This window comes from Embleya hyalina (assembly GCF_003967355.1).
Taxonomy (GTDB): Bacteria; Actinomycetota; Actinomycetes; order Streptomycetales; family Streptomycetaceae; genus Embleya; species Embleya hyalina.
Genome location: NZ_BIFH01000037.1, coordinates 26,277 through 83,084, shown reverse-complemented (window position 1 = coordinate 83,084; position 56,808 = coordinate 26,277). Strand labels below are relative to the sequence as shown.

Genomic DNA, 56,808 nt, shown 5'->3' with positions numbered 1-56,808 from the left:
ACTCGCATCCCGGCAGCATCCCAGCCGACACATATGGATCGTGTATGGCCGAGAATTCGCTCGGACACCGCGGAGCGTGCGACGCCGACCGGGCCCGGGTCACGCGTCCCCGCGTCGCATACGGATCGCGGCCCCGTCCCCTCGGGGCGGCCCCGTCCGAGCCCCGGAGCGCCGCGCGGGCGTCGACGCCGCCGTCACGGCCCGACTCCCGCTCCCGACCGTGCCATAGGGCAGCAGGGCGTACACCATCCACCCGCCGTCCGGATCCGGGCCGATGTCCAGCCGCCCGTCGAGCATCGCGACCCGTTCGCGCATGCCGATCAGCCCGTGGCCCATCCCGTCGCCCGGTGCCTGCGCACCGCGCCCGTCGTCGCCGATGCGCAACTCCAGGGCCTGCTCCAGGTATCTGACCAGCACCTTCGCGGTGGCCTGCGGACCGGCGTGTTTGCGGGTGTTGGTCAGCGCCTCCTGGATGATGCGGTAGGCGGTCAGGGCGACGGTCCGGGAGGGGTCGATCGGTACCCCCTCGACGGTCAGGCCCACCGACATCCCCGCGCGGCCGACCTGGGCCACGAGGTCGTCCAGGTGGCCGAGGCTCGGTTGCGGGGTCATGCCCTCGGTCTCGTTCTCCGCGCGCAGTACGCCGAGCAGTCGGCGCATCTCCACCAGTGCCTCGCGGCCGGTCTTGGCGATGGTGTCCAGTGCCTCGCGGGCCTTGTCCGGGGCGGTGCCGATGGCCCGTCCGGCGCCGTCGGCCTGGACCACGATCACCGACACGTTGTGTGCCACCACGTCGTGCAACTCTCGGGCGATCCGCGAACGTTCGGCCGCCGCCGCGATCTGTGCCTGCTGGTCGCGCTCGAACTCCAGGCGCGCCGCGCGTTCCTCGAGTTCGGCGTAGTAGGCCCGCCGGGTGCGCATCGAGTCGCCCAGGACCCAGGCGATACCGAGGCTGATCACCAGGAAGCAGTAGCCGAACAGTCCGTCGCGCAGGTTGAGTTCGAGGTTGGTGCCCCATCGCGCGAAGTAGAGTCCCGGTCCGACGAACACGGCGACGAGCGCGATCCGCGCGCGCCGCCGACTGCCCCACTTCGCCGTCGTGTACAAAACCATCGGGACCGCGAAGCTCGCCGCGGAGATCGCCTCGGTGAAGAACAGCTGCCCCACGCCGCCCAGCGCGACCACCAGGAAGGCGGCCCGAGGGTAAACCCGGCGCAGCACCGCGCCCAGACTGAACACCGCGACGACGACCCACGTCCAGGTCCAGGCGTGACCGGTCGGCGCGTCGGCGGCGTTTTGCTGACTGGCGCTCAGCAGCGGCAGCGGCACCATGTACATCGCATCCACCACGAGCGGATGGACGCGCAGCCAGGCGTAGATTTTTTGCACACCCGGACGCTACGGTCACCGCGCCCTCGGCGGCGTCATCCGGGGCGGCGAGCGATCCCCTAGTCCGGAGGTCGCACACGTAGGGGTCGTTTCTCCTCCGGTCGACCCCGGGCCGGGTGCGGAAGTTCACCGGGATTGCGTTGACCCCCGAGCGCTCCTCATGCGAGCTCGGCGCGGGGGATCTTCGCGAGGAGGCAGGGTGGGGTACTGCGGGAGTTGCGGCGGCAACGGCTGGATGCCGATGGAGACCATGTGCTCCGGGTGTGGCGGATCCGGCCAGAACTCTGTGGTGCAGGACGGGATGGGCTGTGGGGGTTGTGGTGGTGGCGGTCGCACCACGCAGATGCAGCCGTGCCCGGGCTGCAACGGCACCGGGGGATACGGGGGCGGCGGAGACGGCGGAGGCCCCGCCTACACCCCCCAGCGCGGGCCGGTCTCGGCCGCCGGGCGGATCAAGATCTTCATGTACAACCTGATCCTCCTCGGCGGGCTCGGCGGATACGTCTACTACACGACGCGGTAGCCCCGGGCGCACCGATCCCCGGGCCGGCCCACAACGGCCGGCCCGACTCGGGCACCGACCCGGCTAGCCCTTGGCGACCGGCCGGTAGGTGCACACGTGCACGCCCGCGTCGCTGATCACGGTCGAGGCGAGTTCGAGCGTACGCAACCCGCCGTCGGCCGGGAAGATCGTCTTCCCGCCGCCGAGCAGCACCGGCATGATCATCAGTCGCAGCTCGTCGACCAGGTCCTCGGCGAGCAGCGTGCGGGCGAGCGTCGGGCTGCCCATCACCAACAGGTCGCCGCCGTCGGTCTCGCGCAGCCGGCGGATCTCGGCGAGCGCCGTATCGCCCGCGAGCACCGTGGTGTTGTTCCAGGTCGGGTCGTCCGGACCGAGCGTGGAGGAGACCACGTACTTGGGCATCGCGTTCAACCGGTCGGCGAACGGGTCGCCGGCCCGCTCCGGCCAGGCGCCCGCCATGGTGACCCAGGTCCGCCGGCCGAACAGCAGCGCCTCGGCCTTGCCCGCCGCGTCCGCGAACGCCCCGCCGACCACCTCCGGGTCGAAGAACGGGTGCGTCCAACCGCCGTGGGCGAAGCCGCCGTCGGTGTCCTCGTCGGGACCGCCCGGCGCCTGGACGACACCGTCGAGGCTGATGAACTCGCTGATCACGATCCGCATGGGGTGGTGCTCCTCTTGCTTGTTCCGGGGTCCCGGGGTTCCGGGGGGACGGGCTTGCCGGGTCGGGGTCGGGGTCGGGTGCGGGCTCGGGTTCGGGCTTCCGAGCGCCGGGCTCCCGGTGCCCGGTGCCCGGTCCGGTGTTACGGGATGGAGACTGTAGCGCCCGGCCGAAACTCATCGCACGAACCTCGACGAGTGTCGGTGACCTGGGTCACGGCATCACCGGTAGTCGATCTCCGGCCGGCGACACCCACGTCCGCCGCCGTCCCGCGCCCCGGCCGGCGGCCCGCCGCGCACCCGCCGAAAATCGGCGGCCACGGGCGCCCGGCCCGGGCAGGATGGAGCCGGCGTACCCACCTCTCTCCCCCGGAGCCGCACACGTGTACCAAAGCGCCGATCTCGCCGCGTTGCTGGACCACCTCTCCCCCGCCGAGGCCGTCCGGTTGTCGACCCGGCTGCCCGCGGCCTCACGCCACGAGGTGCTCGCCGAGGCACTGCCCGCCTCCCCCGAGGTACGCGCGGCGATCGTCGCATGGGCGATCGAGGAGGGGGACGGCGACGATCGAGACGCGCTGATCCGCGGGTCGGCCCCGAACGCGGACGTGCCGGAGGCGCTGGCCGGCGCAGGCGATCCCGCGCTGCGCGTCGCCGCGTACCTCCACCCCTCGGCAACGGCCGCGCTGCGGCGGCGGATGCTCGCGGGTGGGCCCGACGTCCCGCCCGTACCCGAGGAGTTGCGGGATCGGCTCCTGGCCTCGCGTTCGCGCCTGCTGCTCGGCCCGGCGCGCGCCGCGGCCGATCGTACGATCGCCGCGCACGCGGCGCGCCACGTGCGCGGCCCGCGTCGCCAACCGCCGCCGCACGCCCCGGAGGACGTACACGCGTGGTTCCGGGCGTCGATCCCGGCGCGCCCGACGGACTACCGAACGCGCTTGCGCCGTACCGCCGTCCGCCGACGCAACGCCCGGCTCGCCGCCGTCGTGTTCGAGGCCTGGTCGCGGGCCGACTGGATCACCCTGGCCCGCCTGCACGCCGCCGACCCCCTCGACCCGGCCACCGCGGACCACCTGGCCACACACCCCGCGTGCCTTGCCGCCGCCCCCGACGTCGCGCCACTGCTCGCGGGCACGCTCGACGGAGTGGTCCACGCGGCCGTCGCCGGGCTGCGGGCCGGCGTGCTCACCCCGGGTGGGCTGTACACCCGAACCGGCAATGCCCCACTGCTCCTCGCCGCCCTGGCCGACCCCGGATTCGGCGTCCTCTCCCGCGAGATACCCGGCATACGCGAGGCACACGCGGCGCTGCGGGAGACGGTGCGCCGCGTACTCGGCGACGACCCGACCCACTGGCGATCGCTACTGGCCCTCCTGCGCGGCGACTTCCCGGGCACCATCCCCGAACTGCTGCGCGCCGCCGCCCTCCTGCCGCCACCCGAGGTGTATCCGCCGCACCCCGAGCACACCCTCCGGAGCGGCGGCTCACCCTGGACGTTCCTGCTCGCGCTCGCGGAGTCGGCGACCGTCGGGTCGGTCGTCGCCGCCCTCGCCGCACCGGCCGATCCGTCCTCGCCGGCCGGCCACTCGGCGGATCGGGCCACCGCGATCGGCACCCCCGTCCCGGCGTTCGGTCCCGGCGACGGCTGGGGCGAGGAAATGTCGCGCCTGCCGGAGGGATCGCCCCTGCCGGGCGCGCTGATCGCCGCCTTCGCCGCGGTGGCCGACGAGCCGGCACGGGCCGAGTTCGCCCGTCGGCACGGCGGCGACCCCGAAGTGGCGGAATCGCTGGTCGGGTTGGACGACCCCGCCGTCAACGCCGCACTGATACTGAAGCATCGACCGCGGACCCGGACCATCCGCCGGATCCTCTCCGGCACCGCCGCGGCCGGCGGACCTCCCGGCGCGATCCCGCTCCACCCGTCGGTGTTCGCCGACGCCGACACGCCGTGGCCGCGCGTCGCGCGCACGCACCGGGTGCACTGCAACGATCCCGCGTTGATCGTGGACGCCCTGCGCACACAGACCGCGATGTGCGCCGGGTATCAGACCGCCGCCTGCCGGCGCCTGGTCGCGCTGGGCCGTGCCGACCTCGTCCGCGACTTCGTCACCGGCTCGCGGGGCACCGGGCGCGCCGAACCCCATACGATCCTGACCCGGACACTCGCCGAACTGCCCGACCCCGACGACGCCGGGGTCGTCGCCGAGGCCCTGCGGGAGTTGGCGGCCGAGTTGTTCCTCGCCGACCTGCGCACGCCGAATCTCTCCGACCTGCTCTGCCACTTCGAGTTCGACGCGGAGCCGGACTGGGCCGCCGTGCGGGCGACCCGTGCCGACGGTGGCCTCATCCGGATCGCCGGAATCCTGTCCCGGCTCGACGACCTGCCGGCCGACGTCGCCCGCGCCGTGCTGACCGCCGACCCCGACCGCTGTGCCACGACACTCGCGCCCCGGTCCGCCGCCCTGGCCCGACTCGCCCTCGACACCGCCGAACTACCCCGCCCGAACGGCGGCCCGGGCGCCTACCCCAACAGCCCCGACTGGCCGGAACGCTGCCTGCGCGAGGGCCTGTTCGCCATCGAGGACCTGATCGCCCGGGGCCGCCCGGCCGGCGCGGTGCTGCGGATCTGCCGAGCACTCCCGGCCACCACCCACGGCGCGGACGACCTCGTCGCCGACCTGATCGCCCGACACGGCCCCCTGTCCCCCGACGCCTGGGCGGTGTTCGCGGCCATGATGGGCGACTTTCCGGGCACCCTCCCGGAACTCCTCGGCGTCGCGGTGGCCGCGACGGCGTGATCAGCGGCCGGCCGGCTCCGCGCAGGTCCCGGGCGGGCCGTTGCGCAGCACGACGGCGGCGCGTTCCGGGTCGACCACGGGGAAGACCACGTTCGGATCCGCGCCCGGTTCGAGCTCCGTCCTGATCGACCACGTGGTGATGCCCACCTCGGCCAGGGCGCGCTCCACACGTGCCCGAACGTCCGCGAGGTTCGGACACCGGCCGCCCGCCGCCGGGCCCGACAACAGCCGGTTCAGGCGGCGGACCCGGTCGATGGTCGCGCCGCGGTAGCGGGCGCCGTCGTCCGGGCGGGTCATGCCCAACGCGGCGCAGGCGTCCCGCACGCCGACGCCGGTCGGTTTCGGCATCGTCCACAGGCCGTTGTCGTCACCCTTGCGCGTACAGGCCACCAGCTGCGGCACGGCGGGCCGCGGGGCGGCGCGCTCGGGGCTGTCGGTCGGAAGGTAGGTCCGGGCGGTGTCGGTCATCGCGTCCCAGACCGCGGCGCACGCCTCCTCCGGGGTCTGCGCGGCGTCGACGTGCACGGTGTACAGGAACGCGGGTTCGACGGTGTACGTGTACGAGCAGGCCGTCTGCTGGGGATAGGACACCCGGACCGGCGTGTCGTCGATGAGCATCGCCGCCATCGTGCCGCCACCCGCCGCGAGGACCGCGAGCGGTACCCCGATCCGCCAGGCCCACCGCCGGCGGGGGGAGACGGGGGCGCGGGCGGCGCCCTCCGCCGCCGCGTCGTGCAATGCCTGGAACAGGGTGGCCGCCATTCCCTCGGCGCGGCCGGCCGGGAGGTCGCGCTCGGCCGGCGTCGGGAGCAGCGCGGCCAGGTCGTGGGTCACCGCGTCATGGGTGTTGACGTGATCGTCGAGATCGGCGTGGGCGGTCGGGCGCTTCATCGGGCTTCCTTCCGGATGGGTCGGCCGACGGGCAGGCGCCCCGGCCGGCGGGCGTCGTCGACACGTTTCGCGGGAGCGGGCACGGGAGCGGGCGCGGACGCGGGTGTCGGCGAGGCCCGATCCGCACCCGCCGCGCCTTCCTCCCGGTCCGCGAGCCGCTTGAGCTTGGCGCGGGCCCTGGACAGCCGCGAGCGCACGGTGCCGACCGGGATCCCCAGGGCCTCGGCCGCCGAGGCGGAGTCGAGTCCGGAGAACACGCACAGCGCGACGACTTCTTGTTCCTGCCGGCGCAGCGTGCCGAGCATCGTCCGGACCCGGGCGATCGTTCTGGTGTCGTCGATGCGGTCGACCAGTGAGTCGGCGAAGTCGGGCACCGCCCGCTCGCGCGGCACACGGTCCAGGACCGCCCGATGTCGCCGCGCAGTTCGGCGTTGGTTGCGGACCACGTTGCCGGCCACGCCGAGCAACCACGGCCGCAGCGAACCGCCTTCGGCGGCCACGTCGGCGCGCAGCCGCCAGGCCTCCAGGAAGGTCAGCGCCACCACGTCCTCGGCCGCGGCCCAGTCGCCGGTCATCCGAAAGCCGTGGTTGTAGACGGACTTCGAGTGCTCGGCGAACAACTCCTCGAAGGCGTAGGGGTCTCCGGCTCTGATCCGGGATCTCATGCTTGTTTCCACACCCTTCGACTGTCCGGCAGCCGCTCGCGCGCTCCCGGAGGGTGACACGCGTCACTCGCATTCGGGTGCGGGGCGTGGGTCACGGGTGCGTATAGGCGGGGATTCCCTGGTGCTTTTCACCCGCGGGCGCTGCGATGCTCATCCTGCACGGCTCTGCACGGCTGCACGACGGAAAGGAACCCTCCCTCGGATCCGGCCTCGGACCGTGATCCGACCCTAGTGAGCGGAGTTCTCTCGTGACTGCAAAGACCCTTCGCAAGCGTCTCGGCCGAGCGTGCAAGGTCACGGCCCTGACGGTGGCCGGGATCACCGCGATGTTGGCACTGGCCGCCGGCCCCGCCGCGGCCGATGCCGACGGCGGGTTCGGCGGGTTCGGCGGCGGATCCAGCGGCGGTGGCGGCGCGACCGGCGGCTGGTAGCGGACCTCGGGCCGGTGCGGCCCGAGGGACGTGTACCGAGGCCGCACCGGCTCCGTGGCACGTGCGATGCCCACCGTCGGAAGGGGCCCACGATGCACAACGGTTGGATCGTCCTGATCATCGGCGTCACGCCGCTTGTGCTGTTCGGCGTCTTCATCGCACTGGTCGAGCCCGATCCGGACGCCTGCGCGAACTGCGGACATCTGCCCGCGGACCACGGAAGCACGTGCGGCGGGGACGAGTTCGACGTCGGTGAACTCGTGCCCAACGGCAGGTCGTGCGGCTGCGTGCGGTACCGACGGCGCTCGACCACCGGCTGACGTCGCGGCGTCGGGCGCCCGGCCGAGATGCGATGGAAGATGTGGTCCACGTCACACAACGCGATACCGGAGTCGGGTGGTCATCGTGGTGTGAAGCGAACTGGTTGTGGGATCGGGCTCTCGGTCGTGATACCCGTGTACAACGAGTCACGGCGGCTGCCGGGGACTCTGGCCGCGGTGGTCGATCATCTCCGGGAGGTCGGAGGCGATTGGGAACTGGTCGTCTCCGACGACGGATCCACCGACGATACGTACGCCGGAGCCGCGGCGACGGCTCGTGACGAACCGCGGGTGCGGCTGGTGCGACATCCGGTCAATCGAGGCAAAGGGCACGCCGTACGGGTCGGGGTCGCGGCCACGCGCGGCGACCGGGTGCTGCTGTGCGACGCGGATCTGGCCACCCCGATCGACGAGTTGGCCCGGCTCCAGGCGGCGCTCGACGCCGGGTTCGACGCGGCGATCGGCTCGCGCGGGCCGGCGTTCGCGGTGGCCCGGCCGCCGGTGCGCCGGGTGTTGTCGGATGTCGGGAGCCGGCTGATCCGGGCCGTCGCGCTGCCCGGGACGGTGGACACCCAGTGCGGGTTCAAGCTGTTCCGGGGCGATCGGGCCCGGGCCGCGTTCGCGCGCGCGAGCGTGGACGGGTGGGCCTTCGACATCGAAGTGCTCCGACTCTTCCTCGCGTTCGGCTGGAGCTTCGTCGAGGTCCCGGTGGCGTGGACCCACCAGGACGGCTCCAAGCTGCGCCCCGGACACTGCCTGGAAGTGCTCACCGACCTGGCCCGGGTACGGCTGCGGCACGGCCCGGTACCGGCCGCCGCCCGCACCCCCGGCACGGAAGCGCTGCAGATGCCGCTCCCCCCGGGACGGGCCGCGTGACCGCGGTGCGCGAGTCCGTCGCGCCGATCCGCACGATCACGCTGCCCCGCTCCGGGCGCGCCCTGGACGCCCTGGTGTGCGGCGTCTACCTGGCCGCCTCGCTGCTGCTGTACCACGGCCTGTGGTGGGGTGGGCCCTCCGGGCGCTACCTGGTGGACAGCGGTCAGGACCAGCGCCAGTGGGAGTGGTTCTTCGCGGTCACCGCGCGCGCCGTCGCGCACGGGGAGAACCCGCTGACCACGACGCTGCAGAACCATCCCGACGGCGTCAACCTGATGGCGAACACCTCGATGCCGGGGCTGTCCATCCCGCTCGCGCCGATCACCTGGCTGTTCGGGCCGTCGGCGACCTGGGCGATCGTGCTGACCTTCGGGCTCGCCGCGACCGCCGCCGCCTGGTACTACCTGATCTCGCGTCACCTGGACGTCTCGCGCCCGGCCGCGGCCCTGGGCGGCGCGTTCTGCGCGTTCGCCCCGCCGATGATCTCGCACGCCAACGCGCATCCCAACCTGGCCGTGCTGTTCGTGATCCCGCTGATCATCGACCGACTGCTGCGTGTGGCCGGCGGCCTGCGGCCGATCCGCGACGGCATCCTGCTCGGTCTGCTGACGACCTATCAGATCTTCCTCGGCGAGGAGGCACTGCTGCTCGCCTCCACCGGGATCGCGCTGTTCGCCGTCGGCTACGCCTGCGCCGCACCCGCCGCGGCGCGCGCGGCACTGCGTCCGCTGGCCCGGGGGGTCCCGATCGGCGCGGCGCTGTGTCTGGTGCTGGTCGCCTATCCCCTGTGGTGGCAGTTCAACGGCCCGCAGAGCTACACCAACCTGCTGCACGGCCCGGCGGGCAACGACCTCGCCGCGCTGACCGCGTACGCCGACCGCTCCCTCGCCGGCGACATCGACGTCTCCTCGCGTCTGTCGCTGAACCGGACCGAGGAGAACGCGTTCTTCGGCTGGCCGCTGCTCCTGCTCGCCCTCGCCCTCGTCGTCGCGCTGTGGCGCACCGCGCTCGCCAGGGCGCTCGCGGTCGTGCTCGTCGGCGCCACGCTGTTCTCCCTGGGCCCGGAGATCATCCTGAACGGCGAACCCACCGGGATCGACGGGCCGTGGCGCTGGTTCGGGCAACTCCCGCTGTACGAATCGGTGTTGGAGAGCCGATTCACCATGGTCTGCGTGCCCGTGTTCGGCATGCTGCTCGCGCTCGGCGCGCAGGCCGCCACCCGTACCCGCGACCGCCGGATCCGGCTGCTGTGGTGCGTGGCCGCGCTCCAGGCGCTGGTGCCGCTGCTGCCGCAACCGCTGACCACCCAGCCCCGCGAGGCGACGCCCGCGTTCTTCACCGACGGCACCTGGCGCCACTTCGTGGGGTCGGGCCGGGCCATCGTGACGGTGCCGCTGCCCGACCCCTCCGATGCCCGGGCACTGAGCTGGCAGGTCGACGCCGACCTCGGCTTCCCGCTCGCCGAGGGCTACTTCGTCGGTCCGTTCGGACCGGACCGGCTCGGCGGCTACGGCGCGGTCACCCGGCCGACCTCGAACCTGCTGCGCGAGGTGCGCGACAGCGGCAAGGTTCCGGAGGTGACCGAGCGGGACCGCGCCCAGGCCCGCGCCGACCTCGCCTTCTGGCACGCGGACGCGGTGGTGCTCGGCCCGCACTACCAGGAGAACGCGCTGTGGTCGACCCTCGAACTGCTGCTCGGGCCGAGTCGGCAGACCGGCGGCGTGTGGGTGTGGGACGTCCGCGGCGGGAACGGCCGGGCTGCGGACGCCCGGGACGGGGGTGCGGCCGGTGCCGGCTGAGCGGGTGGCGGCGGGTCGGACCGGGGCGATCGCGGCCGACCCGGAGTCGATACGGTCCCCGGGAGGCGCCGGCATCGGCGGTTGGGCGAGGGAGGACAGGCGGGTGCGGGCGAGCGACGAGCACGCGTACACGGAGTACGTGTCCGCCCGGCTGCCCGCGCTGCGCCGGGTCGCCCGCCTGCTGTGCGGTGACCCGGACCGGGCGGACGACGTCGTGCAGAACACCATCACGCGCCTGTACGTGCACTGGCGGCGCGCGAGCGCGGCGGACGACCTGGACCGCTACGTGCACCGCATGCTGGTGCGTGCGTTCCTCAACGAGCGCCGCCTGGCCTGGGCCCGGGTACGGCTGATCGGCGCGCCGCAGGACATCCCGCTGCCCGCCGCGCCGCCCGGACCCGACGTGGAGACGCGCGACGCCGTGCGGATCGCGCTGTCCCGGGTACCGCCCAGGCAGCGGGTCGTGCTGGTGCTGCGGTTCCTGTGCGATCTGCCGGTCGCCGAGGTGGCCGAGATCCTGAACTGCTCGCAGGGCACGGTGAAGAGCCAGACGGCGTTGGGCCTCGCGCGCCTGCGCACACTGCTGGACGGGCCCGTCGTGGCCCGATGGGAAGGGGAGTAGGCGGGCGATGGACACCGAGGAACACGAGGGCGCCCGACTGCTGGCCGCGTTGCGCGAGACGCCTCCGGTCGGGTGCGACGAACCGGGCGTGTACGTGGCGCGCGCGATCCGCGACGGTCGCCGCACGGTGCGGGCCCGCCGGGCGCTGGCCGTGGTCGGCGGCGCGGTCGCGGTGGCGATGATCGCGCTGGTGACGGTGGTGCTCGCGACGCCGTCGCGCGACGGGCGCTTCGGGCCGGCCGCCGGGGGCGGCTTCGACGTACGCGAGCGCACCTTCCGGGTCGGCTCGGCGGGCGGCTACACGCCGGTGTCCTACGAGACGGGCCGCTTTCGCCAGCGGGTGACCCTGGGCCCGGAGAAGCCGGGGGCCGCGCCGGAATTGGCGGCCACCCGGGCGACGGTGACGATGTACGCGGCGGGGCGGTTCCCGGCGACGGCGAGCGCGGCCGGCGCCGGCGCGCCGTCGGTCCGGGAGCGTCCGGCCGTGTGGCTGATCGGCCCGACCCCGGTCGACGGCCGGCTCGAACTGGCCTGGCAGTGGGCGCGGGACGCGTGGGCCGTGGTCTCGCTCACCGGCCCGGCCGCCGACGCCGAACGGGCCCGGCACATCGCCGAGAGTGTGCTTCCCGGCTCCCGCGTACCGGTGCGCGTCCCGTTGACCCTGGACCCGGGGGCACTGGCGAGCGGGGAGCACGTGGTCGCGGTGATCGCGCCGATGGCACCGGAGAAGTCCTCGCTGTACGCGCTGCGCTTCGGCACGACCGATCCGCCGAACGCGGAAGGCGGCGACCCGGCCTCGTTCGTCGTGGGCGTCGGCGCCACACCGGGCGCGCACGACGTGCCTCCCGACCGCATCTCCCGGGCCGACGGCGCGTTCGCCGAGTCCGAACCCGCGATCGAGGCGAACCGCCTGCGCGCGTTGCTGGCGGCGATCCGGCTGATCGACACCGCCTCCATCCAGCCGACTCTCGTCCCCTCCGACGGGGCGTCCACCGCGGCCGCCCCGACCACGTCCCCGCCCACCTCGGCGTCGGGATCGCCGACCTCGACCACCGATACCGCCGGCAACGTGGACGGCGCCGCCACCTCCACCCGAACAGCCGGCGGCGGTACGCCCGACGCCCCCGACACCTTCGGCCCTTCGTCCACATCCATGTCCGCGACCGCGACCATGGGGTCCGCCCGCTGAAACACACCGGTTCGGCGGCGGGAGCGAGGCCGGGGCGAGGGCCGGGCCGGGATGGCCGGTGGGGCGCTCGACACCTTCCGGCAGCCGGGCTTCGCGGTGGTGGGCGTGGTCTTTCGGGACGGCGTCGAGCACGCGCTGCGCGGGGCGGGACCGTCCTCGCCGCCGACCCGCACACGACCGCCGAGGCCCCGGGCGGCGGCCGGGCGGGACAACTCGCGGCGACGGCTCCGGCCGGCGGTCGGGGCGCGGTGCCGGACACGCTGCGCGACGCCTGCGCGGCGGGCCCGGACCGGGCGTTCCTCCTCTGCGGGGCGCTCTGGCGGGCGGCGGGCGTACCGGCCCTGCTCACCGTGCCGAAGGCGGCCCCGCCGCCGCCGGTGGGACCGGGGCGCCGACTTCCGAACGCGAGCCCGCGTCGCGGTGACACCGACGCGGATGCCGAACGGGCTCGCCCGCGGGCCGGGAGCGGATGCCACGACGGACATCGGCTCCCGGCCCGCGTCGGTCGCCGGACCGGCCGGGACGTCGGCTCAGGCGTTGGCGAGTTCGACGACCTTGGCGTCGGCGGCGTTGCGTTTGATCGAGTCGATCCCGTTCATGCACGCCGCACGTGTCTCGTAGGCCTCGCCGACGGCGATGATCTGCCCGTTGCCGGCTTTCAGGCGGAACCTGAACTTGCCTGCCTTGTCGGTGTACATCTCGAACTTGGCGGCCATGGCACACCTCCCGCTCATGTCGCCCTGCCTCCATGGTCCCGCTCCCCTCCGCCCGGGGCATCCGCACGGACGGCGGGCGGCGGGCGTCCGCGGGGTCGCCGCGCCGTGTCAGGCGGCCACCGAACGTCCCCGGAGCACGTCGGTGGTGGTCCCGGCGAGGAACTGCCGGATCAGCGCGGCGATCGTCTCGGGGGCGTCCTCGAGGCTGTAGTGGCCCACGCCCGGCAGCTCGGTGATCAGGCCCCGGGGGAAGGCGGCGCGGAACAGCGGGAGGAAGTGGCCGGCCGCCAGGGTCCGGTCGGCGGTGCCCCAGACGGCGAGCGCGGGGGTGTCGGCGAGCCCGGCCCGGACCTCGGCGGTCGGTGTCTCGAAGGTATGCGCGCCGGTGGCGAAGCCCCGGGCCCAGCCGATCGCGCCGAGGCATTCCTCGGGCGTGCGAAAGGCCGAGCCGTACGCTTCGATCCAGGTCGGGGAGATGATCCGGGTGTCCTCGAATCCGTTCAGCGCGAGCGTACTGAGGATGGTGAAGTCCAGGGCGCCCAGCACGTGTTCGAGCGTGCCGTCGCCGTGCGCGCGGGCGATCCAGCGAAACCAGGGCGACTCGGCGGCGTTGGCGGCCAGTACCGCGCCCAGGTCCTCCTGTCCGAACGGCGTCGGTGCGTTCACGGCGACGACGCGCGCGATCCGGTCCGGGTGCCGTGCCGCCAGACCCATGCCGACCGGACCGCCGAAGTCGTGCATGACCAGGGTGATGTCGGTCAGGTCGAGATCGAGGACCAGCGCCTCCAGATTGTCGACGTGGTCCCCGAGCCGGTAGGAGCGCGTGGTCGGGGTCTCGCTCTTGCCGAAGCCCATGTGGTCCGGCACGACGACCCGGTGGTCGGTCGAGAGTCGGCGGATCAGGTCCCGGAACAGGTAGCCCCACGTGGGTTCGCCGTGCAGGCACAACACGACCGGACCGGCCCCTTCGTCCGCGTAGTGCATCCGGAATCCGGGCGCCGAACTGTGGTGCGGCGCGAAGGGATAGCTGCCCTGGAAGGTCTCGTCGGCGGCGATCATCTCGGGTGGTCTCCTCGATCGTACGGTCCGTCCACGTTCCGCGTGGTGGCAACTTGCAACCACCATGACCATAGGAGACCCAGTTTTAATATGCAACCACTGTCGTCCGGCCGCCCCCGCCGGGAGGGCGGGGGTCGAGCCGCTACGGGCGGCGGCGGCCCGCGTTCGGGCGGCCGCCGCGACCGGTCAGGGGGTGTTGCCCAGGGCTTGGCGCAACGGGAGCGCGCCGGTGGCGATGTGTACGCCTCGGGAGACGATGCGGGCGTTGGTGGTGTCGAGCGAGGCCAGGCGGGACAGCGGGACCGGGCCGTCGTCGTGCAGCGAACAACACAGGAGCAGGATGGTGCGCAACGCCCCGTCGGGGTACGGCCCGTCGGGCGCGGTGACCACCTCGCGCAGCGTCTCCCACCGCACCGAGGCGTAGCGGCCGTCGTCGGACCAGTCCAGACACACCGCGTACAGGTCGGGGCGGCGGACGAAGGAGCCCTCCTCGGTGAGGATGTACGTGGTCGCCTGCGCCGCGTAGTCGCCTTCGGCGGCCCGGTACAGCGCGGCCTCGATCACCTCCGAGGACATCGCGGGCACGGACGCCCCGTCGTTGTGGCGCGTGGCGCGGCGGGTTGTGGCCCGCTCGATGCGGTGCTTGTTGTCGACGCGGTTGCGGCGACTGCTCGGGCGACGTTCGGTGCTCATGAGACCACCCTCCGGGACGGGTCGGGCGCCCACGTGTGAGCGGGGGCGAGCAGGTGTGCCGGGTCGACCTGGAACAGTTCGGCCAGGCGCTCCACGTCGTTGAGGTCGAAGGGCAGTTCTCCGGTGAACCGACGCCACGCCCAGGAGCGGCCGTGGCCCAGCGCCTCGCCGATGGCCCCGTCGGTGTAGCCGTCGCGCCGGGCGAGCATCCGCACGTTGCGCGCCACGATCATCCGGATGGGTTCGTCGGCGGTCGGGGGCGATATCCGCTCCGCCGTTCTGGTCTCACGCGCCCCAGGCGCCACATGCCTCATTCCGGCAGCGTAGAACGCGAGTTGCGGGAACGGTAGATCCGGCGCAACACAATCATCCCTCCCTGCGGGAAAGTTGCCCGAACAGCGAAAGCAACCCCACAACCCGGCCGCACAGTCGACGACCGGCGCGGAGCGGGGGCGGCGCGACCTGGGCCGCCGCGAACGAGGCGGACGCGCCTGGCCGGTTCCATGTCGGCCTCCCGCTCCCGGGCTGGTCCGCGACCGAGCGCGACCAGTGGCCGCGTGGCGGCTTCAGCCGCGACCTGATGGCCGACATGGTCGTGCACGAGGTGGCCCCGGGACACCTCGGCCACGGCCGCGCCATGCCACCGGCGCGATGACCGTCGAGGACGCGGCCCGCCGGTTCACCGAGGACGTCGCGCCGGCCGGCCCCGCCGCCGTACACGAGGCCCGGCGCGGCCTGTTCGACCCGACCCACGGCCGGTACACGTGGGGCAGGTTCGCCATCCCGGACCTGCGCGAACGGGCCCGCGCACGCTGGGTATCGGCATTCTCCCCGCCTCGCTTCCACGCCGCGATGCCGAACCTGGGCGCATCCCCGCTCGGCCTCCTGGACGCCGCCCTCGACCGGGGCCGACACCCCGGCGCACTCCGATTCGCCGGCCTCGAACCGGAGCGTGCCGGCCGGCCACCCACAACAGTTGCTATATTGCGCAACTATAGAAACAAGAATCGGGGCGGATCGGCTCGCCTCGAACGAACCACCGGGACGAGGCCGCGCGATGTCGGGAAGTCACAGGTCGGGCGCCAGGCCCGAGTCGGGGCCGCGGCCCGGGATATCCACCGAGACGCCCCGCACCCGCCGACCACGCAGGCGCCGCCGCCGGCTCGTCGGCGTCGCCCTCTCCCTCGTCATCCTCCTCGTGGCCGGCGCCGGCTGGATCTATCTGCGGCTCAACGGCAACATCCGGACCTTCTCCGCCGACGGCGTCTCCCCCGACCGCCCCGAGGAGACCGGCGGCCACAACGTGCTGGTGATCGGCTCCGACTCGCGCGCCGGCGGCAACGACGCGTACGGCGGCGGACAGGGCGACGTCGGCCGCTCGGACACCGCGTTCCTCCTGCACGTGTACGCCGACCGCAGACACGCGGTGGCCGTCTCGATCCCCCGCGACGCGCTCGTGGAGATACCCCCGTGCCGACTGCCCGACGGCTCCTGGACCGGGCCCAGAACCAACACCATGTTCAACGCGGCCTTCTCCGTGGGCGACACCACCCGGGGCAACCCCGCCTGTACGCAGAACACCGTCGAGAAGCTGACCGGCCTGCGCGTCGACCACACCGTCGTGATCGACTTCGCCGGCTTCGCCGAGATGACCTCGGCGGTCGGCGGCGTGGACGTCTGCGTACCCACCGACGTATACGCCGGCGACCTGAACCCCAACCTCCACGCGCGCGGCGAACTGCTGTTCGCCAAGGGCCGCCAGAACGTCTCCGGCCGCAAGGCGCTCGATTACGTACGCATCCGGCACGGCCTCGGCGACGGCTCCGACATCGGCCGCATCCGCCGCCAACAGGCGTTCGTCGCCGCGCTGATCACCCGGGTCAAGGGCAAGGGCCTCGATCCGATCACACTGTTCCCGCTCGCCGACGCGGCCACCAAGGCGCTGACCGTCGACCCCGGCCTCGGGTCGGTACAGAAGCTGACCTCGTTCGCGATGTCCCTGCGCGACATCGACCTGCACAACACCAAGTTCGTCACGGTACCGTGGCGCTACCAGGGCGAACGGGTCGCGATCGTCCGCCCCCAGGCCGACATCCTGTGGAGCGCGCTGCGCGCCGACCGCACCGTCGACGGCGAGGACGCGGGCGGCAAGTCCCCCGACCCGAACCCCGGTTCGCCGCCGGCGAGCACCGCGCCCCCACCCGGCACCGGAATCAGCGTCGCCGTCTACAACGGCACCCCCACCACGGGCCTGGCCGCCCGCGCCGCGGACACCCTCAGGGCCAACGGATTCACCGTCACCACCACGGCGACCGCCGCCTCCCGCACCCACATCGCGACCGTGATCGAGTACGGCCGGGGCGAACGCGACCGAGCCGACACCGTCGCCCACCTGTTCCCCGGCGCCGAACTACGGCCGACCTCGGCAACCGGCCTCACCGTCACCCTCGGCCGCACCTTCGCCACCGAGCCACCCCCGCCGACCGGGTCCACCGCCTCGACACCCGCACCCCCGCCGGCATCGGTCGTCGACAAGGTCCGCTCGGCCGACGACGACCCGTGCTCCAACCTCTCCTTCGGCTGAGCCCCGAGCCCCGACCCCCGAGCCCCGAGTACCACGCACGAGCCACGCCGGACACGTGCGCCGGTGGGCCGGAGGACGGACGCGGAGGCGGAGGCGGGACGTGTGCGCGCGAAGCGGGGTGTGGGGACGTTGGGGCGTGGGGATCCGGTTCGGTCAGCGGCCGCGGGGTTTTCCGCGTTTGGCGCTTTTGCCGGCACCGGCGCCGCGTGCACCTCGGCCGGCCGTGCCGGCGCCGCCCGGCTTGCGGCGCGCGTCGGGGCGTTTGGCCGCCGCCTTCGCCGACTTGGGCTGCGGCGGGGTGGGCGTACGTCCGCGCGAGCTGTTCACCGTCCGCCCCCGGACGATCCCGATGAACTCCTCCATCAGCTCGGAGGGCTCCCCCTCCGGCCAGGCCAGCGCGACCCGCGACTGCGGCACCTCGACGGTCCCGGCAGTCCCGGCGGCCTCGTCGGTCGTCTCGCCGGCCCCGGCCAGCGGCCGATACGTCAGGTCCTTGCGGTGGTGCAGTCGGGCCAACGACTGCGGGACGATCAGCAGCCCCACCCCGGCCGCCACCAGCTCGATCGCGTCCGCCGTGGTCGCCGGCCGCTCCTTGGCCGGCACGCCGGGCGGGCCGCCGGTCCAGTCGAGCGGGTCGTCCAGGGGGTGCAGCAGCACGAAGTCGGCCAGGTCCTCCACGGAGACCTCGTCGACCGCCGTCACGTCGTGGTCCTTGGGGAGCACGACCACGGTGGTCTCGGTGTACATGGGGATCGTGTTCAACCCGGTCCGATCCATCGGCAACCGCACCAGACCCGCGTCGGCGCCGCCGCTCCGCAGGGCCTCGGCCGCCTCGGCGGCGGTCACCGCGAGCAACGCCAGGGGCACGTCGGGCAGCCGCTCGTTCCAGATCCGCACCCATTTGGCGGGGGTCACCCCCGGAACGTAGGCGAGCCGGAACGAAGAGGGTGTTTCCGCGCCTGTCACCACGTCAGGTTACCGGCCATGATCGGTGGCACCGCACACGGTCGCTACTCTTGACCCCATGACGTCGCACAAGACCACCCAGACGATGAAGCCCGCGACCGCGGCGAAGAAGCTGGGCGTATACCTCGAGGCCACCCCCGCCGAGTTCCGGGAAGGTGTCGTCTCCCGCGACGAACTGAACGCACTTCAGGCCGACCCGCCGCAGTGGCTGCGCGAGCTGCGCGCCAACGGCCCGCACCCCCGGCCCGTGGTCGCGGTGAAGCTGGGCGTGTCCATCGCCGGGCTCGCGCGCGGCGGGATCACCGAGGCGCTGACCACCGAGCAGATCGACGCGCTGAAGGAGGAGGGCCCGGAGTGGCTGCTCCACGAGCGCGCAGTCCAGGCCGACGTCCGCAAGGAAGCGGTCCGGATCAAGGAGAAGAACCAGGCCAGGGAGGCCAAGGAGCAGGAGCGCCCCACCGCGCGCCCCGCCCCGGCCCGCCGCCCCCGTTCCTGACCCGTCCGCCTCGTTCCCCCGCGCCGGCCCCCGCTCCCGATTCGGCCCGGCCCAACCCCCGACGGTCGCCCGGCCCGCCCGGGCGACCCCTTCCGGCGTCGTCGGCCCGGCAGCCCCGTCAGCCCAGGTACGCCGGCGCCACCGCCGCCGTCGTCAACCGCCGGGGCGCCCCCGACCCGTCCGCCGGCAGCGCGTACAGATCCGCCCCGTAGTCACCCGGCAGCGCGTAGACCACCGTGTGCGGATCCGACCACACCACCTGGTCGTCCACGCTGCGTGATTCGGCGAGCGCGGTCTCGGCCATCGAGCGCGGATCGAGCGCGTACAGCCGCCAGGGCGCATCCGCCGACGCGCCCTCGACGCGCTTCTTGTAGACGATGGTGGCCCCGTCCGGCGACAACGACGGACACTCGACGTTGGTGTGCACCGAGGTCACCGTGCGCTCTCGCAAGTCGCCCCGGACCAGGTGGGTATGGCCCCCGGTGGCCATCGTGGCGTAGAAGACCCGGTCGTCGGCGAAGGTGACCCCCCAGAAGTTGGCGTCGGCGGGGGCGGATCGGTCGGCGCCGTCGCGGATCACGGTGAAGTCCTCCAGGGACGTGATCAGTTTTCCGTCGCGCAGATCGAGGATGCCGGTGCGGGTGGAGAAGTCGGCGCCCGCGTACGAGTCGCCGCCGACGAAGACCGTCCACGCGACCAGCGCGCCCGACGGCGAGACCCGGGCTCGGGACGGGATGCCGGGCAGCGCGTACGTGGCCCGCTCGTGCAGTCCGGCGTCCAGCACCACCGCGCGGTAGTTCTCCCGGAGCGTGCCGTGTTCGGCCCGAAGGCAGATCCCGGTACCCGCCGCGGCGTGAAAACGCAGGCACTTGACCCCGGACGCGGTCCGCGCCCCGTCCGGGTCGGCCGCGCGTACCGTGGCCAACTCGTCCCGGTGCGGCCCCCAGGCCAGGTTCCGGAACATCAGCAGTGGCTCGGCGGTCGTGCCGAGCGAGACGGGACCGGCGGCCACGGCGGGGCCGCCCGGCCGCGGACGGTTCTTGCGGTCGGTGCGGTGCACGGCGTGCAGTACGGCCGCGACGGCGATCACGGCCAGGACCGTGATCGCGGCGGCGAGCACGGACAACTTGCGGCGAAGTGTCATGGCGACCTTTCCGCGACCGGGCGCAGCAGCAGGGCGCCGGTCGCACACACGGTCAGCGCGACCGCGGCGGAGGTGAGTGCGGTGCGGTCGCCGAAGGCGGTCCAGGCGGCACCGAAGGCGATCGAGCAGACGAAGCGGGCCAGGGCCTGTCCGGTCTGCACCAACGCCAGTCCGCTGCCCCGAAGTTCGGCCGGAACCACCTCGGCGGCAGCGGCCATCAGCACCCCGTCGGTGGCGGCGTAGAAGCAGCCGTGCAGCGTGAGCACGACACACGGCAGCCAGGCCGCGTCGGCCCCCGAGAGCAACGACACATAGGCCACGAGCAGGGCGAAGTGCCCGCCCAGGAAGACCCGTTGCCGTCCGATCCGATCGGCGAGTCGGCCCAGCGGGATGGCCAGGAGCAGGAACGCCGAGGCGGTGCCGAGCGGCAGCAGCGCGAACCACCGGTCGGCGACACCGAGTCGGCGCTGGAGCAGCAGGTACACGAACGAGTCGCTGACCGTGGCCAGTCCGAGGAGCAGCGCGCATCCGGCGAGACGGCGCACGTCGGTGCGGCGCAGCAGTGCGACGGCGGCCCGCAGCGAGGGACGGGACGCCTGTGCGGGCAGGGGGACCGGGCGGGCCGGTACGAACAGCAGCAGAACGAGCAGGCCGAGTACGGCGATACAGAAGGCGACCAGGAACACCGCGTCGTAGCCGTCGACGGTGGCGCGCAGGATCGCGAACGCGACGAGCGGGCCGAGCAGCGCGCCCGCGGTGTCCATCGCCCGGTGTACGCCGAACGCCCGCCCGCGGTCCGCGGGTTCGCAGGACAGCGAGATCAGCGCGTCGCGCGGCGCGGTGCGCAGTCCCTTGCCGGTGCGGTCGGCGGCCAGCACCATGCCGATCAGCGGCAGCGAACCGACCACGAGCAGCAGCGGTTTGCATGCCGCCGACATGCCGTAGCCGAGCGCGGCGACCGTCTTGTGCCGGCCGCCCCGGTCGGCGAGGTGCCCGCCGACCAGGCGGACCAGCGCGCTGACGCCGTTGTAGATCCCGTCGAGAAGGCCGAAACCCAGTGGGGACAGGCCCAGTCCGGCCACCAGGTAGAGCGGCAGCACGGCCGCGACCATCTCCGAGGAGACGTCGGTGACCAGGCTGACCGTGCCCAGCGCCAGCACCGTGGGGGCGACGGCGGAGGGGGCGAGGACGGAACGCCGCCCGGAGCGGGGGCTCCGGGCGGCGTCCGGCGCGGCGGTACCGCGACTGTCCGCGACATACACGTCAGGGGACCCAGATCCCGGTGATGTCGGTGGCGGATCCGGCCTGTCCGGCGTGCGAGGTGCCGTACATGTCCTCGATCGTGCGGAGCAGGTTGTAGTGGTTGTAGGTGGTGGAGCTCGAACCGCCCGCGACCACCTGCTGTCCGTACAGGACGGTCGCGATGCGGTTGCCGCTCAACCGGTTGTCCTCGTCGAAGGTGACCACCAGGAGGCTGTTGTGCGTCTTGGCCCAGGTGGCATACGCGCCGAGGTTGTTCTGCAACCAGGTGTCGCCCGTGTGCACCGAGCAGTCGTGCATGTCGTTGCACAGGTTCGGGACCACGAAGGAGACCTTGGGCAGGGTGGTGTAGTTCGTCGGGAACTGCGCGAAGGTCTTCGCGGTGGAGGTCGGCACGTTGGAGAAGGCGAACCAGGGGTTGTGCTTGCGCGCGTACTGGCCGCTGGAGCACACGGTCGAACCCTGGGCGGGCAACGACTCGTTGTAGCTCGCCCAGGTCGCGCCGACCGCGATCAGTTCCGAGGCGAGGTTGGGAGCGGAGCTGAACCCGGGGCTGTAACAGCTGTCGTCCGTGATGCCCTGGGTGGAACCGGAGAACATCGCCAGGTAGTTGGGCTGGCTGGGATGGGTCTCGGCGTAGAACTGGCCGAGGTTGGCGCCGCCGGTCTTCAGCGAGTTGATGTACGGCGCGTTGGAGCTGCCGATGACCTGGCTGTAGGCGTGGTTCTCGAAGACCACGACGATGGTGTGGTCGGGAGTGGGTACACCGCCCGCGGCTCGGGCGGTGGGCGCGCCGGCGACGAAGGCCCAGGCGGCGACCAGGGCCGCGGCGAGGGCCAGGGCGGCACGGTTGTGGGTGCGGACGTGGCCGCGGACGGGGTGTCTGCGTCGGGATATGGACCAGTCGGACACGGTTGTCTCCTGTGACATCGGAGTGAGTGGAATACCGCGTGCGCGATGGTGCATCCCAGACGCTAGGGAATCGTCGGGTTCGTCCGGGAGGATCCGGAACGTGAAGTTCGTACGAACGAACCGGCGGCCGCCGGTCGCCAACCCGTCGATCGAACGTCGATCGAACGTCGATCGCCGTACGGCGCACCCGGCCGCACCGGTCACGTGGCGACGGCGGCGCGCGGACGATGACGGCGCGGGCACGACAACGGCCCGGGACACGATGGTGTCCCGGGCCGGGCGGGCGGCGGATCGGTGCGGTCAGCGGGACTCGGCGGACAGGCCGGCGGCCGCCAGGAGATAGGCGGTCATCGGGGCGTAGTCGCGGGCGTCGACGATGTGGTCGTCGAGCGGAACGGTCACCGTGACGGTGCCCTCGGCCTCGCCGAGGAACAGCGCCGGGTCGTTGCTGTCGGCGAACGCGACGGTGGGGATGCCGTGTTGCCCGGCACGGCCCGCCCAGCCGTGGTCGGCGACCACGAGGTCGGGGCGGGGTCGGCCGCTCTCTGCGAGCGCGTCCAGGATCGCGCTCATCGGTTGCGGGGCGTGCGTGTGCCACAGCGTGGCCCCGCGCTCCAGGACCGCGACGCCGCCGAACTGGCGGACGTCGCCCCAGGTTTCGTCGTCGCCCTCGGTGGTGCGCAGGTCGCGCGGGATGTCGACGACGGTGGCGCCGGCCGTGCTCAGCGACTCGGCGATGGCGCGGTGTACGTCGAGCAGGCCGCCGGGATGGCCGGTGGCGACGAGGACGTGCAGTCGGCGGGCCGCGGCGTCGCGCAGTACGGCGGCCATCCGGTCGAGGGCGGCCAGGGTCAGGTCGGGGTCGATGGTGTCCTGGCCGGTGCGATGAGCGGGGTTCGGGTCCACGCCCGCGCGCTCGGCCATCACGGCGAGCACGTCCTCCTCGGTCTTCCAGCGGTCGCCCAGGTCCAGGCCGAGCCAAAAACGCAGGTTTCCGCGGACCAGTTCGGCGTAGTGCCGGAGGTTGACCTCTCGTGGGGTGGCGATCGGGCCCGCGATGCGGGTCGCAATCAGGTGCCGGAGCAACTCGTCGGGCGACGGTGGGATGTTCGGCGTCGTCATGCCGCCATTGTGCGCACACGACAACCACCCGGTGGCCGGCGCCCCCACCCCGGGGCCGGCGGGGCGGTTGCGCGGCCCGCCGACGCGGTGATCGCGTCGGGGTCGGCGTCGGGTCTTTCGGCGGCCCCTGCCCGTGTCCCGAATCGGGGTCGTCGAATCCCGTTCACGCACGCGAAATCACGCCATAAGTCGACCGATTCGTGACGTTCTCCTTTTGTTGCGCAGCGTGGAGACTATTGGCGCGGAACGGCGGCCCACCCGCCCCACCAGCACCGGAGGACACAGGTGCGGGCGGCGACCGGGGACGGCCGACCACCGCGAAGGTTCGTGTACTGATCTGCCCGCCACTGCCGCAGGAAGGATCGAAATGAGCCCCGTGAAGGTAGAGATCCGCGACGCCGGTCCGCTCGATGTCGAGGTCGAGGAGGAACTGGTCGAGTTCGAGGACGAGACCAACCCGGAACGCCGGATCGAGTCGTGTCTGGCCGAGCCGTGGGTGACCGCCACCACCCGCGTGGGGTGCGACTGGGCCTGACCCTCCCGCCGAACACCGGATCCGGCCCGGAGCCCATCGATCCGGCCGCCCCGCACGGAGCACACGCATCCGCGCGGGGCGCGCGGTCCCGTACCGGGCACGCCGGCCGCGCGGACGCCGGCGGCGGACGGGCGGTCGCTCGGCGGACGGTGTGTTCGGAACCACCCGACCCGGAACGGCAAGGAGCGGACGTGGGCAAGGTGCGGGCGGTGCCCGACGGATCCGTACAGGACCTGAGTCGGCGCCTGGACGCGCTGATCGCCGGCCACGATCGACGCCACCGTGCGGATTCGGTCTGGCTCCACCTGTTCGATCCGAACATGCCCGCGCTGGACCACGGCTGGAAGCTGCACGTCTCGACCCGCCCCGAGGACTTCACCGAGACCCTGGACCTGCTGGTCCCGGTGCTGCTGCGGTACACCTGCCTGGCCAAGTTCGCGGCCGGCACCGCCGTGCTGGAGGAGATCAACGCCGGCGTCCGCGATCCCGCCCTCGTCGGCAAGGCGATCACCGTCTACCCGCGCGAGAAGGACGTGACCGCGCTGGGCCGCGAACTCGCCGAGGTGCTGGCCGGTCGCGGCGGGCCGCGTGTGCTCGGCGATCGCCGGGTCCGCCCCGACGCCCCCGTCTACTACCGGTACGGGCCCTTCCGGGCGAGCGGCGGCGACGACGCGGCGCTGGTGATGACCGGCCCCGACGGACAGCGCTTCCCGGGGCGGGCCACCGTGCGCTACCGGCAGCCCCCGTGGGCCGCCGACCCGTTCGGCGCCGCCGCGCCCGCGCCCGGCCGCACCGCCCGGCTGATCGGCGGCCGGTACCGGCTCACCGGCGGCATCGCCCGCTCCCCGCACGGCGACGTCTACCGCGCCCTCGACACCGCGACCGGCGACCGCGTCGTGGTCAAGCAGGCCCGGGCGTACGCCGGGGAGGACGGCGGCGGACTCGACGCCAGGGACCGGCTGCGCCACGAACGCGCGGTATTGGGCGCGCTGTCCGGTCTCGACGGCGTCCCCCGGGTGATCGACCACCTGCGGCACGGCGAGGACGAGTACCTGGTCACCACCGACTGCGGCCCCGGCGACCTGCGCCGCGACGTGCTCGGCCACGGCCCCTACCCGGGCGACGCCCGCTCCGGCCGGCGGATCTCCGACCTGGCCCGCCGACTGCTCGCGGTGCTCGACGGCATCCACGAGCGCGGCGTGGTGGTGTGCGACCTCAAACCGGGCAACGTGGTGCTGGACGCCGATGGCAACGCCCGGATCGTCGACTTCGGGATCAGCGCGCTGGACACCCGCCGCCCGGCCGGCGGCACCCCCGGCTACACCCCGGCACCCGGTCCGGACGGCGTCTCGCCCGTCCCGGTCGACGACCTGTACGCGCTGGGCGCCACCCTGCACTACGCGCTGACCGGCCTCGACCCGGTGATCGTCGACCCCGATCCGGCGGTGAACCGGCACCGTACGCTCGCCTGCCTGGCGGCCGCGCTGCCCGGGGTCGGCCATCGGCCGGTCCGGGCCATGGTCGCCGCGCTGCTCAGCCCGGATCCGGCCGAACGGTCAGCCTGTGCGCGGCGGTTGCGTGCGGGGCAGCCCGAGCCGATGCCCGCCCGCCGACTGCCGGCGCCGCCCCGGGTCACCCCCACGCTCCTGGACGACGTGATCGGCCACACCGTCGCCGCCTGTGTCCGGGGTGTCGCCGACTGGCCCGCCGCCTCGGGTCCGCGTCCCGGCTCGACGCTGACCCTGTACGTGGGCGCCGCCGGCGTCGGCCTCGAACTGCTGCGCCACACCGACCGCCCGGACGTCGCCACCGCCGTCGCGCACCTCGCCCGGCGCACCGCGGCCCACCCCGAACTCGGCGACCTCTCCGACACGTTGTACACCGGCCGCACCGGCATCGACCTCTTCCTCCGGGCCGCCGCCGACCTCCCGGGCGGTGCGCCGGCCCCGAACACGCCGACCGCGGCCGGGCCCTACGACGACACCGGCGACCAGATCGGCGGCGCGGCCGGCGGCGGTACCGGGCACCTGCTGCTGGCCGCCGCGGCCCGGGCGGCGGGCGACCCGGAGCGGGCGGGGGTGCACCTGGCCGCCGCCGCGGACCGCGCCGGCATGCTCCTGGCCCGGCAGGGCGAGCCCGGACCCGACGAACTCGGGCTGCCCCCGGCCTCCTCCCGCGCGGCCTACGCCCACGGGTTCGCGCACGGTCGGGCCGGCATCGTGTACTTCCTCGACACGTACCGGCGCACCGACCCCGACGCGGCGCCGGCCGTGCACGCCGCCGCCCGGGAGGGTCTGGCCGACCTCGCCGCGCGCACCCCCGACCTGCTCGCCTCGGCCGCACTCCCCGGCGCCGCCCGGAACTTCGGGTCATGGTGCCGCGGCATGGCCGGCATCGGTACGACGCTGATCGCCGCCGGGGCCGCGGATCGGGACCCGAAACTGCTCGAACTCGGCCTGCGCTGCGCCCGGTTGTGCCACTCCCTCGCGCCGCGGATGAGCCTGGTGTCCCAGTGTTGCGGCCTGTCCGGCATCGGCGAACTGCTCGTGGACGCCGCCGTCGCGACCGGCGACGACGAACTGTGGCGGGCCGCCGAGGACGTGATCGGCCTGATCCTGGCGCGCAGCGGCGGCAGCACACGCCGCCCCCTGCTCCCGGACAACACCCGCGCCGCGTCGAGCCCGGCGTGGGCCACGGGCGGCGCGGGTGTCCTCTCCTTCTTCCGACGGGTGCGACAGCGCGGCGGGCCGAGGCTGTTGGCTCCGTCGACGGGTCCCTGAGCGGCGCGTTTGGTGGTGGCCTCCGGTTCGGGGTGGGTCCGGGCCCACTGCGAAGGTGGGCGTGACCGGAGTGCCGGGAGCTTCCCGGCCGGCTAGCGTCCGGGTATGCGATTTGCTCAGAACGCGGCACCAAATGCCCTAGACACGAAGCGAGTTCGTACAACCTTGCGCACCGGCGGGAGGGCGTCGACGACCCGGCGGCGCCGATGGGGTCGGGCCGTCGCCGGGCCGGCGGGCGCGGCGTTGCTGCTACTGCTCGCGAACGGCGCGGTACCGGCGCATGCCGCCGGCCGGCCCGACGCGGCGCCCTCCGGGAGCCGGGCGGCCGTCGCCGACACCGAGCGGGCTCCCGCGTACGGGCGGGGCAGCGTGGTCTCGGTACGCCGCGTGGACGTCCTGGATCGGGACCGGGTCCGCGAGCAGTTGTCGCCGTACGACCTGAACGCACCGGCCGCCGAATACGGCGTGGTCACCTATGTCGTGGTCTACCGCACGATCGACGCGGCCGGGCGGCCGACCGTGGCAAGCGGCCTGGTCGCGGTGCCCCGGGGCGGGGCCCGGACGCAGCGGGTGCTCGCCTTCGAGCACGGGACCACGGTGGAGAAGGTCGGCGCGCCGTCCGGGGAACGGGCCGACGACAACCGGGCGTTCCCGCTCTTCTACGCGGGCGCGGGCTACTTCACCGTGGCGCCGGACTACCTCGGCCTCGGTCTGGGTCCGGGCCGGCACCCGTACGATCACGCCGCGTCCGAGGCGTCGGCGTCCGTCGACCTGCTGCGGGCGGCGCGCGAACCGGCCCGGCGCGAGGGTGTGCGGCTCGACGAGCGGGTCCTGGTCACCGGGTTCTCCCAGGGCGGGCACGCCGCGATGGCGCTGGCCAAGGCCCTGGACGCGGGCGCCGATCCACGGCTGACCCTGGGCGGGCTGGCCCCGGCGAGTGGGCCCTACGACCTGGAGGGGGTGATGTTGCCGGCCGCCATGGGTACCACCGGCGACGCACGCGCGGTCAACCTCGCGCTCGGCTATCTGGTCCTGGGCTGGAACGCGGCGCGTCCCCTGTACCGGCACCCCGAGGAGGTCTTCCTGCCGGACCAAGTGGCCAACGTGCTGCGGCTGTTCGACGGGCGGCATACCGAGGAGCAGATCCTGGCCGGTCTTCCCGACCGTCGCGAGGCGCTGTTCCAGGCGGAGTTCCTGGCCGGCCGCAACGAGGCCGCCGGCCGCTTCCTCGCCGCGATGCGCGAGAACGACACGACCTGTGCGTGGCGCCCGCGTGTGCCCGTCGTGCTCTTCGCGGCCCGGGGCGACCGGGAGGTGCCGTTCGCCAACACCGAGAGTTGCGCCCGCACGCTGAGCGCGCGCGGCGCCGACGTCCGGGTGACCGATCTCGGCGACATCGGGCACTATCCGTCCGGGATCGGCTCGGCGCCACTCGTGCTTGCGTGGTTCGCCGACCACACGTGACTCGGCCGGCGCCCGACTGGGCCGCCCCGGTGACGGCGGGTTCGGCGCCGGACCGGGGCGGGCCGCGCGGCGGACGGCAGGGCCACGCGTAGCCGCTCCAGCTCGTCGAAGGGGCCGTTCCGACGCGGCTCGGCGACGAACGCGCGGACCGCGTCGGTCGCTTCGTCCGGCCCTCCAACCGGAGCGCGCCGAACGCCCGTTGCAACGCGGGCAGGTCGTCGTGGCCGCCGCCGCTGCCGGTGCGGCGGGTCGGGATCAGGTCTCGGCCGCTTCGAGGAAACGCAGACAGGTCCGGCGGCGGGCGTCGGTCGGTCGCTCCGCGCGTTGTTCGTCCAGCGTGGTGCGAACGGTCTCCAGGAGGGCGTCCGCCTGCCGGTCGCCCGCGTGCCGGGATGCGTCGGGCCGACGCATCCCGGCACGCGGGCGAACCAGCCGGTGATCAGGCCACCGGCGAGCGCCGACCCGGCCGCGAGCAGCGCGATTCCCCGCTCACTCATGGATCACATGGTGACCGGCGCCCCGACCACCGCAGGCGGATCCCGCGTCGCGATCACTCCATCCGGGTGCCCTGCGCGCTGACCAGCGTCCACCCGCCGACGCGCCCGGCCGGATCGGTGACGAAGACGTGGGTGTAGCGGCTGCGCGAGGTGAACGCCTCCCCCTCGAAGCGGCCGGACATCCGAGTACGCCCGATCACGATCGCCGTCGCGTCGAAGAACCGTACGAACGGCTCCTCCCCGTCCGCCCCGATCGTCTCGAACTCCAGCCGCCGCGACGCGATCAGCGGGACCAGGTCGGCCTTCGGGATCACCGACCCGGCCATGACGTCCACCAGCACGAAGTCGTCGGCCAGCAACGCGTCCAACGCGGCCCCGTCCGCCCGGACCAGCGCGTCGAAGAAGGCCAGATCCGCCCCGACCACCTCGCGCCCGTCGTGCGTGTCCACACCGCTCGTCCCGGCCATCGCGCCCACTCCCTCGTCGCCGTCGTCCCGCATCGGAACCCGACGCTAGAGGTTGACGTCGGCGTCAACGCCAATCGGGAAACCGCGCGCCGCACGTCGGCGCACCCGGGGCCGGCCCGCGCCGCCCACCGCCGTGCGCTCACGCCCGAGCCGTCGGCGACCCGCCCGTCAGCCCGTTCTCGTAGGCGGCGATGACCAATTGGGCCCGATCCCGCGCACCCAGCTTGGTCAACAGTCGGCTGACGTGCGTCTTGACCGTGCCGACGGCGAGGAACAACTGCGCGGCGATCTCGGCATTGGAGAAGCCGGTGGCGATCAGGTACAACACCTCACGCTCGCGATCGGTGACACTCTCCAGGCTCGCGAGCGATTGCCGCCGTACGGCGGGGCGGCTGACGAACTCCTCGATCAACCGCCGCGTCACCGGCGGCGCCAACAGCGCTTCACCGGTGGCGATCACCCGGATCGCGGCCAGCAGTTCGGCCGGGCGGGTGTCCTTGAGCAGGAATCCGCTGGCGCCCGCGCGCAACGCGCCGAAGGCGTACTCGTCCAGCCCGAACGTGGTCAGGATCAGCACCCGGGGCCCGTTCGGACCGCCGTCGGCCATCACTTCGCGGGTCGCCTCGATGCCGTCGAGCAGCGGCATCCGGACATCCATCAGCACCACGTCGGGACGGCTCTCCCGGATCAGCCGCACCGCCTCGCGCCCGTTGCCGGCCTCGCCGACCACGGTCAACTCCGGGTCGGAGTCGATCAGTACGCCGAACCCCGCGCGCACCAGGCTCTCGTCGTCGGCGACGAACACCCGAATCGTCACGCCGCCCCCGTCCCACCCGCGCCGAACGCGCCCACGTATACCGGCTGTTCCCGAGGCACCGGCAACCAGACCGCGACCCGGAAGCCGCCCTCGGCGCGTGGCCCGATGCTCACCCGACCACCGTATAGGGCGGCCCGTTCCCGCATGCCGATCAGCCCGTGCCCCGCGGGCCGATCCCACTCCCCTTCCCCGGCCGAACCCACCGAATCGGCTGGTTCGGCTGATTCGGCCGAGCCGGCCGAGGTCGCCGAGGTCGCCGAACCCTGCGAAACCGCGGCGCCGTTCGGGCCTGCGGTCGCCTTCGAAGACTCCGACCGCACCGGATCCGTCCCGACCCGCTCCCGCTCCGCCCGCCCCGCCCCGTCGTCGACGACCTCGATCCCGATCCCGGCGTCGTCGACCGAGACCGTCAGCCGGGCCCGGTCGGTCCCCGCGTGTTTGGCCACGTTGGTCAGCGCCTCCTGGACGATCCGGTACGCCGCCCGGTCCAGCCCGTGCGGCAGTTCGTCGAGGCCACCGCTCACCGTGGCGTCCACCCGTACCCCGGCCTGGGCGCTGCGCGCGAGCAGGCCCTCCAGGTCGGCCAGCGCTCCGGGCGAATACTCCGCCGCGTCGCCGTCCCGGAGCAGCCCCACCAGCGACCGCAGTTCGATCAGCGCCGACCGGCTGACCTCCTCGATCGCCGCCAACGCCGCGGCGGCCTGGGCCGGTCGGGTATGGATCACGTGGTTCCCGACCCCGGACTGCACCGCGATCACGCTGAGACTGTGCGCCACCACGTCGTGCAACTCCCGGGCGATGTCCAGGCGTTCCTCGGAGACCGCGCGCCGTGCCCGGGCCACCTGGATCGCCGCGCGCTGCTCCGCCTGACGACGCAGGCCCTCGGTGTGCGCTCGGCCCCGAGCCGCCGACCATCCGGTGACCCAGGCGGCGAGTTGCACGATCATCAGCTGTACCGGCCACCCGGTGTTGAAGGCCTGCCGTCCCGCGTGCGCCTCGACCAGGAGGGCGACCGTCGTCTCGGCCACGAAGGACGTCCCCAGTGCGCACACCGCCGCCCTCGGCGTACTCGACTGCGCTCCGTACGCGACCGTGGCCATCGCCATCCACACCAGCAGGAACCACGGCGTGACGGTCGTCACCGGCAACACCACCGAGCCGACCACCATCGCGCTCAGCGGCGCGAATCGGCGCAGCACGAACACCCCTGCGAAGACCCAGATCGCGGCGAACACCACTGCCTCGGGCAGGCGTTCACGTCGCGCGACCTGGTCGACGCCGCCCGACAGGAGCAGGCCGATGCCGAGCGTCAGCGCCACGTCCACGGCCGGGCGCGGCCGCCGAATCGGGCCCTCGTTCGAGGTGTACGCCTGTGGCTTGGTCCGGTTCACGTATCGACGCTACGCGCGCGGGCGCGGGCGCGGCCTCTGTCTGCGGACCCACCCGGGAGTCGTTCTCAGGTCGTAGCCCCGACCCGGTGTTCGTCGCGAGACCGACGCACCGCGGTCTGTCGTGCGCCGGACGCGCCGGCGGGTGCCCGGCTGCGAGGTTCGAGGGGACCCGATTCCCGCCGAACCTCGAGGAGTGGTCCCGATCGTCGCCTCCGGATACCGAGACCGCGTGCGCGCGATGTCGCTGCCGATCGCCTTCCTGCTGACGGCCGGAATGCTCACGGCGCTGCAGTCCTGGATGTTCGAGCCGACGGAGCGCGCCGCGCTGGTCGACTGGGCCTCGACGAACCTGACGAACCTGCGCGGCCGACCGATCGAGTCCCTGGCCGGCTCGGCCTTCGTGCTCGAACCCGATCGATGGTCGCACCTCACGATCGCGGTACTCGCGTTGGCCGCCCTGGTCGACCGCTTCGGCAACCTTCGGGCCGGGCTGATCGTGGGCGCGGCACACGTGATCGGCACAACGGTCGGCCAGGGCCTGCTCGCCGCCCGGATCGCCCTCCGCCACGCCCCGACCGACCTGCGCGACATGACCGACGTCGGCCCGTCCTACCTGGTGATCGCGGCGTTGGCGGCGGTCGCCCTGACCGGCCGACGATGGCCGATTCGCGCCCCGGCGATCACCCTCCTGACCTGGAACGCGCTCTCCTGGCCGGAGGGCCTCGCCCACGCGAACGTCGCCGACATCGGCCACCTGACCGCCTGCCTCACCGGCGCCGTGACCGGCGGCGCCCTGGCGCTCCGGGGCCGGACCGCTCGCGGCGCGGCCCCGGCGGTCGGGCCCGTCGGGGGCTGAAACCCGCGTGGTGCGGGGTCGGGGTCAGCGGTGGATGCGGCCGGTGGTGAGGGACAGGGAGTGGGCGGTGCCGCCGTGGCGGGACCGGATGATCTCGGCCAGCACCGCGATGGCGGTCTCCTGGGGGCTGCGGGCGCCCAGGTCCAGACCGATGGGGGAGTGCAGACGCTCCAGTTCCGCCTCGGTCACCCCCGCCTCGCGCAACCGCAGCAGTCGGTCCTCGTGTGCGCGGCGGCTGCCCATCGCGCCCACGTAGCCGACCGGCATCCGCAACGCCCGGACCAGGACCGGCACATCGAATTTCGGGTCGTGGGTGAGTACGCAGATCGCCGTGCGCGCGTCGACCCGGGTGTCCGCCAGGTAGCGGTCCGGCCAGTCCACCACCAGCTCGTCCACGCCCGGGAAGCGGTCCGCGGTGGCGAACACCGGCCGCGCGTCGCACACGGTGACCCGGAACCCGGCGAACGCGCCCGCCCGGGCCATGGCCACCGCGTAGTCGTTGGAGCCGAACACCAGCAGGCGCGGACGCGGCAGGTGCGAGCGTACGAAGACCACCTCGTCCTGCCGCACCCCCAGCGCCCGGACCGGGACGAGCCCGTCGCCGTCCGAGCTCGCCAGCGTGGTGCGATCGGCGTCCAGCATCGCGCGTATGGAGGCCGTCCGCGGCGAGTCCCCGTCGCTCGCGGCGGGACCGACCAGCACCCGCGTACCCAGTCGTTCCGGCGTGGGCGTGGAGACCACCGTCGCCACCGCGATCGGGTGGCCCTCGCGCAGCGCGGCGATCAGCTCCGGGAACTCCGGGAAGCGGCTCGGATCGACCGGCTCGACATACACCTCCAGGGTGCCGCCGCAGGTCAGGCCCACCATCAGCGCGTCGTCGTCGCTGATCCCGTAGGCCGCGGTGCGCGGTCGACCGTCCTCGACGACCTCCATGGCCAGCTCGTACACCGCCCCCTCGACGCACCCGCCCGACACGCTGCCGAGCGCCACGCCGTCGGCGGAGACGGCCATCACCGCACCGGCGTCGCGCGGCGCGCTGCGCAGCGTGGACACCACCGTGGCCAGGGCGAACGTACGTCCGGTCCGGTACCACGCCTCGAGGTGGTCAAGCAGTTCACGCACGGCCGATCACCGGGCCCCTCGCTCGTCGACCAGCAGTGCACACAGTTCCTCCAGGGCGGCCAGGCTGTGCCCGGCCACAAAATCGTCAACGTACGGGAGGGCCGCGGCCATACCCGCCGCAAGGGGTTGATACCCGTCCCGGGCCCGGTGCGGATTGACCCAGATCACCCGATGCGCCAGCCGGTGCAAGCGGGCCATGGCCACCGCCAGCGGCTCGGGGTCGCCGCGTTCCCAGCCGTCGGAGGCGATCACCACGACGGCGCCCCGGGCCACGCCGCGCCGGCCCCAGTGGGTCAGGAAGGCGTGCAACTGGTCGCCGAGCCGGGTGCCACCGCTGAAATCGGGCACGACGGCGGACGCGGCGGCCAACGCCCGGTCCGGGTCGGTGTGGCCCAGCTCGCGGCTGATCCGGGTCAGCCGGGTACCGACGGTGAACACCTCGGTGCCCCGACGCCGGCGCACCGCGGCGTGGCCGAGTCGCAGCAGCGCGTCCGCGTACGGCGCCATCGAGCCGCTGACGTCCAGGAGCAGCACCAGGCGGCGCGGTCGCACCGTGCGCTCGGCCCGGTGCAACCGGTCCAACTCGCCGGTGCGCAGCGCGGCCCGCACCGTGCGGGTGCGGTCGATCCGGCCGTGTCGGGCCGGACGGCGGCGCCGGGTACGGCGGGTGGGCGCGGCCGGGCGCAGCAGCGCCAGCAGTCGGCGCAGTTCGGCGCGCGCGGCCGGGTCGAGCGAGGCGATGTCGCGCCGGCGCAGGATCTCGGTCCGGTCCGCGGCGGCCACCCGCGCCTCCCCGTCCCGCTCGTCCTCCCGCGGCGGGGCGGACGCCGTGTCCGGCACACCCACCGCGCGCTCGACGTCCACGTGCGGGCGACGGCGGCCCGGCACCGGCTGTTCGGCGCCGAAGTACGCGGCGAACGCGGCGTCGTAGCGGGCCAGTTCCTGCGGCGCCGAGCACAGCGCGAGCCGCCCGGCCCAGTAGGTGTGCTCGGGCCGATCGGCGCCCAGTTCGGCGGCGGCGGCCAGGAACACCCGTACCCGCTCGGGGTCGGCCGCGACCCCGGCGGCCCGCACCGTGCGGGCGAACCCGACCAGGACCTCCACCCCGTCCCGGCGGGTCGGCGCGTTCGCCGCGGCGCGCAGCGTGGCGGCGTCCAGGGGGCTGCGCGCGCTCATCTCAGCCGCCCGCCACGAGCAGCCGGTCGAACCCGGCCGACCGTACGCTCTCCAGGTCCTCGCGGTGCTTGAGCACCGCGCCCAGGGTGCGGGCGGCGGCCTCCGGGTCCAGTTCGCGCACGCCGAGCACGAGCAGCGCGCCCGCCCAGTCCAGGGTCTCCGCGACGCCGGGCGGCTTGACCAGGTCGGCCGCGCGCAGCCGGCCCACCGCGCGCACCACGTCCTCGGCGAGCCTCGTGCCCACCTCGGGCAGCCGACGGCGCACGATGGCCACCTCGCGGGCGTGGTCGGGGTGGTCCAGCCAGTGGTACAGGCAGCGCCGCTTGAGCGCGTCGTGCAGTTCGCGGGTGCGGTTGGAGGTGAGCACCACCAGCGGCGGCACCGCCGCGGCGATCCGCCCCAACTCGGGCACCGTCACCGCGAAATCGGACAGCACCTCCAGAAGGAACGCGTCGAACTCGTCGTCGGCCCGGTCCACCTCGTCCACCAGCAGCACCGCCGGCGACGCCTCGATGGCCGCCAGCACCGGCCTGGAGATCAGATAGCGCCGGTCGTACAGCCCCGCCTCCAGTGTCGCGGCGTCGCTCTCCCCCGCCGCGCCGGCCGCCCGCAGGTGCAACATCTGGCGTGGGAAGTCCCAGTCGTAGAGCGCCTGCGAGGCGTCCAGGCCCTCGTAGCACTGGAGTCGGAACAGCGGTACGGCGAACGCCTGCGCCAGGGCCTGGGCGAGTGCGGTCTTGCCCACGCCGGGCTCGCCCTCGACCAGCAGCGGCCGGCCCATCCGCAGCGCGAGATAGGCGGCGGTACCGATGCCGTCCCCGGCCAGGTAGTCCACGCCGTCCAGGCGCGCGGCCACCGCCTCCGGCCCGTCGACGTCCTCGCCGCCCCACCACGCCTGCGCCACGCCCACACCTTTCGCCACACCCGTAACGCCCGGGCGGGGGCACTCGGCGTCGCCCCGCCCGAACGATCGGTGTTCAGTACACGCTGTACCGGCCGCACTCTCGACGGCAACATGTGCCAAAGAGCGACCCGATCCCTGTCATTCTTACCTGCCCGAATCGGGCCGTGCCGACGCGGATCCCGCCGCCGGTCTCGCCGGATCCCGCCCCCGGACCTCCGCGCCGCCCGGCGAACCGGCCTACAACCAGCGCGGTATGCGCGCCTGGACCGCCGGTTTGACGACGCGGCATCGGCGGCGGGCTACGCTGCGCCGATGCGGGCCCGAACGGTGTGGAAGAGACTGCCCGCCGGCGTCCCTCCGCGAGCCGTGGACGTGACGCTGGCGGGGGCCGACATGGTGGTCAGCCTGCTGCTGGCGCGCGAGGACCCGACCGGGAACTGGCGACATACCGATACGTTCGGTTTCGTCCTGATCGTCTTGATCAATCTCCCCCTCCTGGTCCGCAGGCGCGCCCCCGTCGCCGTGCTGTTCGTGATGCTCGCGCTCCAGATCTGGTTCATCGCCCTGGGTTACTGGCCGGTGGTGAACTCCCTCGGTTCGCTGCTCGCGCTGTACACGGTCGCCTCGCATCGGCCCGTGCGGATCGCGGCGGTGGCGATCGCCGCCGTGGGCGCCACCTGGATCTACGCCGGCCTCGCCGCCGACGGCGGCTCGATGGTCACCGTCGTCGCGCAGATCCTGACCGTTCCGCCGGTCGTCTGCTGGTTCGGCACGGCCGCCCGCCGACTGGGCGAACGCAACGCGCAGTTGGCGCTGTTGACCGCCAAACTGGCCCGCGAACAGGAGGCCCGGGCGCGGCGCGCGGTCACCGACGAGCGGGTGCGCATCGCGCGCGAACTGCACGACGTGGTCGCCCACCACGTCTCGGTGATCTCGGTACAGGCCGGTCTGGCCGAGTACGTGATCACCTCCGATCCGCCCACCGCCCGGGCGGCGTTGCACACCATCGGGGAGACCACCCGCGAGGCGCTGGACGAGATGCGCCGGATGTTGCTGCTGCTGCGCGCCGATCCCGCGGACCTGGACGAGGCGCGCGTGACCGGCCCGGACCGGCCCGCCGCCGACGACGACATGGATCCGGCGCCCGGCCTGGCCCGCCTGGACGACGTGGTGCGCCGGATCCGGGCGGCGGGGGTGACGGTGACCATCCGGCGGATCGGCGTCGCCCGTCCGCTGTCGCCCGGCGTCGAGTTGTGCGCGTACCGGATCGTCCAGGAGGCACTGACCAATGTGCTCAAACACGCCCGCACCGCACGGGTGGAACTGACGGTGGAGTACGAACCCACCCGTCTGCGCGTGGCGGTCTGCGACGACGGCGGGGAACCCGACCCCGACGCCGCCCCACGGACCGGGAATTCGGGCACAATCGGGGGCGCGACCGGACACGGCCTGATCGGCATGTCCGAGCGCGCCAGGCTCTACGGCGGGACGTTCTCCGCCGAACCGCGCCCGGAAGGAGGGTTCGAGGTCGGCCTCGTCCTGCCCATCCCGGCCGAGCCCGGCACGTCGGGCGGCAAGGTCGGGGGCACGGGCGACAGCTAGGTCGCCTCGGACCGACGTGACGGAAGGAACGACGGGGTGACCAAGGTACTTGTCGTGGACGACCAGGTCCTGATCCGGGCGGGACTGGCCGCCCTGTTACGCGCGGCCCCGGGCATCGACGTGGTGGGCGAGGCGTCCGATGGGGCCGAGGCCGTGGACATGGCGGCGAAGCTGCGACCCGAACTGATCCTGATGGACATCCGCATGCCCGGGGTGAGCGGCGTGGTCGCCACGGAACGCATCCTCGCCGCCGCCGACGGCAATCCGCCCCGGATCGTCGTGCTGACCACCTTCGACCTGGACGAGTACGTCTACGCCGCACTGCGCGCCGGCGCCTCCGGGTTCCTGCTCAAGGAGATCGGCCCGCAACGACTGCTCGCCGCGATCGACGCGGTGATGGCCGGCGACATGCTCTTCGCGCCCAGCGTCACCCGGCGACTGATCGAGACGTACGTCGCCGCCGCGCCCACCCCGCCGGCCGACGACGTCCCGCCGGCCCTGGACGCGCTGACCGGACGGGAGTTGGAGGTGCTGCGCCTGGTCGGCAAGGGCCTGGCCAACACCGAGATCGCCGGCACGCTCGTGGTCACCGAGTCCACCGTCAAGACCCACTTCAACCGGGCCCTGGCCAAACTGCACCTGTCCAGCCGGGCGCAGGCCGTGGTGCTGGCCTACGAGACGGGGTTGGTCACGCCCGGCGGCCGGCGGTCCTGAGGCGGCTCACGCGTCCTCGTCCCCTTCGGCCGCCGTCGGTTCGGCGAGTCGCGCGAGCCGCGCGAGTGCGGCCGACACCTTCGGGTCCAGGGCGGCGGCGATCGGGCGGCTGCCACGGGCGGACAGTTCGGCGAACCAGTCCTGGAAGTACGCGCGCACCGCGTCGGCCCGCGCGGCGGTGTACCCCAGTCGGCGGAAGTCCGCGTCCTCGCGCTCGGTGACGTGCTTGAACCCGGTCAGGAAGTCCTCGGCCCGCAGTTCGGGATCGTAGGCCAGGGCCAGTTCGAGCAGCCGCCCGGTGTCGTAGCCGGCGGAGAGCGCGAACACGTCGAAGGCGTCCCGGAGTTCGGCCCGCGACCCCAGGGTGACCACCTTCGCGGCGGCGAGGTCGTCGGGATGCAGCACGGCGACGTCGGCCACCACGACCGGCTCGTGCCGACGCGGCCCGACGTACAGGCTCACCGGGATCGCCCGCTTGACCCCGGCCGGCCGCACGGTGAGCCGGACCCGGGTCTTCGTGGCCGCCTTGCCGTCGACGCGCACGCCGAACCCGGCCTCGCCCAACGCGGCCACGATCGCGCCCCGGGCGGCGCCGAGCCGCTTGCCGTCGCGCGCGGCCAGGGCGAGGTCGACGGTGTCACCGTCCCGATCCACGAGCCCGTGCCGCCCCAGTCCCCGACTGCCGCCCAGGGCGACCCCGAAGGGTCCGCCGGCGGCCGCGGCGATGCGGATGATCTGCTCTTCGGGGCTGTGCGGCACGGTGTCGAGTCCTCGCGTTTCGGGACTCCCAGCGTACGCGGCACCCGATACGGGGATTGTCGGCGCGGGGATCGCGCGGCGCACCGGAACGCGCGGCGCGGAAGCCAAATCGGCCCGGCGGCGGCTCGGGGCGGTGGCGTTCCCGCGGGGGTGCGTATGGCGAAGAGGGCCCGCCGCTCGGGGGTCGGCGCGGCGGGCCCTCTTTCGGGTGGGGTCAGGCGAGGGGCGGGGCCGCCTCCGCCAGGGCCTCGATGGCCTCGGTGAAGCAGGAGGCCGGCGGGGTCACCAGGCCGGCGCCCACCTGGCCGGTGCCGGCCACCTTGCCGGCGATGCCGGTGTTGATCTGGGGCAGGATGCCCGTCCGGACGACCTTGGTGACGTCGATGCCGGTGGGTGTGCCCCGGAAGTCGAGGACCGGGATCTGGTAGGCCGGGTTCTCCGCCAGCGTGATCTCGTACATCCGCCGCGTCGCGGCGAGTGCGTCGTCGACCTCGCCGCCGATGAAGCGCACGATCGCCGGCGCCGCCGCCATCGCGAAGCCGCCGATGCCGGCCGTCTCGGTGATCGCCGAGTCGCCGATGTCCGGGTTGGCGTCGTCGGGGCCGTAGGCGCCCAGGTACAGGCCGTCCGGCACCTCGGCCGGGCCGGTGTACCAGCGGTCGCCGGTGCCGGAGACCTGGATGCCGAAGTCGGTGCCGTTGCGGGCCATCGCGACCACCAGCGAGGAGCCGGGGACGTCCCGGCCCGCGTCCATGGCCAGCTTGCAGGCCGGCATGTCCAGGTTCAGGAAGAAGTGGTCGTTGCCGCCGACGAAGCGGGCCGCCTCGGCGATGTCCTTGGTGGGCGCGCCGCTTTCGACCATGCCGGGCAGCAGTTCGCGCAGGAGCATGAGCGTGCCCGCGCGGTTGCGGTTGTGGCCCTCGTCGCCCATCTGGAGCATCTGCGCGATGATCGCGCGGATGTCGATCGGCTCACCCGCGCGCACCGCGGTGCGCAGCAGCGGGCCGAGCACCGCCGACATCCACTGCAGCCGCTCGATCACCTCGGGCCCGTACGCGCCGTAGCGCAGCACCTTGCCCAGGCCCTCGTTGAGCGAGCACCAGGCGCGGGTGCCGTGCGTGGTGTCCTCCAGCTCGAACATCCACATCGACGGGCTGACCACACCCGCCATCGGCCCCACCGCGTGGTGGTGGTGGCAGGAGTCCAGCTCGGCGTGCCCGTCGGCGAGGAACTTCTCCGCCGCCTCGGGGGTGTCGGCCAGGCCCTCGAAGAGCACCGCGCCGATCAGCGCGCCGCGCATCGGCCCGGACGCCCGCGCCCAGTCGATCGGCGGCCCCGCGTGCCGGAACTGACCCGCCGTCAGGCCCAGTGCCTCGCTCGCCGGCTTGACGTCGACCAGGTGCGGGGTCGAGGCCAACACCCGCTCGATCGCGACCTTGTCGGCCGCGTCGCGCCGCTCGTCGGCGAGTACGCGGGCCAGCGCGTCGGAGGTGCCGGGCAGTGGCGGGCGCCAGTCGACGGCGGTCACCGGCACGGCCTGCGCGGCGAGAGCGTCGGCGAGCAGTTCGGCGCCGACCGCGACCACCGACGGGTCCTGGGTGAGAAGACGGTTGGGAGCGCTCACGCGTCGAGCCCTTCTACGATCGCCACGGCGCGCCGGGCGGCCTCGGCATTGGACAGGTGGACCTCGGCGCCGGCGTCGGCCAGCGTGCGGGCCTGGGCCTCCAGGTCCTGCGGGTCCAGGTCGGTTCCGCACAGCGAGATCAGTACGACGGGCGCGTCGGGCCCGGCCGTGCGCAACACCGCGGCCAGGTCGGCGGCCGGGTCGGCGTGCGCGCCGTGGCCGAGTACGACGTCCAGGAGCAGCACCGCGGCGGCCGGGTCGGCCAGTTCCTCGGCGAGGCGTTCCAGGCGCAGGCTCGGGTCGATCATCGGGTGCGGGCGGCCCGCGGTCAGGCCGTCGTCGCCGAAGTCGATCATCAGGTGGCCGGCCGCGTGCATGTCGGCGGGCAGCGCCCACTCGGGCCGCAGCGGGATGTTGGACGCGACGGGTCCGAGCCGGTCGGCGGCGATGATCATCGCCTCGTCGCACAACGTGCCGCCGCAGAACAGCCCGCGCAGCGCGCCGGTACGCGGGGCGCGCGGCGACTCGGCCGGCCACACCCGGTCCTCGACGCCGGCGTGGCCGATCGCGGCGAGCGCCTTGGTGGCGGCGGCCGTCAGGTCGTCCCGGCCCTGCCCGAGGAAGGCCAACTGCACCGGCGTGCCCAGGGTCGCGGCGTAACGCTCGACCTCGGCGGCCACCGCGTCGGCCGGCGGCTTGGACACCACCACGATCAGCTCGGTGTTCGGGTCGGCGTCCAGCATGGCCAGCGCCTGGAGCGTGGAGCGGGCACCGACGGCCTCGCTCAGGTCGCGCCCGCCCACGCCGAGGCAGTGGCTGACCCCGCTGCCGGCCGCGTGCAGCAGGCACATGAGTTCCTGCGAGCCGGTGCCGGAGGCGGCCACGATCCCGATCGGGCCGCCGCGCACGGTGTTGGCGAAGCCCAGGCCGACGCCGCCGACCAGCGCGGTGCCGCAGTCCGGGCCCATCACGAGCAGGCCGCGTTCGCGGCCCATGTCCTTGAGCCGGATCTCCTGCTCGACCGGCACGTTGTCGCTGAAGATCAGCACGTCCAAGCCCGCCTCCAGGGCGTCGACGGCCTCGGCGAAGGCGTGCGGTCCGGGGACCGAGATCAGGGCGAGGGTGGCGTCGGTGCCGGAGGCCGCGGCGGTGCGGATCGTGCGCGGCGGCACGCCGCCGGCCGAGCCGATCCCGCCGCCACCGCCGGTGGACAGCTCCAGGGACGTCTCCAGGACCGCCTTGGCGCGGCTCAGCGCGTCCTCGTCCTCGGCCCGGATCGCCACGATCAGGTCGTTGGGTCCGGCGCCGTCGGGGGTTTCGAAGCCCATGCCCGCCAAGAGGCCGACGTTGAGTTCGGTCGCCATGGCGACGAGCGCCTTGGTCACCCCGTCCACCGCGGATACCGATCGGCTCACCTGCATCAGGCTGACCGAGTCTCGGTATGTTCCGCGGCGCAGCTCAAGCGCGCTGCTCACGGGCGCTCCTTCCTTCGGGGTACGGGAGTTTCGGGTACGGGAGTTCGGCTGGTGCGGCGCCCGTGCGCATCGCCTCGGCGCCGGCGAGCACGCCGAGGGCGAGGTCCGCGCCGGAGGTGTGACCCACCGTCAGCAGGCGGCGCAGGCACGGGAGTACGTCGGTGTCGCGGCCCATCGCGCCGATCAGGTCGATCAGTTGCGTACAGCCGTCGCCGCGGGCGGCGTGGCCGAGCAGTGCGGCGGACAGGTCGGTGGTGCGGCCCGGGGCGTGTGCGGCGACGCGGGCGCCGAGGGTGTGCGCGTGCCGGGCGCCGGCCGCTCCGGGGTCGAGGTGGCGCAGCGCGAGCAGGAAGCCGCAGAGCGCGTCGTCGCCGCTGGGGGTCAGGCCGGGGCCGAGCCCGATCAGGCGCAGCGCGGCGCCGGTGGCCCGCTCGGGGTCGGTGTACGCGTACCGGCTCAGCTCGGCCAGATCGACCCGGGCGCCGGCGGGCAGCCCGGTGGCGGCGGTGTCCAGCGCGGCACGCAGGGTCGTCACACCGTGTGCGCGGGTACGCACGTCACCGGGCGCGGGCGGTCGCGGCGGCGTCCACCACCGAACCACGTCGACCCGCAGCGGTCCGACGCCGAGCGCACCACCGCCGATCCACGCGTCGGTGGCACCGGCCGCCGCCGGAAACGGCGACCGCTGGGTCCGTGCGGCGAGCACGACGGCATTCGGCAGTCGCACGGCGTCATGCGTACACACCGCCACGACCTCCCCGGAGCCGACATCGGCCAGGTACACCGCGGCCGGAAACACCCCGAGCACCCGAGCGGGCCGCTCGGGCCCCGCCAACCCCGCCCGCAACACCGCCGACGCCGACCCGGGCACGGACACCGGGCCCGCCGGCACGGCGGCACCCGACACCGTCGCCGCCCCCGGCACGGTCCCCGCGCCCACCGGCGCCGGCACACGGCTCACCTCTCCCGGGTCTGCCACGGTCGTGCCTCCCGGTGCGATGCGATGCGGTGCGAAGTGGGTTCCGTATGGGCTGGAAACGGTACGAAGTCACCCGTGGACACGGTGTGCCCGTGACGCCGGAGGCGCGAGTGCACCGGTGGGGCGTCTCTTCCGAACCGATTTGAATCGGACCGGCTCTATGTCTGTTGTGAACGTAATCCAATGGCTATGGTCCTCGAATGGAGCAAGTTGCCAACCTTGGCGCACTTAATTCGCGTAATCTGCCAAGCCCTGGCGGAGGCCCCGGCGGGGTGCGAACCGCGAGTACCGGCACGCTCGTTCGCGGCGTCCCGGTTCGCGACGTGCTCAGCCTCTCCAGCCTGTCGGGCGCCGAACTGATGGCCGGCGAGCGCGGCCTGGACCGCGTCGTGCAGCGACTCAACGTGATGGAGGTCCCGGACATCCTGCCGTGGACCAAGCCGCACGAACTCCTCCTGACCACCGGCTACCCCCTGCGCGAGACCCCGCAGTCCCTGTGCGACCTGGTCACCGCGCTCGAATCGCGCCGGCTGGCCGCGGTCGGCATCAAGCTCGGCCGCTACCTGGACGAGTTGCCCGCCGACATGCTGGCCGCCGCCGACCGGGTCGGCCTGCCCATCATCCGGCTGCCCGACGACGTCGCCTTCGACGACATCCTCAACCAGGTGCTCACCGACATCCTCAATCGGCAGGCCGCGGTGCTGGCCCGCTCCGAGGAGGCGCACCGCGCGCTGGTCAGCGTCGTACTGGCCGGCGGCGCCCTCGAAGCGATCACCGACGAGCTCAGCCGCCTGCTCGGCGGCACCGTCATGGTCACCACCCCCGACGGCCGGCTCCTGGCGTCCTCCGACTCCCGGGACGAGGGCGAGGCGGCGAAGCAGGCCGCCCCCACCGCTCGCCGCGCGCTGTTCGACGCCTCCGGTCGCTTCCGCGTCGAGCGCTTCAGGCACGGCGCCGGCGCGCTGGAGGATCCCGGTACCGGCGTGGCGCTCGTACCGATCCTGGCCGGCGCCCTCGACCATGGTCGGGTGGTCCTGATCTCCGCCGGTCGTACCCTGGACGAGAGCGACATCCAGGTGCTCGAACGGGCCGCGGCCACCGCCGCCCTGGTGATCACCAAGGACCTCGCGGTCGCCGCCGTGGAGAGCAAGTACCAGGGCGACTTCATGCGCGACCTGCTGGCCGGCCGGGCGGGCGATCCCGCGCACACCGTGCGGCACTGCGCCTCGCTCGGCTGGGCCATCGACCGCCCGCTGATCGTGGTGGTCGCCCAGTTGGAGCCGGGCGAGAGCCCCGACCCCGACTCCGACGATCTGCGGCCCGCCCACGAGCGCTTCGCCACCGCCTGGGGCATGGTCGTCCGCGAGCGCGACTCGCGTGCGGCGGTGGTCGGCTACAGCCAGGAGGTGGTGGTCGTGATGGGCGCCTCCCAGCGCACCGCGCCCGGCGAGACGGTCCGCCAGATGGTCACCCAGGTCTCCGGCGACGGCGGCGGCGGACGCCGGTCGTTCTCCACCGGGGTCAGCCGCGTGGTCACCGATCCGGCGCTGCTGCCCGAGGCGTACGAACAGGCCCGCCGCGCGGCCAAGGTGGGCCGCCAGATGCACGGCCCGGGCGGCATCGCCGACTTCGACAGCCTGGGCGTGTACCGGCTGCTCAGCCTGGTCCCCGACTCCGCCGAACTGACCAGCTTCATGCGGGAGACCCTCGGCGAACTCGCGAGCCGCGAGGACGAGGAGACCACCGATCTGCGCACCACCCTGGAGGTGCTCCTGGACACCAACCTGAACGTGGCCGAGACGGCCCGGATCCTGCATTTCCACTACAACACGCTGCGCTATCGGATCGGCAAGCTGGAACGACTGCTCGGCGCGTTCACCACCGACTCGCATCTACGGCTCAACATCATGCTGGCGCTCCAGGTGCGCCGCATGCGCGGGCTGTAGCGCGGCGCGCACGTACGGAGAAAGCCTTGGTCGTTCATCCATACGCCGACACGCGACGGCAACAAACCTTGGGTGAATTCCACAACACCACCGGGCGAGCTCTGTCACCTATCACCCAAGCCCCGGTGACGGACCCGTCCATAACCTTCCCCCAACCTCGTGGCGAGACCGGCGGACTCCACCGGATCGCGCTCACCGTGCCGGGTCGTGCGACAACGAATCGCCCTCGCACCCCCCTACGCCTGGAAGGCGGCTGAACATGGCACTCGGCTTGGGATGGAAGCTCTACGGGGACGGCAGCACCCCACCTCCGGGTGAGGTCGTACGCCCCGACGAACGGCTCTCGTGGGGTCGGACCATCGGTCTGGGAGCACAGCACATCGTCGCGATGTTCGGCGCGACATTCGTTTTCCCGGTGATCATGGGCCTGGACCCGAACCTGGCGATCATGATGTCGGGTCTGGCCACCGTGGTCTTCCTGCTCGTCGTGCAGGGGAAGATCCCCAGTTATCTCGGCACCAGCGCCGCGTTCGTCGGCGCGGTCACCACGATCCGCGCCTCCGGCGGCTCCAGCGCGACGGTCACCGGCGCGATCCTGGTCGCCGGCGCCGTACTCGCGCTCGCGGGCGTGTTGATCCACCTGCTCGGCGCCGAAGTGGTCAACAAGGCCCTGCCGCCGGTGGTCACCGGCGCCGTGGTGTTGCTGATCGGCTTCAACCTGGCCCCCGTGGTGGCCAAGACCTACTGGCCGCAGGACCAGTGGATCGCGATACTGACGATGACCGCGGTGATCGCGATGACCGTGCTGCTGCGCGGCTTCTGGTCGCGCATCGCGATCTTCCTCGGCCTCGTCTTCGGCTACGTGCTGTCGTGGTTGTTCGACAAGGGGTTCGGGCAGATCACCTCGGTGCAGCCCGGACAGCACGACGGCAAGGAGTTCGCCCACGACCGGGTCGACTTCTCCGGCGTCACCTCGGCCGACTGGTTCGGCATGCCCTCCACGCACGCCCCGGACTTCAAGACCTCGGCGATCCTGGTCGCGCTGCCCGCGGTGATCGCGCTGATCGCGGAGAACGCCGGCCACGTCAAGGCCGTCTCCGAGATGACCGGCGCCGACCTGGACGGCAGCCTGGGCAAGGCGATCACCGCCGACGGTGTCGGCACCATGATGGCCAGCGCCGTGGGCGGCTCGCCGACCACCACCTACGCCGAGAACATCGGCGTGATGGCCGCCACGCGGGTCTACTCCACGGCCGCCTACTACGTGGCCGCCGTCGTCGCCGTGCTGTTCGGCCTGTGCCCGAAGTTCGGCGCGCTGATCGCGGCCACCCCCGGCGGCGTGCTCGGCGGCATCACCGTCGTGCTCTACGGCATGATCGGCCTGCTCGGCGCCAAGATCTGGATCGAGAACAAGGTCGACTTCGCCAACCCGATCAACCTCGTCCCGGTCGCGGCCGGCGTGGTCATCGGCATCGGCGGCGTCGCGATCAAGTTCAACGACGACTTCGTCATCGAGGGCATCGCGCTCGGCACCATCGTGACCCTGGTGGTCTACCACGCCCTGCACGCCCTGGCCCCCGCACACATGCGCGACCCCAAGGCGCCCGCGGACGTCGAACTGGAGGGCGGCACCGCGCTGTCCCTGGGCACCGTGGAGGAACACCCGCCCGGCGGCAAGCCGTTGGCCGGCAGCAGTGCCGCGCCCCCGCCGCCGCAGAGCTGACCCACCCACCCGCACCACCGCACGCACCACCTGGAGGGGACGACACGTGAAGCCGCCGGCATTCCGATATCACGCACCGACCGACCTGGCCGAGGCCCTCGACGCCCTCGCCGAGGTCGGCCACGACGGAAAGGTCCTCGCCGGCGGCCAAAGCCTGATCCCGATGCTCAACATGAGACTCGCCGCCCCGGCCCACCTGGTGGACATCAACGGGCTCAGCGAGTTGGCCTACGTCCGCACCGACCCCGGCGGCGTCGCGGTGGGCGCGCTCGCCCGGCACGCCGAGGTCGAGGCGGACGAGGCCGCACACGCGGTGGTCCCGCTGCTGCGCCAGGGTCTGCGCCTGGTCGCCCACCCGGTGATCCGCAACCGCGGCACCACCGTGGGCAGCCTCGCGCACGCCGACCCCTCCGGCGAGATGACCGCCGTACTCGCGCTGCTCGGCGGCTCGATGACGCTGGCCCGCAAGGGCTCCACCCGCACGGTGGCCGTCGAGGACTTCTTCGTCGGCCCGCTGGAGGCGTCCATCGAGGAGGGCGAACTCGCCGTCGCCGCCTACTTCCCCCGCCTGCCGGGCCGCACCGGCACCGAGTTCGTCGAGATCGCCCGCCGGCACGGCGACTACGCGATGTGCGGGGTCGCGGCGGCGGTCACCGTCGACGACGACCTGCGCATCGTCTCGGCCCGCGCCGCCTACCTCTCGCTCTCCCCCGTCCCGCTCGTACTCGACCTCACCGACGCGCTGATCGGCCGCACCGCCGACACCGCCGTGTGGCAGGACGCGGCGACGCTGGCCGCCGGGAGCCTGGAGCCCGAGGGCGACATCCACGCCACCGCCGAATACCGCGCCCAACTGGCGGGCGTACTCACCGTCCGGGCGCTGCGCACCGCCACCGAGCGCGCGGCCCTGGTCGACCCGAACGGCACGACAGGCACCACCAGCACCGAGCGGAGCGCCCGATGACCGACACGCAGATCCCCACCGAGCAGCGGCTCGACATCCGGCTGAGCGTGAACGGCGTACCGCACACCACCACCGTCACCCCGCGCCGGCTGCTCTCCGACTGCCTGCGCCACGACCTGGGCCTGACCGGCACCCACGTCGGCTGCGAACACGGCGTCTGCGGCGCGTGCACCGTGCGCATCGACGGCAAGCCGATGCGCGCCTGTCTGATGTTCGCGGTCAGCGCCCAGGGCCACGAGATCACCACCGTCGAGGGCCTCGCCGAGCCCGACGGCACCATGCACCCCGTACAGCAGGCGTTCCGCGAGTGCCACGGCCTCCAGTGCGGCTTCTGCACCCCCGGCTTCCTCACCGTCGTCTCCGCCTTCCTGGAGGAGAACCCGACGCCCACCGAGGAGGAGGCCCGCGAGGCGGTCTCCGGCAACCTGTGCCGCTGCACCGGCTACCAGAACATCGTCAAGTCCGTGCTGCGCGCTGCCGAGATCACGGAAGAACGCAAGGGCTGCGCGCACGCCGAGGGGGACGCCCGATGACCACCAAGATGTTCGGCGCACCGGTGCAGCGCACCGAGGACCTGCGCCTGCTGGTCGGCAACGGCCGCTACCTCGACGACCTGGGCGAGGGCTCCTACGAGGCCGCCTTCGTGCGCAGCCCGCACGCGCGGGCCCGAATCACCGGGATCGACGTCACCGGCGCGCTCGACGTCGACGGCCTGATCGCGATCTACACCTACGAGGACCTGACCGGCCGGGTCGCCGAGCCGCTGCCGCTGCTCATCCCGCACCCCGCGCTCACCCACGGGCGCACCGCGTACCCGCTGGCCAAGGAGTTCGTCAACCACGTCGGCGAGGCCGTGGTGATGGTCGTGGCCACCGACCGCTACCTCGCCGAGGACGCCTGCGAGCGGATCACCGTCGAGTACGAGGCGCTGCCGCCGGTGGTCGGCATCGAGAACGCCCACCGCGCGGACCGCCTCGTGCACGACGACGTGCCGGGCAACTGCGCCGCGCACCTGGTCCAGGAGGTCGGCGACGCGCCGGCCGCGATCGCCGCCGCGCCCAACCGGCTCGAACTGAAGCTGGACATCGAGCGCAGCGCGTGCATGCCGATGGAGGGCCGCGGCGTCTACGCCCGCTGGGACGCGGCCGACGAGAGCCTGCGCGTGTACACCTCCACCCAGACCTCCACGGGTGTCCGCGCCGCCGTGGCGGCCAAGTTGGACCTCCCGCTGGACCGGGTCGAATGCGTCACCCCCGACGTGGGCGGCGGCTTCGGCGTCAAGATCGTGCACCCGTGGCCCGAGGAGATCCTGATCCCGTGGGCGGCCCGGCTGCTCGACCACGAGGTCAAGTGGACCGAGGACCGCCGCGAACACTTCATCTCCGCCGCCCACGAGCGCGGCCAACTCCAGACCGTGCGGGTCGGGTTCGACGACGACGGCCGACTGCTCGGCCTGGACGTGGAGATCCTGCACGACAACGGCGCGTACACCCCGTACGGGATCATCGTGCCGATCATCACCTCGACGCAGCTGCTCGGCCCGTACAAGCCCGGCGCGTACCGGGTCGACTTCCGCAGCCTGTACACCAACACGGTGATAGTCACCCCGTATCGCGGCGCGGGCCGCCCGCAGGGCGTGTTCGCGATGGAGCGGGCGATGGACGCGATCGCCGACCACCTGGGCAAGGACCGCACCGAGGTGCGCGCGGTCAACTTCATCCAGCCCGACGAAATGCCGTACGACCACGGGCTGTTGTTCCAGGACGGCCGGCCGCTGATCTACGACTCGGGCGACTTCCCCGGCTCGTTGGACGCGTTGAAGAAGCTGGTCGGCTGGGACGAGTTCGAGGCGTACCGGGCCCGGGCGCGGGCCGAGGGCCGCCGGGTGGGCATCGGCGTGGCGTGCTACGTCGAGGGCACCGGCGTCGGCCCGTACGAGGGTGGTCACGTCCAGGTGGAGACCACCGGCAAGGTCGTCGTCGCCACCGGCCTGACCAGTCAGGGCCAGGGCCACCAGACGGTGTTCGCGCAGATCGTCGCCGACGAACTGGGCGTGCCGATCGAGGACGTCACCGTCACCACCGGCGACACCCGCCGATTCCCGTACGCGGTGGGCACGTTCGCCTCGCGCGCGGCGGTGATGAGCGGCAACGCCATCGCGCTGGCCGCGCGCAACGTCAAGGCCAAGGCGCTGCGGATCGCCGGTGAGGCGTTGGAGGCCGACCCGCGCGACCTGGAGATCGTGGACGGCCAGGTGCGGGTCAAGGGCAGCCCCGGCGCGTCGGTCGCGCTCGGCACCGTGGCGGTGTTGTCCAACCCGCTGCGCTACGCGTTCGACGAGGCGTCCAAGGCGGCCACCCAGCTGACCGGCAAGGCCGACTTCTCCAAGCCGCCGGTCGCCGAGGACGACGAACCGGGCCTGGAGGGGCGCGACTACTACTCGCCGCCGACCGCGACGTTCGCCAACGGGATGCACGCGGTGATCGTGGAGACCGATCCCGACACCGCCGAGATCCGCATCCTGCGCTACTGCGTCGTGCACGACTGCGGGCATCTGATCAACCCGATGATCGTCGAGGGCCAGGTGCACGGCGGCGTCGCCCAGGGCGTCGGCGGCGCGCTGTACGAACGTATGGAGTACGACGAGCACGGGCAGTTGGTGAACGCGTCGTTCATGGACTTCCTGATGCCGTACGCCAGCGAGGTCCCCAAGATCGAGATCGACCACCTGGAGACGCCCTCCCCGCTCAACCCGCTCGGCATCAAGGGCGCGGGCGAGGCGGGCGTGATCCCCGCGGCGGCGGTGTTCGCGTCCGCGATCGAGGACGCCGAGGGCTTCCCGATCACGCGGATGCCGATCCAGCCGTCCGAACTCTTCCATCTGCGCAAGCGGTTCGCCGCCGGCGAGATCCCGGCGCTGCGCCGGGGCGCCGACCATGCCGCCGGCACCCACCGTTAAGGAGCACGACCCAGCATGAAGGTCCAAGGAAACGCCATCCTGAACGCCCCTGCCGACAAGGTCTGGGCGGCGCTGAACGACCCGGCCGTGCTCACCCGTACGATCCCCGGCTGCGAGAAGCTGGAGGAGACCGGTCCCGACGCGTACCGGATGACGGTGACGATGGGCGTCGCCTCGATCAAGGGCACCTACCTGGGCAACGTGCAGCTCACCGACCAGGTACCGCCGGGTTCGTTCATGCTCAAGGCCTCCGGTTCGGGTGGTCCGGGCACGGTCAGCGCCGAGGTGAAGGTGACGCTGGAGGACATCGACGGCGGCCGGACCCGGTTGGAGTACGACGCGGAGGCCGTGGTCGGCGGCGTGATCGGCGGCGTCGGGCAGCGCATGCTGACCGGGGTGGCCAAGAAGACGGCCGGCGAGTTCTTCAAGTCGGTGGACAAGATCCTGACCGGGCAGACGCCGCTCACGGCCGCGCCGAAGGGCGGCGTGCCGGCGGCGGTCAACGGAACTCCCGTGGTGGCGACGGTGGATGGCGGCGCGGTCGCGGCTCCGGCGGGTACGTACGCGGCCCCGGCGTCCGCCTTCTCCGGCGACGACTTCGCCAAGGGCGCGCTGTTCGGCGCGGCGGTGGCGCTGCTCGGCGCGATCGTCGGCGGCGTGATCGCGCGTCGGCGCTGATCCGGTTCGTTTTCGGGAAGGGAGCGACAACCATGCGTGCGTTCACGGCCGCGGCCGTTCAGGTCGTGCCTCGCCCGGGGCCGCTCACGGCGGCGGTGGTCGAGGCGAACATCACCCACGCGTTGCAATGGGTGACCCGCTGCGTCGAGTCGACCGGCGCGGAGTTGGTGGTCCTGCCGGAGAGCGTGACCACGGGCTTCACCCCGGCGCTGCCCGCCGAGGAGTTGTGGGACCTGGTCGACGCCATCCCCGGCGGGCTCACCGAGCCGTTCCAGGAGCGGGCCCGGGAGTTGGGCGTGCACCTGGTGTGGGGCACGTACGAGCGCGGCGCCGAGCGCGGCGAGGTGTACAACTCGTCGGTGCTGGCCGGTCCCGACGGGCGGGTGCTCGGCGTCTACCGCAAGACCCACCCCTTCGGCCCCGAACTGCGCTCGCGCGGTGGGTGGGTCACGCCCGGTGAGCACGTCGACGTGGTGGAGACCGACCTCGGTCGGATCGGCATGATCATCTGCTTCGACGGCGACTACCCGGAGCTGAGCCGGATCCAGGCCGTGCGGGGCGCCGAGGTGATCTGCCGCCCGTCGGCACTGCTGCGCTCCGCCGACCTGTGGGAACTCACCAACCGCGCACGGGCGTACGACAACCACGTCTACGTCGTCGGGGCCAACGCCACCGGCAGCGACCCGGCGGGCGTGTTGTACTTCGGCAACTCGATGATCGTCACGCCGGGCGCCGAGGTGATCGCGCGCGGGTCCTCACACGAGGGCTGGGTCTCGGCCCGGCTCGACCCGGAGCGCGCGTTGGCGTCGCTGACCCCGGGTTCGAGCGTGCCGCAGGTGTTCGACCACCTGGCCGATCGTAATCTGGACCTGATCGCCAACTACGCGGACGACCTGGTGCGGCCGGCGAAGACGACCTTCCCGCACGGGTAGGACGGCGGGACGCGGCGAACGACCGACGGGCCGGTGGGGGTTGCTCCCCCGCCGGCCCGCGGCGCACACGCTCGCGTCGTCGACAGCCTCGGCGGCCTGTCGTACTGTGCTCCGGTCGGACGCACATGGCGACACCGCACGGGGGATCGGGCATGGAGTACCTGTTCTACTGTCGCGACCGGCCGAGAACACGGCCGCTGCGCGACGAACTGCTTGAAGCACATCGGACGTTCATGGACGGCTATGCCGAGGGCATGATCGCCCGGGGGCCGACGTTCGCCGCCGACGGGGAGACGGTGACCGGCAGTGTGCACATCGTCGATCTGCCGGACGCCGACGCGGTCCGGAGGTTCGCCTACGACGAGCCGAACCACCGGGCGGGCGTCTACGAGCCGGAGGTGCTGATCCGCCGGTGGGGCAACACCCTCGGCCGGACGATGTGGGACTTCGAGGGGAGTGCGCCGCCCGGGCCGCGCTTCTTGATCCTCGCCCACGCCCGACCCGGCAGCACCGCGGCTCGGGACGCGCTGCACGCCGAACAGCGCCGCCATCTGCTCGACGGCGAACACGCCGGGTCGCTGATCGTGTGCGGGCCGCTGCTGTCCGAGGACGGTGCACAGTGGCTGGGCACCGCGATCCTGGCCGAACTCCCGGACCACGCCGCGGCGACGGCGCTGCTCGCGCGCGGGCCGTACGCGCGGGCCGATCTGTACGCGAGCATCGAGGCGCACGCCTGGTGCTTCGGCGGCCGGGATCAGGACGACGACTGATCGGCCACTATTTGCCGAAGCGGCGCTCGCGTGTGGCGTACGAGCGCAGTGCGCGCAGGAAGTCGACGTGCCGGAAGGCCGGCCAGTAGCAGTCCACCCAGTGCATCTCGGCGTACGCGGACTGCCAGAGCAGGAAGCCGGACAGCCGCTGCTCGCCGGACGTGCGGATGATGAAGTCGGTGTGCGCGGCGGTCGGCGAGTACAGATGCCGCGAGATGTCCTCGATCTCGAACCGCTCGACCAGCTCGGCCGGGTCGCCGCCGGCCGCCATGTGCTGCTCGAACGCGCTCTTGACCGCGTCGACGATCTCCCGCCGGCCGCCGTAACCGACCGCGACGTCCACCCTGAGCCCGCCACGCCCGGCCGTGGCGGCGGTGGCCTCCTTGAGCACCCGGGCACCGGCACCGGGCAGCATGTCCAGCGAGCCGATCACCTGGACCTCCCAGGAGCGGCCCTCGGCGGTGATGTCCCGGACGGTCTCCTCGATGATCTCGATCAGCGGGCCGAGCTCCTCGGCGGGCCGGCCGAGGTTGTCGTCGGAGAGCATGAACAGGGTCACGTGTTCGATCCCGGCGGCGCTGCACCAGCCCAGGAACTCGGTCACCTTCGCGCCGCCGGCGCGGTATCCCTCGCGTACGTCGGAGTGTCCCGCCTTGCGCGCCCAGCGCCGATTGCCGTCGAGCATGATCCCGACGTTCTGCGGACGCGGCAGCCCGACCAGGGTCGAGGCCAGCCGGCGCTCGTACACCGCCTCGATCGGCCGTCGAATGAACAGCGGGAGCAGCTTCATGACCTTCTCCGTCGCATCACGTCGTGGCAGCCTCGGCGGACCCTACCAGGGGGTTACCTCGCCCGCGTCGTCGAGCGTCCGCAATGCCGTTGCCACACAGGCTACTTGCCTGGGCGACGTACCGGGCCGGGGGCACTCGCCGCCGCGCGGGGGTGCGGCCCGCCTGCGGGTGTACGCGGGCGGGCCGGGTGGCCGGCCGGTCGCCGGGTGGTGAGCGATGATCACGTTCGGTTGCGGGTGTCGGTCTCGCTCCCGCCTGGGGGGCGATCCACCGGCATCGGATCGCCGACCGCAATTGCCCGATACCTTCTCAAACCCGGCTGCAGCCGAAGCCCCGGATCCGGTGCGAGGCGTCCACCTGGCCGCTCGCGCAGTGCCAGGCTCCGCCCACCAGTCCGTCCACGACGAAGTCGGAGACCGCGCCCACGTAATCGGTGTCGCACGCTTGGGCGCTCACGGCATTGGGCGGCAAGAGGCGAACCTGCTCGCATTGGAACACCTCGCCGGCCCGCGTGGTCCGCGCGGGGGCGGCGCCGGCGGTACCGAGAGTGGCTGCACCGGTGGCGAGCAGGGCGACGAGGGTCGCGAACGTCCGAGCGCCGATACGACGCGGGGAACGCCCGGCGGAGCCGAAAGTGGCCATGGTGATGCTCTCCTTCACGAGGGACATCGGCACGGAAGTGCGCCTGGCGGCATCGCTCACACCCGACGCCATCCGGAGGATTTCCACCGTGCGGCCGGCCCACGACCCATGTCCCTCGAATGGGGGTAGCGGGAGCCCGCGCACAGAGGGGGCCGGCTGTCGGGCGGCGGTTGGGCGCCGATGGGGGCAGCAGTCGTGCGGAGCTCGTCCGACAATTCGCCGTCAGTGCGAAGGCGGCTTGAGCAGGTCCGTGACGAGGGTGTCGACCAGGGCGCGCGGGATGGTCGAGCCGGTCATCGCGCGGTAGACGATCGGGCCCACGAGGGCATCCATCGTGGCGTCGGGGGCCAGGTCGGGGGCGATCTCGCCGGCGGCGGTGGCGCGGGCGAGCAGGGCGCGCTCGGCGGCGCGGCGGGGGTCGAGATAACGCTCGTGCAGCGTGGCGGCCGTGGCGGCGTGGTGCTGGGCCTCGGCCAGAAGCGCGAGCAGGACCCGGCCCGCCGGATCGCGGGTGAGGAAACGTGCGAAGGCCCGCAGGTAACGACGGATGTCGTCGGCCGTCGGCCGCTCCTGCGTCGGCACCGGGAAACGCTTGTCGCTGTCCTCGATGAGCACGTCGAGCAGGATCTCGACCTTCGAGGACCACCAGCGGTAGATCGTCTGCTTGGCGACACCGGCCCGGCGGGCGATCGACTCGACGGTCAGCGCACCGAAGCCGTGCTCGACGAGCAGGTCGTCTGCGGCGTGGAGCACGGCCAGACGCGCGGCCTCGTCGCGCCGATTCCCGGAGTGCGCCCTGGGGGGCAAAGAGCTGGCGGCGGACATGGGGACACCGTACCGGTCGGCGCCACCGTGATCCAGTCTTGACGCAACGTCTTGTCTAGACACGACGTCGCGTCTAGATTGGAGGCATCGACCCCACGAAGGAGCGAATGTGTCCAGCACCACCACGTCCCCGCGCCGGGCCCTCGTCATCGGCGCGTCCCGAGGCCTGGGGCTCGTCCTCGCCGACGAACTGGTTCGGCGCGACTGGCAGGTCACCGCGACCGTGCGCGCGGACGGCGACGAACTGCGCGCGATGGCCCGCCGGTCGGGAGGCCGGCTGACGGTCGAGTCGTTGGAGATGACCAGCGCGGAGGATCTGGCCTCACTGCGCAAGCACTTGGCGGGTACACGACTCGATCTGCTCTTCGTCAACGCCGCGATCGACCGGGGCGATCTGCCGATCGACCAGGTCCCGACGGAGATGTTCACCGAGGTGATGATCACCAACGCGTTCAGCCCGCTGCGCACCCTCGAAGCACTGCGCGAACTCGTCGCGCCGGGCGGAACGGTCGCGGTCATGTCGTCCGACCAGGGCAGCATCTCGCGCAACACCGAGGGCGGTTACGAGTTGTACAAGGCCAGCAAGGCCGCCCTCAACCAGCTGATGCGCAGCTACACGACGCGCCACGCGGACGACGACCACACCAAGCTGCTCATCGACCCGGGCCACAACCGGACCAGGCTGGGCGGCTTCGACGCACCGTTGGCCCCCGAGGAGAGCATCCCGGCCGTGGTCGACGTCCTGGAAGCGCAAGCGGGCGCCCCCGGACTCCAGTTCCTGGACCTGAACGGCGAGGTGGTGCCCTGGTAGTCGCGGGGTTCCACGCACACGGATCCCATGATCACCCAATGCGCCGATTCGGCGGCATTCGGTGAGTTTCGGGAACTAGCATTACGAGGGGAATCACCGATTACGAGTGCTCCACGATGCACTCGTCAACGGTAATTCCCGCTGTGGCGCAGAACGTTCTTGCCGGGGCGGGACGTTCGCCGAGACACTGAAATCGTGTGCGGAGGAACGAAAGATGATCGAGGATATCGAGTCGGCCACACCCGCCCTGTGCCGCCTGCAACTGGGCGCGGAGTTGCGCCGGTTGCGCCATGGGGCCGGTATGAAGTCGAGTCAGGTGGCGAAGAGGCTCCTGTGGAGCCCGTCGAAGGTAACGCGACTGGAATACGGGGACAACGTGGTGGTCGAGCCGGAAGACGCGGTGATGCTGTGCGAGTTGTACAGGACGGATCCGGCAACGTCGACGCTGCTGAAGGACTATGCCGTGGTGACCAAGACGAAAGAGGACCGGTGGGCATCCGACAGGGATGACGCCCTCATTCGGCCGACCCTCCACGCCTTCATCGGACTGGAAGCCTCGGCAGTCGCCCTCCGTTGCCACGCATCCGACTACGTGCCGGGATTGTTGCAAACCGAGGCATACGCCCGGGCAACCCATATGACGGTGCCGGGGATGTTCAGCACCGAGGAGATCGAGGCACGAGTCGCGACTCGGATGGCCCGAAAAGAGGTGCTGCACCGAGCGGACGCTCCTGTAGACCTCCGTGTCATCCTGAGCGAGTCCGTACTGCGCCGCCATGCAGGGGGTCCGGCCGTGGCACGCGAGCAGCTCAAGCACATCGCGGAGGTTTCGACCCTCGACAACGTGCAGGTGCAGGTGCTGCCGTTCAGTCTGGGGATCCACACGGGCATGAGCGGGCCGTTCACCCTGATCCGATTTGCCAACAACTCCACGTTGAGGCCGATCGTCTACCTGGAGAACATGGCCGCGAGCTGGGTCGTAGGCCAAGCAACCGTGATCGACGGTTACGAGCGCGCTTTCAGCGATCTCCAAGCGCTTGCCCCGGGTCCGCAAGAAGCGCGCGAGATGATCCACGAGGTAATCAAGGAGATGTAATCCGTGGCTACGAGCGAGTGGTTCAAGTCCAGCTACAGCATTCCGGACAACGATTGCCTCGAAGGAGCCCGCATCCTCGACGACGCAATCTCGATACGCGACTCCAAGGCCCCCGCCCACGGCACCTTCCTCTTCCGTGAAGCCACCTGGACTCCATTCCTGACCGCCCTCAAGAACAAGCGCTCGGCAACCTAGAGTTCACACCTGCCACACGGACCGGCGACGCCCTCGCACCCTCCAAGTGCCGGGCGCCGCCGCCGGTCCGAACGCGGCTGCCTACGGCCTCGCTGAGCGGCGAGCGCTGCGTCTTGGTCGGCGGGTGGCTGGTGCGGGGGCGGCCCGGGTCGGTGGGTGGGCCGTTGGCGGCGGTCGGGCTTTCGTGGCTTGGGGTTTCCGGCGA

General features: G+C 72.8%; 55 protein-coding genes and 1 pseudogene (1 of these 56 cut by a window edge). 28 read left to right on the top strand and 28 right to left on the bottom strand.

What is annotated here, in order from left to right:
- Positions 1–8 carry the 5' portion of a response regulator transcription factor gene (locus EMA17_RS38705; RefSeq protein ID WP_126641899.1) on the bottom strand. 664 nt of this gene lie to the left of the window's left edge, so only the first 8 of its 672 coding nucleotides appear in the window; the start codon lies at positions 6–8; its stop codon lies beyond the left edge, outside the window.
- 91 nt (positions 9–99) lie between these two features.
- Positions 100–1,389 carry a sensor histidine kinase gene (locus EMA17_RS38700; protein ID WP_126641898.1) on the bottom strand — a complete coding sequence of 430 codons (1,290 nt, stop codon included), beginning with the start codon at positions 1,387–1,389 and terminating at the stop codon, positions 100–102.
- A gap of 199 nt (positions 1,390–1,588) precedes the next feature.
- Here EMA17_RS38700 and EMA17_RS38695 point away from each other — a divergent pair, with 199 nt between their 5' ends.
- Positions 1,589–1,912 carry a hypothetical protein gene (locus EMA17_RS38695; RefSeq protein ID WP_126641897.1) on the top strand — a complete coding sequence of 108 codons (324 nt, stop codon included), beginning with the start codon at positions 1,589–1,591 and terminating at the stop codon, positions 1,910–1,912.
- Positions 1,913–1,975: 63 nt separating this feature from the next.
- Here EMA17_RS38695 and EMA17_RS38690 read toward each other — a convergent pair whose 3' ends face one another.
- Positions 1,976–2,572: a dihydrofolate reductase family protein gene (locus EMA17_RS38690; RefSeq protein WP_126641896.1), complete on the bottom strand. Its 597-nt coding sequence runs from the start codon at positions 2,570–2,572 to the stop codon at positions 1,976–1,978.
- A gap of 380 nt (positions 2,573–2,952) precedes the next feature.
- Here EMA17_RS38690 and EMA17_RS38685 point away from each other — a divergent pair, with 380 nt between their 5' ends.
- Complete coding sequence (locus EMA17_RS38685; protein WP_126641895.1) at positions 2,953–5,364, top strand: magnesium and cobalt transport protein CorA; 2,412 nt, start codon at positions 2,953–2,955, stop codon at positions 5,362–5,364.
- Here the strand turns inward: EMA17_RS38685 and EMA17_RS38680 are convergent, their stop codons facing one another.
- Complete coding sequence (locus EMA17_RS38680) at positions 5,365–6,255, bottom strand: hypothetical protein (protein WP_126641894.1); 891 nt, start codon at positions 6,253–6,255, stop codon at positions 5,365–5,367.
- A complete protein-coding gene (locus EMA17_RS38675) occupies positions 6,252–6,920 on the bottom strand; it encodes an RNA polymerase sigma factor (RefSeq protein WP_126641893.1) in 669 nt (222 codons plus the stop codon). Before EMA17_RS38675 ends, EMA17_RS38680 begins: the two co-directional genes overlap by 4 nt.
- 248 nt (positions 6,921–7,168) lie before the next feature.
- Here EMA17_RS38675 and EMA17_RS38670 point away from each other — a divergent pair, with 248 nt between their 5' ends.
- The 6 genes from EMA17_RS38670 to EMA17_RS38645 all read left to right on the top strand — a co-directional run bounded on the left by EMA17_RS38670 (position 7,169) and on the right by EMA17_RS38645 (position 12,157).
- A complete protein-coding gene (locus EMA17_RS38670; protein ID WP_126641892.1) occupies positions 7,169–7,351 on the top strand; it encodes a hypothetical protein in 183 nt (60 codons plus the stop codon).
- A gap of 92 nt (positions 7,352–7,443) precedes the next feature.
- Positions 7,444–7,671, top strand: a complete 228-nt coding sequence (locus EMA17_RS38665; protein ID WP_126641891.1) for a hypothetical protein — start codon at positions 7,444–7,446, stop codon at positions 7,669–7,671.
- 177 nt (positions 7,672–7,848) lie between these two features.
- Entirely contained in the window at positions 7,849–8,547 is a 699-nt protein-coding gene (locus tag EMA17_RS38660; protein WP_246127179.1) for a glycosyltransferase, read from the top strand.
- The gene (locus tag EMA17_RS38655) at positions 8,544–10,346 is read left to right on the top strand and encodes a glycosyl transferase (RefSeq protein WP_126641889.1); all 1,803 of its coding nucleotides are present in this window, start codon (positions 8,544–8,546) and stop codon (positions 10,344–10,346) included. The genes EMA17_RS38660 and EMA17_RS38655 overlap by 4 nt, the downstream gene beginning before the upstream one ends.
- A gap of 103 nt (positions 10,347–10,449) precedes the next feature.
- Entirely contained in the window at positions 10,450–10,968 is a 519-nt protein-coding gene (locus tag EMA17_RS38650; protein WP_246127178.1) for a SigE family RNA polymerase sigma factor, read from the top strand.
- Positions 10,969–10,975: 7 nt separating this feature from the next.
- Positions 10,976–12,157: a hypothetical protein gene (locus EMA17_RS38645; protein WP_126641887.1), complete on the top strand. Its 1,182-nt coding sequence runs from the start codon at positions 10,976–10,978 to the stop codon at positions 12,155–12,157.
- Positions 12,158–12,687: 530 nt separating this feature from the next.
- Here EMA17_RS38645 and EMA17_RS38640 read toward each other — a convergent pair.
- From EMA17_RS38640 to EMA17_RS38625, 4 genes are all read right to left on the bottom strand, one after another.
- On the bottom strand, positions 12,688–12,873 hold the full coding sequence (locus EMA17_RS38640) for a YegP family protein (protein WP_126641886.1): 186 nt from the start codon (positions 12,871–12,873) through the stop codon (positions 12,688–12,690).
- 108 nt (positions 12,874–12,981) lie between these two features.
- Complete coding sequence (locus EMA17_RS38635; RefSeq protein WP_126641885.1) at positions 12,982–13,932, bottom strand: alpha/beta fold hydrolase; 951 nt, start codon at positions 13,930–13,932, stop codon at positions 12,982–12,984.
- A gap of 186 nt (positions 13,933–14,118) precedes the next feature.
- The gene (locus tag EMA17_RS38630; protein WP_126641884.1) at positions 14,119–14,625 is read right to left on the bottom strand and encodes a hypothetical protein; all 507 of its coding nucleotides are present in this window, start codon (positions 14,623–14,625) and stop codon (positions 14,119–14,121) included.
- The gene (locus EMA17_RS38625) at positions 14,622–14,939 is read right to left on the bottom strand and encodes a helix-turn-helix domain-containing protein (protein WP_126641883.1); all 318 of its coding nucleotides are present in this window, start codon (positions 14,937–14,939) and stop codon (positions 14,622–14,624) included. Before EMA17_RS38625 ends, EMA17_RS38630 begins: the two co-directional genes overlap by 4 nt.
- A gap of 235 nt (positions 14,940–15,174) precedes the next feature.
- Here EMA17_RS38625 and EMA17_RS56145 point away from each other — a divergent pair.
- Together EMA17_RS56145 and EMA17_RS38615 are read left to right on the top strand one after the other, a co-directional pair.
- Positions 15,175–15,510: pseudogene (locus tag EMA17_RS56145) on the top strand (DUF885 family protein); the annotation flags it as partial.
- 172 nt (positions 15,511–15,682) lie between these two features.
- A complete protein-coding gene (locus EMA17_RS38615) occupies positions 15,683–17,209 on the top strand; it encodes an LCP family protein (RefSeq protein ID WP_126641882.1) in 1,527 nt (508 codons plus the stop codon).
- A gap of 153 nt (positions 17,210–17,362) precedes the next feature.
- On the opposite strand, the gene EMA17_RS38610 is transcribed toward EMA17_RS38615, so the two are convergent.
- Entirely contained in the window at positions 17,363–18,175 is an 813-nt protein-coding gene (locus tag EMA17_RS38610; protein WP_126641881.1) for a LysR substrate-binding domain-containing protein, read from the bottom strand.
- Positions 18,176–18,233: 58 nt separating this feature from the next.
- On the opposite strand from EMA17_RS38610, the gene EMA17_RS38605 reads away from it, so the two are divergent.
- The gene (locus tag EMA17_RS38605; RefSeq protein WP_126641880.1) at positions 18,234–18,671 is read left to right on the top strand and encodes a DUF5997 family protein; all 438 of its coding nucleotides are present in this window, start codon (positions 18,234–18,236) and stop codon (positions 18,669–18,671) included.
- Positions 18,672–18,789: 118 nt separating this feature from the next.
- Here EMA17_RS38605 and EMA17_RS38600 read toward each other — a convergent pair whose 3' ends face one another.
- The 4 genes from EMA17_RS38600 to EMA17_RS38585 form a co-directional block, all read right to left on the bottom strand.
- A complete protein-coding gene (locus tag EMA17_RS38600) occupies positions 18,790–19,815 on the bottom strand; it encodes a TolB family protein (RefSeq protein WP_126641879.1) in 1,026 nt (341 codons plus the stop codon).
- The gene (locus EMA17_RS38595) at positions 19,812–21,077 is read right to left on the bottom strand and encodes an MFS transporter (RefSeq protein WP_174861499.1); all 1,266 of its coding nucleotides are present in this window, start codon (positions 21,075–21,077) and stop codon (positions 19,812–19,814) included. The genes EMA17_RS38600 and EMA17_RS38595 overlap by 4 nt, the downstream gene beginning before the upstream one ends.
- A gap of 1 nt (position 21,078) precedes the next feature.
- Positions 21,079–22,005, bottom strand: coding sequence for an alkaline phosphatase family protein (locus tag EMA17_RS38590; RefSeq protein ID WP_126641878.1), 927 nt, complete (start codon positions 22,003–22,005; stop codon positions 21,079–21,081).
- A gap of 282 nt (positions 22,006–22,287) precedes the next feature.
- The gene (locus EMA17_RS38585) at positions 22,288–23,109 is read right to left on the bottom strand and encodes a phosphatase (protein WP_126641877.1); all 822 of its coding nucleotides are present in this window, start codon (positions 23,107–23,109) and stop codon (positions 22,288–22,290) included.
- Between the two features lie 367 nt (positions 23,110–23,476).
- Here EMA17_RS38585 and EMA17_RS52750 point away from each other — a divergent pair, with 367 nt between their 5' ends.
- The 3 genes from EMA17_RS52750 (at position 23,477) to EMA17_RS38575 (ending at position 27,888) form a co-directional block, all read left to right on the top strand.
- Positions 23,477–23,644: an SflA family class IV lanthipeptide gene (locus EMA17_RS52750; RefSeq protein WP_170222334.1), complete on the top strand. Its 168-nt coding sequence runs from the start codon at positions 23,477–23,479 to the stop codon at positions 23,642–23,644.
- A 191-nt stretch (positions 23,645–23,835) separates the two neighbouring features.
- The gene (gene lanL / locus EMA17_RS38580) at positions 23,836–26,424 is read left to right on the top strand and encodes a class IV lanthionine synthetase LanL (RefSeq protein WP_126641876.1); all 2,589 of its coding nucleotides are present in this window, start codon (positions 23,836–23,838) and stop codon (positions 26,422–26,424) included.
- Between the two features lie 243 nt (positions 26,425–26,667).
- Positions 26,668–27,888 carry a lipase family protein gene (locus EMA17_RS38575; protein ID WP_126641875.1) on the top strand — a complete coding sequence of 407 codons (1,221 nt, stop codon included), beginning with the start codon at positions 26,668–26,670 and terminating at the stop codon, positions 27,886–27,888.
- Between the two features lie 255 nt (positions 27,889–28,143).
- Here EMA17_RS38575 and EMA17_RS53030 read toward each other — a convergent pair whose 3' ends face one another.
- The 4 genes from EMA17_RS53030 to EMA17_RS38555 all read right to left on the bottom strand — a co-directional run bounded on the left by EMA17_RS53030 (position 28,144) and on the right by EMA17_RS38555 (position 31,060).
- A complete protein-coding gene (locus tag EMA17_RS53030) occupies positions 28,144–28,299 on the bottom strand; it encodes a hypothetical protein (protein WP_174861498.1) in 156 nt (51 codons plus the stop codon).
- A 139-nt stretch (positions 28,300–28,438) separates the two neighbouring features.
- A complete protein-coding gene (locus tag EMA17_RS38565; protein WP_126641874.1) occupies positions 28,439–28,885 on the bottom strand; it encodes a DUF4440 domain-containing protein in 447 nt (148 codons plus the stop codon).
- Positions 28,886–28,991: 106 nt separating this feature from the next.
- The gene (locus EMA17_RS38560) at positions 28,992–29,669 is read right to left on the bottom strand and encodes a response regulator (RefSeq protein ID WP_126641873.1); all 678 of its coding nucleotides are present in this window, start codon (positions 29,667–29,669) and stop codon (positions 28,992–28,994) included.
- The gene (locus tag EMA17_RS38555) at positions 29,666–31,060 is read right to left on the bottom strand and encodes a sensor histidine kinase (RefSeq protein WP_126641872.1); all 1,395 of its coding nucleotides are present in this window, start codon (positions 31,058–31,060) and stop codon (positions 29,666–29,668) included. The genes EMA17_RS38560 and EMA17_RS38555 overlap by 4 nt, the downstream gene beginning before the upstream one ends.
- Before the next feature lie 238 nt (positions 31,061–31,298).
- Between EMA17_RS38555 and EMA17_RS38550 the strand changes: the two genes are divergently transcribed.
- A complete protein-coding gene (locus EMA17_RS38550; protein ID WP_307721588.1) occupies positions 31,299–31,916 on the top strand; it encodes a rhomboid-like protein in 618 nt (205 codons plus the stop codon).
- A 24-nt stretch (positions 31,917–31,940) separates the two neighbouring features.
- Here EMA17_RS38550 and EMA17_RS38545 read toward each other — a convergent pair whose 3' ends face one another.
- The 3 genes from EMA17_RS38545 to EMA17_RS38535 are packed head-to-tail and all read right to left on the bottom strand — an operon-like array spanning position 31,941 to position 35,118.
- A complete protein-coding gene (locus EMA17_RS38545; protein WP_126641870.1) occupies positions 31,941–33,038 on the bottom strand; it encodes an XdhC family protein in 1,098 nt (365 codons plus the stop codon).
- Between the two features lie 6 nt (positions 33,039–33,044).
- Positions 33,045–34,214, bottom strand: a complete 1,170-nt coding sequence (locus EMA17_RS38540; protein ID WP_126641869.1) for a vWA domain-containing protein — start codon at positions 34,212–34,214, stop codon at positions 33,045–33,047.
- Between the two features lies 1 nt (position 34,215).
- The gene (locus tag EMA17_RS38535; RefSeq protein ID WP_126641868.1) at positions 34,216–35,118 is read right to left on the bottom strand and encodes an AAA family ATPase; all 903 of its coding nucleotides are present in this window, start codon (positions 35,116–35,118) and stop codon (positions 34,216–34,218) included.
- Positions 35,119–35,430: 312 nt separating this feature from the next.
- Here EMA17_RS38535 and EMA17_RS38530 point away from each other — a divergent pair, with 312 nt between their 5' ends.
- Both EMA17_RS38530 and EMA17_RS38525 read left to right on the top strand, forming a co-directional pair.
- Complete coding sequence (locus tag EMA17_RS38530) at positions 35,431–36,720, top strand: sensor histidine kinase (protein ID WP_174861497.1); 1,290 nt, start codon at positions 35,431–35,433, stop codon at positions 36,718–36,720.
- A gap of 36 nt (positions 36,721–36,756) precedes the next feature.
- The gene (locus EMA17_RS38525) at positions 36,757–37,434 is read left to right on the top strand and encodes a response regulator (RefSeq protein ID WP_126641867.1); all 678 of its coding nucleotides are present in this window, start codon (positions 36,757–36,759) and stop codon (positions 37,432–37,434) included.
- Between the two features lie 6 nt (positions 37,435–37,440).
- Here the strand turns inward: EMA17_RS38525 and EMA17_RS38520 are convergent, their stop codons facing one another.
- From EMA17_RS38520 to EMA17_RS38505, 4 genes are all read right to left on the bottom strand, one after another.
- Entirely contained in the window at positions 37,441–38,193 is a 753-nt protein-coding gene (locus tag EMA17_RS38520; protein WP_126641866.1) for a nucleotidyl transferase AbiEii/AbiGii toxin family protein, read from the bottom strand.
- A gap of 214 nt (positions 38,194–38,407) precedes the next feature.
- Positions 38,408–39,817: a YlbE family protein gene (locus tag EMA17_RS38515; protein WP_126641865.1), complete on the bottom strand. Its 1,410-nt coding sequence runs from the start codon at positions 39,815–39,817 to the stop codon at positions 38,408–38,410.
- On the bottom strand, positions 39,814–41,292 hold the full coding sequence (locus EMA17_RS38510; RefSeq protein ID WP_126641864.1) for an AllF/FdrA family protein: 1,479 nt from the start codon (positions 41,290–41,292) through the stop codon (positions 39,814–39,816). The genes EMA17_RS38515 and EMA17_RS38510 overlap by 4 nt, the downstream gene beginning before the upstream one ends.
- Positions 41,276–42,271, bottom strand: a complete 996-nt coding sequence (locus EMA17_RS38505) for an oxamate carbamoyltransferase subunit AllH family protein (RefSeq protein ID WP_160161720.1) — start codon at positions 42,269–42,271, stop codon at positions 41,276–41,278. Before EMA17_RS38505 ends, EMA17_RS38510 begins: the two co-directional genes overlap by 17 nt.
- Before the next feature lie 272 nt (positions 42,272–42,543).
- On the opposite strand from EMA17_RS38505, the gene EMA17_RS38495 reads away from it, so the two are divergent.
- From EMA17_RS38495 to EMA17_RS38460, 8 genes are all read left to right on the top strand, one after another.
- Positions 42,544–44,217 carry a PucR family transcriptional regulator gene (locus EMA17_RS38495; protein ID WP_126641862.1) on the top strand — a complete coding sequence of 558 codons (1,674 nt, stop codon included), beginning with the start codon at positions 42,544–42,546 and terminating at the stop codon, positions 44,215–44,217.
- A gap of 259 nt (positions 44,218–44,476) precedes the next feature.
- On the top strand, positions 44,477–45,940 hold the full coding sequence (locus EMA17_RS38490) for a uracil-xanthine permease family protein (RefSeq protein WP_126641861.1): 1,464 nt from the start codon (positions 44,477–44,479) through the stop codon (positions 45,938–45,940).
- A gap of 46 nt (positions 45,941–45,986) precedes the next feature.
- Positions 45,987–46,904 (top strand): FAD binding domain-containing protein, encoded by a 918-nt coding sequence (locus EMA17_RS38485; RefSeq protein WP_126641860.1) that lies wholly within the window; start codon positions 45,987–45,989, stop codon positions 46,902–46,904.
- Positions 46,901–47,437 carry a (2Fe-2S)-binding protein gene (locus EMA17_RS38480; RefSeq protein WP_126641859.1) on the top strand — a complete coding sequence of 179 codons (537 nt, stop codon included), beginning with the start codon at positions 46,901–46,903 and terminating at the stop codon, positions 47,435–47,437. Before EMA17_RS38485 ends, EMA17_RS38480 begins: the two co-directional genes overlap by 4 nt.
- Entirely contained in the window at positions 47,434–49,863 is a 2,430-nt protein-coding gene (cutA, locus tag EMA17_RS38475) for an aerobic carbon-monoxide dehydrogenase large subunit (RefSeq protein ID WP_126641858.1), read from the top strand. The genes EMA17_RS38480 and cutA overlap by 4 nt, the downstream gene beginning before the upstream one ends.
- Positions 49,864–49,878: 15 nt before the next feature.
- Positions 49,879–50,541: an SRPBCC family protein gene (locus tag EMA17_RS38470; protein ID WP_126641857.1), complete on the top strand. Its 663-nt coding sequence runs from the start codon at positions 49,879–49,881 to the stop codon at positions 50,539–50,541.
- 32 nt (positions 50,542–50,573) lie between these two features.
- On the top strand, positions 50,574–51,473 hold the full coding sequence (locus EMA17_RS38465; protein ID WP_126641856.1) for a carbon-nitrogen hydrolase family protein: 900 nt from the start codon (positions 50,574–50,576) through the stop codon (positions 51,471–51,473).
- Between the two features lie 152 nt (positions 51,474–51,625).
- Positions 51,626–52,243, top strand: a complete 618-nt coding sequence (locus tag EMA17_RS38460) for a YciI family protein (protein ID WP_126641855.1) — start codon at positions 51,626–51,628, stop codon at positions 52,241–52,243.
- A gap of 7 nt (positions 52,244–52,250) precedes the next feature.
- On the opposite strand, the gene EMA17_RS38455 is transcribed toward EMA17_RS38460, so the two are convergent.
- The 3 genes from EMA17_RS38455 to EMA17_RS38445 form a co-directional block, all read right to left on the bottom strand.
- On the bottom strand, positions 52,251–53,033 hold the full coding sequence (locus tag EMA17_RS38455; protein WP_126641854.1) for an isoprenyl transferase: 783 nt from the start codon (positions 53,031–53,033) through the stop codon (positions 52,251–52,253).
- Between the two features lie 310 nt (positions 53,034–53,343).
- On the bottom strand, positions 53,344–53,676 hold the full coding sequence (locus EMA17_RS38450) for a hypothetical protein (RefSeq protein ID WP_126641853.1): 333 nt from the start codon (positions 53,674–53,676) through the stop codon (positions 53,344–53,346).
- A gap of 222 nt (positions 53,677–53,898) precedes the next feature.
- Positions 53,899–54,501 carry a TetR/AcrR family transcriptional regulator gene (locus EMA17_RS38445; RefSeq protein ID WP_126641852.1) on the bottom strand — a complete coding sequence of 201 codons (603 nt, stop codon included), beginning with the start codon at positions 54,499–54,501 and terminating at the stop codon, positions 53,899–53,901.
- A 109-nt stretch (positions 54,502–54,610) separates the two neighbouring features.
- Here EMA17_RS38445 and EMA17_RS38440 point away from each other — a divergent pair, with 109 nt between their 5' ends.
- The 3 genes from EMA17_RS38440 to EMA17_RS38430 all read left to right on the top strand — a co-directional run bounded on the left by EMA17_RS38440 (position 54,611) and on the right by EMA17_RS38430 (position 56,603).
- Positions 54,611–55,312, top strand: a complete 702-nt coding sequence (locus EMA17_RS38440; protein ID WP_126641851.1) for an SDR family NAD(P)-dependent oxidoreductase — start codon at positions 54,611–54,613, stop codon at positions 55,310–55,312.
- A gap of 214 nt (positions 55,313–55,526) precedes the next feature.
- On the top strand, positions 55,527–56,408 hold the full coding sequence (locus EMA17_RS38435) for a helix-turn-helix domain-containing protein (protein WP_126641850.1): 882 nt from the start codon (positions 55,527–55,529) through the stop codon (positions 56,406–56,408).
- A gap of 3 nt (positions 56,409–56,411) precedes the next feature.
- Positions 56,412–56,603: a DUF397 domain-containing protein gene (locus tag EMA17_RS38430; protein WP_126641849.1), complete on the top strand. Its 192-nt coding sequence runs from the start codon at positions 56,412–56,414 to the stop codon at positions 56,601–56,603.
- The last annotated feature ends 205 nt before the right edge of the window (positions 56,604–56,808 follow it).

Bases quoted from the DNA above. Each gene is read 5' to 3' on its own strand.
- EMA17_RS38690 (WP_126641896.1), bottom strand. From the start codon at position 2,572: ATGCGGATCGTGATCAGCGAGTTCATCAGCCTCGACGGTGTCGTCCAG.
- EMA17_RS38680 (WP_126641894.1), bottom strand. From the start codon at position 6,255: ATGAAGCGCCCGACCGCCCACGCCGATCTCGACGATCACGTCAACACC.
- EMA17_RS38675 (WP_126641893.1), bottom strand. From the start codon at position 6,920: ATGAGATCCCGGATCAGAGCCGGAGACCCCTACGCCTTCGAGGAGTTG.
- EMA17_RS38665 (WP_126641891.1), top strand. From the start codon at position 7,444: ATGCACAACGGTTGGATCGTCCTGATCATCGGCGTCACGCCGCTTGTG.
- EMA17_RS38645 (WP_126641887.1), top strand. From the start codon at position 10,976: ATGGACACCGAGGAACACGAGGGCGCCCGACTGCTGGCCGCGTTGCGC.
- EMA17_RS38640 (WP_126641886.1), bottom strand. From the start codon at position 12,873: ATGGCCGCCAAGTTCGAGATGTACACCGACAAGGCAGGCAAGTTCAGG.
- EMA17_RS38635 (WP_126641885.1), bottom strand. From the start codon at position 13,932: ATGATCGCCGCCGACGAGACCTTCCAGGGCAGCTATCCCTTCGCGCCG.
- EMA17_RS38630 (WP_126641884.1), bottom strand. From the start codon at position 14,625: ATGAGCACCGAACGTCGCCCGAGCAGTCGCCGCAACCGCGTCGACAAC.
- EMA17_RS38625 (WP_126641883.1), bottom strand. From the start codon at position 14,939: ATGAGGCATGTGGCGCCTGGGGCGCGTGAGACCAGAACGGCGGAGCGG.
- EMA17_RS38615 (WP_126641882.1), top strand. From the start codon at position 15,683: ATGTCGGGAAGTCACAGGTCGGGCGCCAGGCCCGAGTCGGGGCCGCGG.
- EMA17_RS38605 (WP_126641880.1), top strand. From the start codon at position 18,234: ATGACGTCGCACAAGACCACCCAGACGATGAAGCCCGCGACCGCGGCG.
- EMA17_RS38600 (WP_126641879.1), bottom strand. From the start codon at position 19,815: ATGACACTTCGCCGCAAGTTGTCCGTGCTCGCCGCCGCGATCACGGTC.
- EMA17_RS38590 (WP_126641878.1), bottom strand. From the start codon at position 22,005: ATGTCACAGGAGACAACCGTGTCCGACTGGTCCATATCCCGACGCAGA.
- EMA17_RS38585 (WP_126641877.1), bottom strand. From the start codon at position 23,109: ATGACGACGCCGAACATCCCACCGTCGCCCGACGAGTTGCTCCGGCAC.
- EMA17_RS52750 (WP_170222334.1), top strand. From the start codon at position 23,477: ATGAGCCCCGTGAAGGTAGAGATCCGCGACGCCGGTCCGCTCGATGTC.
- EMA17_RS53030 (WP_174861498.1), bottom strand. From the start codon at position 28,299: ATGCGTCGGCCCGACGCATCCCGGCACGCGGGCGACCGGCAGGCGGAC.
- EMA17_RS38565 (WP_126641874.1), bottom strand. From the start codon at position 28,885: ATGCGGGACGACGGCGACGAGGGAGTGGGCGCGATGGCCGGGACGAGC.
- EMA17_RS38550 (WP_307721588.1), top strand. From the start codon at position 31,299: ATGTCGCTGCCGATCGCCTTCCTGCTGACGGCCGGAATGCTCACGGCG.
- EMA17_RS38540 (WP_126641869.1), bottom strand. From the start codon at position 34,214: ATGAGCGCGCGCAGCCCCCTGGACGCCGCCACGCTGCGCGCCGCGGCG.
- EMA17_RS38530 (WP_174861497.1), top strand. From the start codon at position 35,431: ATGCGGGCCCGAACGGTGTGGAAGAGACTGCCCGCCGGCGTCCCTCCG.
- EMA17_RS38490 (WP_126641861.1), top strand. From the start codon at position 44,477: ATGGCACTCGGCTTGGGATGGAAGCTCTACGGGGACGGCAGCACCCCA.
- EMA17_RS38480 (WP_126641859.1), top strand. From the start codon at position 46,901: ATGACCGACACGCAGATCCCCACCGAGCAGCGGCTCGACATCCGGCTG.
- cutA (WP_126641858.1), top strand. From the start codon at position 47,434: ATGACCACCAAGATGTTCGGCGCACCGGTGCAGCGCACCGAGGACCTG.
- EMA17_RS38470 (WP_126641857.1), top strand. From the start codon at position 49,879: ATGAAGGTCCAAGGAAACGCCATCCTGAACGCCCCTGCCGACAAGGTC.
- EMA17_RS38465 (WP_126641856.1), top strand. From the start codon at position 50,574: ATGCGTGCGTTCACGGCCGCGGCCGTTCAGGTCGTGCCTCGCCCGGGG.
- EMA17_RS38460 (WP_126641855.1), top strand. From the start codon at position 51,626: ATGGAGTACCTGTTCTACTGTCGCGACCGGCCGAGAACACGGCCGCTG.
- EMA17_RS38455 (WP_126641854.1), bottom strand. From the start codon at position 53,033: ATGAAGCTGCTCCCGCTGTTCATTCGACGGCCGATCGAGGCGGTGTAC.
- EMA17_RS38450 (WP_126641853.1), bottom strand. From the start codon at position 53,676: ATGGCCACTTTCGGCTCCGCCGGGCGTTCCCCGCGTCGTATCGGCGCT.
- EMA17_RS38445 (WP_126641852.1), bottom strand. From the start codon at position 54,501: ATGTCCGCCGCCAGCTCTTTGCCCCCCAGGGCGCACTCCGGGAATCGG.
- EMA17_RS38435 (WP_126641850.1), top strand. From the start codon at position 55,527: ATGATCGAGGATATCGAGTCGGCCACACCCGCCCTGTGCCGCCTGCAA.